Annotated in this window: 54 protein-coding genes; 37 read left to right on the forward strand and 17 right to left on the reverse strand. The window is 36.2% G+C overall.

Translation table 11 applies throughout. The features are described 5' to 3' along the window. The first annotated feature begins 476 nt into the window (after positions 1-476). From Q0X66_RS06120 to purD, 6 genes are all read left to right on the forward strand, one after another. A complete protein-coding gene (locus Q0X66_RS06120; RefSeq protein WP_297704319.1) occupies positions 477-1,382 on the forward strand; it encodes a hypothetical protein in 906 nt (301 codons plus the stop codon). A gap of 4 nt (positions 1,383-1,386) precedes the next feature. Beyond that, entirely contained in the window at positions 1,387-2,082 is a 696-nt protein-coding gene (locus Q0X66_RS06125; RefSeq protein ID WP_297704320.1) for a WecB/TagA/CpsF family glycosyltransferase, read from the forward strand. Between the two features lie 134 nt (positions 2,083-2,216). Then, positions 2,217-3,566 (forward strand): exopolysaccharide biosynthesis polyprenyl glycosylphosphotransferase, encoded by a 1,350-nt coding sequence (locus Q0X66_RS06130; RefSeq protein ID WP_297695866.1) that lies wholly within the window; start codon positions 2,217-2,219, stop codon positions 3,564-3,566. A gap of 182 nt (positions 3,567-3,748) precedes the next feature. Then, on the forward strand, positions 3,749-5,047 hold the full coding sequence (locus tag Q0X66_RS06135; RefSeq protein ID WP_297695869.1) for a UDP-glucose/GDP-mannose dehydrogenase family protein: 1,299 nt from the start codon (positions 3,749-3,751) through the stop codon (positions 5,045-5,047). A gap of 31 nt (positions 5,048-5,078) precedes the next feature. Continuing rightward, on the forward strand, positions 5,079-6,065 hold the full coding sequence (locus tag Q0X66_RS06140) for a UDP-glucuronic acid decarboxylase family protein (protein ID WP_297695870.1): 987 nt from the start codon (positions 5,079-5,081) through the stop codon (positions 6,063-6,065). Positions 6,066-6,165: 100 nt separating this feature from the next. Next, on the forward strand, positions 6,166-7,437 hold the full coding sequence (purD, locus tag Q0X66_RS06145; protein WP_297704322.1) for a phosphoribosylamine--glycine ligase: 1,272 nt from the start codon (positions 6,166-6,168) through the stop codon (positions 7,435-7,437). On the opposite strand, the gene Q0X66_RS06150 is transcribed toward purD, so the two are convergent. Next, positions 7,432-7,653 carry a uracil phosphoribosyltransferase gene (locus Q0X66_RS06150; protein WP_297704324.1) on the reverse strand — a complete coding sequence of 74 codons (222 nt, stop codon included), beginning with the start codon at positions 7,651-7,653 and terminating at the stop codon, positions 7,432-7,434. The genes purD and Q0X66_RS06150 overlap by 6 nt on opposite strands. 39 nt (positions 7,654-7,692) lie before the next feature. On the opposite strand from Q0X66_RS06150, the gene Q0X66_RS06155 reads away from it, so the two are divergent. From Q0X66_RS06155 to Q0X66_RS06165, 3 genes are read left to right on the forward strand one after another with little or no spacing between them, the layout of a single operon-like run. Beyond that, positions 7,693-8,625 (forward strand): DUF6427 family protein, encoded by a 933-nt coding sequence (locus tag Q0X66_RS06155; RefSeq protein WP_297704326.1) that lies wholly within the window; start codon positions 7,693-7,695, stop codon positions 8,623-8,625. A 30-nt stretch (positions 8,626-8,655) separates the two neighbouring features. Continuing rightward, a complete protein-coding gene (locus Q0X66_RS06160) occupies positions 8,656-9,258 on the forward strand; it encodes a DUF4254 domain-containing protein (protein ID WP_297704328.1) in 603 nt (200 codons plus the stop codon). Next, positions 9,245-10,294 carry a glycosyltransferase family 9 protein gene (locus Q0X66_RS06165; protein WP_297704331.1) on the forward strand — a complete coding sequence of 350 codons (1,050 nt, stop codon included), beginning with the start codon at positions 9,245-9,247 and terminating at the stop codon, positions 10,292-10,294. The genes Q0X66_RS06160 and Q0X66_RS06165 overlap by 14 nt, the downstream gene beginning before the upstream one ends. A gap of 7 nt (positions 10,295-10,301) precedes the next feature. On the opposite strand, the gene Q0X66_RS06170 is transcribed toward Q0X66_RS06165, so the two are convergent. Together Q0X66_RS06170 and Q0X66_RS06175 are read right to left on the reverse strand one after the other, a co-directional pair. Next, entirely contained in the window at positions 10,302-10,916 is a 615-nt protein-coding gene (locus tag Q0X66_RS06170) for a TetR/AcrR family transcriptional regulator (RefSeq protein ID WP_297704333.1), read from the reverse strand. A 735-nt stretch (positions 10,917-11,651) separates the two neighbouring features. Further along, on the reverse strand, positions 11,652-12,701 hold the full coding sequence (locus Q0X66_RS06175) for a ferredoxin--NADP reductase (RefSeq protein WP_297704335.1): 1,050 nt from the start codon (positions 12,699-12,701) through the stop codon (positions 11,652-11,654). Positions 12,702-12,822: 121 nt separating this feature from the next. Between Q0X66_RS06175 and Q0X66_RS06180 the strand changes: the two genes are divergently transcribed. The 19 genes from Q0X66_RS06180 to Q0X66_RS06270 all read left to right on the forward strand — a co-directional run bounded on the left by Q0X66_RS06180 (position 12,823) and on the right by Q0X66_RS06270 (position 30,505). Continuing rightward, the gene (locus tag Q0X66_RS06180) at positions 12,823-14,295 is read left to right on the forward strand and encodes a DUF5687 family protein (RefSeq protein ID WP_297704337.1); all 1,473 of its coding nucleotides are present in this window, start codon (positions 12,823-12,825) and stop codon (positions 14,293-14,295) included. Between the two features lie 16 nt (positions 14,296-14,311). Continuing rightward, complete coding sequence (locus tag Q0X66_RS06185) at positions 14,312-15,007, forward strand: ABC transporter ATP-binding protein (protein ID WP_297704339.1); 696 nt, start codon at positions 14,312-14,314, stop codon at positions 15,005-15,007. A 173-nt stretch (positions 15,008-15,180) separates the two neighbouring features. Then, positions 15,181-17,742, forward strand: coding sequence for a hypothetical protein (locus tag Q0X66_RS06190; RefSeq protein ID WP_297704340.1), 2,562 nt, complete (start codon positions 15,181-15,183; stop codon positions 17,740-17,742). A 5-nt stretch (positions 17,743-17,747) separates the two neighbouring features. Beyond that, complete coding sequence (locus Q0X66_RS06195; protein WP_297704341.1) at positions 17,748-18,242, forward strand: polymer-forming cytoskeletal protein; 495 nt, start codon at positions 17,748-17,750, stop codon at positions 18,240-18,242. Positions 18,243-18,371: 129 nt separating this feature from the next. Then, positions 18,372-18,587 carry an AtpZ/AtpI family protein gene (locus Q0X66_RS06200; RefSeq protein ID WP_297704342.1) on the forward strand — a complete coding sequence of 72 codons (216 nt, stop codon included), beginning with the start codon at positions 18,372-18,374 and terminating at the stop codon, positions 18,585-18,587. A gap of 1 nt (position 18,588) precedes the next feature. After that, entirely contained in the window at positions 18,589-18,981 is a 393-nt protein-coding gene (locus Q0X66_RS06205) for a hypothetical protein (protein WP_297704343.1), read from the forward strand. A 109-nt stretch (positions 18,982-19,090) separates the two neighbouring features. Further along, the gene (gene atpB, locus Q0X66_RS06210; RefSeq protein ID WP_297704344.1) at positions 19,091-20,203 is read left to right on the forward strand and encodes a F0F1 ATP synthase subunit A; all 1,113 of its coding nucleotides are present in this window, start codon (positions 19,091-19,093) and stop codon (positions 20,201-20,203) included. A 31-nt stretch (positions 20,204-20,234) separates the two neighbouring features. Next, entirely contained in the window at positions 20,235-20,435 is a 201-nt protein-coding gene (atpE, locus tag Q0X66_RS06215) for an ATP synthase F0 subunit C (RefSeq protein ID WP_019670925.1), read from the forward strand. A gap of 46 nt (positions 20,436-20,481) precedes the next feature. Continuing rightward, positions 20,482-20,949: a F0F1 ATP synthase subunit B gene (locus tag Q0X66_RS06220; RefSeq protein ID WP_297704346.1), complete on the forward strand. Its 468-nt coding sequence runs from the start codon at positions 20,482-20,484 to the stop codon at positions 20,947-20,949. A 9-nt stretch (positions 20,950-20,958) separates the two neighbouring features. After that, positions 20,959-21,498 carry an ATP synthase F1 subunit delta gene (gene atpH / locus Q0X66_RS06225; RefSeq protein WP_297704348.1) on the forward strand — a complete coding sequence of 180 codons (540 nt, stop codon included), beginning with the start codon at positions 20,959-20,961 and terminating at the stop codon, positions 21,496-21,498. 60 nt (positions 21,499-21,558) lie between these two features. Then, complete coding sequence (gene atpA / locus Q0X66_RS06230) at positions 21,559-23,139, forward strand: F0F1 ATP synthase subunit alpha (protein WP_297704350.1); 1,581 nt, start codon at positions 21,559-21,561, stop codon at positions 23,137-23,139. A gap of 23 nt (positions 23,140-23,162) precedes the next feature. Then, positions 23,163-24,023, forward strand: a complete 861-nt coding sequence (gene atpG, locus Q0X66_RS06235; RefSeq protein ID WP_297704352.1) for an ATP synthase F1 subunit gamma — start codon at positions 23,163-23,165, stop codon at positions 24,021-24,023. Positions 24,024-24,175: 152 nt separating this feature from the next. Next, entirely contained in the window at positions 24,176-24,691 is a 516-nt protein-coding gene (locus Q0X66_RS06240) for a hypothetical protein (RefSeq protein WP_297704354.1), read from the forward strand. Between the two features lie 66 nt (positions 24,692-24,757). Then, on the forward strand, positions 24,758-26,242 hold the full coding sequence (locus tag Q0X66_RS06245) for an oligosaccharide flippase family protein (RefSeq protein ID WP_297704356.1): 1,485 nt from the start codon (positions 24,758-24,760) through the stop codon (positions 26,240-26,242). 1 nt (position 26,243) lies between these two features. Then, complete coding sequence (gene dut / locus Q0X66_RS06250) at positions 26,244-26,678, forward strand: dUTP diphosphatase (RefSeq protein ID WP_297704357.1); 435 nt, start codon at positions 26,244-26,246, stop codon at positions 26,676-26,678. Positions 26,679-26,716: 38 nt separating this feature from the next. Beyond that, positions 26,717-27,634 (forward strand): hypothetical protein, encoded by a 918-nt coding sequence (locus tag Q0X66_RS06255; RefSeq protein WP_297704359.1) that lies wholly within the window; start codon positions 26,717-26,719, stop codon positions 27,632-27,634. A 4-nt stretch (positions 27,635-27,638) separates the two neighbouring features. Next, positions 27,639-28,424 (forward strand): DUF4292 domain-containing protein, encoded by a 786-nt coding sequence (locus Q0X66_RS06260; protein ID WP_297704361.1) that lies wholly within the window; start codon positions 27,639-27,641, stop codon positions 28,422-28,424. A 1-nt stretch (position 28,425) separates the two neighbouring features. Continuing rightward, positions 28,426-29,655 carry a peptidoglycan DD-metalloendopeptidase family protein gene (locus tag Q0X66_RS06265; protein ID WP_297704363.1) on the forward strand — a complete coding sequence of 410 codons (1,230 nt, stop codon included), beginning with the start codon at positions 28,426-28,428 and terminating at the stop codon, positions 29,653-29,655. A gap of 13 nt (positions 29,656-29,668) precedes the next feature. Then, on the forward strand, positions 29,669-30,505 hold the full coding sequence (locus tag Q0X66_RS06270) for an aldo/keto reductase (RefSeq protein ID WP_297704365.1): 837 nt from the start codon (positions 29,669-29,671) through the stop codon (positions 30,503-30,505). Between the two features lie 21 nt (positions 30,506-30,526). On the opposite strand, the gene Q0X66_RS06275 is transcribed toward Q0X66_RS06270, so the two are convergent. Then, positions 30,527-31,042 (reverse strand): acyl-CoA thioesterase, encoded by a 516-nt coding sequence (locus Q0X66_RS06275; RefSeq protein WP_297704366.1) that lies wholly within the window; start codon positions 31,040-31,042, stop codon positions 30,527-30,529. Positions 31,043-31,094: 52 nt separating this feature from the next. Continuing rightward, positions 31,095-32,039 (reverse strand): SPOR domain-containing protein, encoded by a 945-nt coding sequence (locus Q0X66_RS06280; RefSeq protein ID WP_297704368.1) that lies wholly within the window; start codon positions 32,037-32,039, stop codon positions 31,095-31,097. 105 nt (positions 32,040-32,144) lie between these two features. Between Q0X66_RS06280 and dprA the strand changes: the two genes are divergently transcribed. Then, positions 32,145-33,248, forward strand: a complete 1,104-nt coding sequence (dprA, locus tag Q0X66_RS06285) for a DNA-processing protein DprA (protein WP_297704370.1) — start codon at positions 32,145-32,147, stop codon at positions 33,246-33,248. 159 nt (positions 33,249-33,407) lie between these two features. Here the strand turns inward: dprA and trpS are convergent, their stop codons facing one another. Continuing rightward, positions 33,408-34,376, reverse strand: a complete 969-nt coding sequence (trpS, locus tag Q0X66_RS06290; RefSeq protein WP_297704372.1) for a tryptophan--tRNA ligase — start codon at positions 34,374-34,376, stop codon at positions 33,408-33,410. Between the two features lie 69 nt (positions 34,377-34,445). Here trpS and Q0X66_RS06295 point away from each other — a divergent pair, with 69 nt between their 5' ends. Beyond that, on the forward strand, positions 34,446-35,177 hold the full coding sequence (locus tag Q0X66_RS06295; RefSeq protein ID WP_297704374.1) for a 1-acyl-sn-glycerol-3-phosphate acyltransferase: 732 nt from the start codon (positions 34,446-34,448) through the stop codon (positions 35,175-35,177). Between the two features lie 112 nt (positions 35,178-35,289). Here Q0X66_RS06295 and Q0X66_RS06300 read toward each other — a convergent pair whose 3' ends face one another. The 4 genes from Q0X66_RS06300 to recA form a co-directional block, all read right to left on the reverse strand. Continuing rightward, positions 35,290-36,852 (reverse strand): outer membrane beta-barrel protein, encoded by a 1,563-nt coding sequence (locus Q0X66_RS06300; RefSeq protein ID WP_297704376.1) that lies wholly within the window; start codon positions 36,850-36,852, stop codon positions 35,290-35,292. 11 nt (positions 36,853-36,863) lie between these two features. Then, entirely contained in the window at positions 36,864-37,394 is a 531-nt protein-coding gene (locus Q0X66_RS06305) for a sigma-70 family RNA polymerase sigma factor (RefSeq protein ID WP_297704378.1), read from the reverse strand. Positions 37,395-37,429: 35 nt separating this feature from the next. Continuing rightward, a complete protein-coding gene (locus tag Q0X66_RS06310; protein ID WP_297704380.1) occupies positions 37,430-37,846 on the reverse strand; it encodes a hypothetical protein in 417 nt (138 codons plus the stop codon). 90 nt (positions 37,847-37,936) lie between these two features. Beyond that, a complete protein-coding gene (gene recA, locus Q0X66_RS06315) occupies positions 37,937-38,944 on the reverse strand; it encodes a recombinase RecA (RefSeq protein WP_297704382.1) in 1,008 nt (335 codons plus the stop codon). A 374-nt stretch (positions 38,945-39,318) separates the two neighbouring features. Here recA and Q0X66_RS06320 point away from each other — a divergent pair, with 374 nt between their 5' ends. The 6 genes from Q0X66_RS06320 to Q0X66_RS06345 all read left to right on the forward strand — a co-directional run bounded on the left by Q0X66_RS06320 (position 39,319) and on the right by Q0X66_RS06345 (position 46,054). After that, positions 39,319-40,350 (forward strand): rhodanese-related sulfurtransferase, encoded by a 1,032-nt coding sequence (locus Q0X66_RS06320; protein WP_297704384.1) that lies wholly within the window; start codon positions 39,319-39,321, stop codon positions 40,348-40,350. A gap of 214 nt (positions 40,351-40,564) precedes the next feature. Beyond that, positions 40,565-41,728: a regulatory iron-sulfur-containing complex subunit RicT gene (gene ricT, locus Q0X66_RS06325; protein ID WP_297704386.1), complete on the forward strand. Its 1,164-nt coding sequence runs from the start codon at positions 40,565-40,567 to the stop codon at positions 41,726-41,728. Next, complete coding sequence (locus Q0X66_RS06330; protein ID WP_297704388.1) at positions 41,721-42,203, forward strand: gliding motility lipoprotein GldH; 483 nt, start codon at positions 41,721-41,723, stop codon at positions 42,201-42,203. Before ricT ends, Q0X66_RS06330 begins: the two co-directional genes overlap by 8 nt. 3 nt (positions 42,204-42,206) lie before the next feature. Continuing rightward, the gene (locus Q0X66_RS06335; RefSeq protein ID WP_297704389.1) at positions 42,207-44,549 is read left to right on the forward strand and encodes a transglycosylase domain-containing protein; all 2,343 of its coding nucleotides are present in this window, start codon (positions 42,207-42,209) and stop codon (positions 44,547-44,549) included. 128 nt (positions 44,550-44,677) lie between these two features. Then, positions 44,678-45,379 (forward strand): CoA transferase subunit A, encoded by a 702-nt coding sequence (locus Q0X66_RS06340; protein WP_297704392.1) that lies wholly within the window; start codon positions 44,678-44,680, stop codon positions 45,377-45,379. 21 nt (positions 45,380-45,400) lie between these two features. Further along, positions 45,401-46,054 carry a 3-oxoacid CoA-transferase subunit B gene (locus Q0X66_RS06345; protein WP_297704394.1) on the forward strand — a complete coding sequence of 218 codons (654 nt, stop codon included), beginning with the start codon at positions 45,401-45,403 and terminating at the stop codon, positions 46,052-46,054. Positions 46,055-46,486: 432 nt separating this feature from the next. Here the strand turns inward: Q0X66_RS06345 and Q0X66_RS06350 are convergent, their stop codons facing one another. From Q0X66_RS06350 to Q0X66_RS06375, 6 genes are all read right to left on the reverse strand, one after another. Next, the gene (locus tag Q0X66_RS06350; protein WP_297704396.1) at positions 46,487-47,644 is read right to left on the reverse strand and encodes a methionine aminotransferase; all 1,158 of its coding nucleotides are present in this window, start codon (positions 47,642-47,644) and stop codon (positions 46,487-46,489) included. A 104-nt stretch (positions 47,645-47,748) separates the two neighbouring features. Further along, positions 47,749-48,495, reverse strand: a complete 747-nt coding sequence (locus tag Q0X66_RS06355) for a succinate dehydrogenase/fumarate reductase iron-sulfur subunit (RefSeq protein ID WP_297704398.1) — start codon at positions 48,493-48,495, stop codon at positions 47,749-47,751. Positions 48,496-48,501: 6 nt separating this feature from the next. After that, a complete protein-coding gene (locus Q0X66_RS06360) occupies positions 48,502-50,505 on the reverse strand; it encodes a fumarate reductase/succinate dehydrogenase flavoprotein subunit (RefSeq protein ID WP_297704400.1) in 2,004 nt (667 codons plus the stop codon). Positions 50,506-50,507: 2 nt separating this feature from the next. Beyond that, on the reverse strand, positions 50,508-51,176 hold the full coding sequence (locus Q0X66_RS06365) for a succinate dehydrogenase cytochrome b subunit (RefSeq protein ID WP_297704402.1): 669 nt from the start codon (positions 51,174-51,176) through the stop codon (positions 50,508-50,510). Positions 51,177-51,360: 184 nt separating this feature from the next. Beyond that, the gene (locus Q0X66_RS06370; protein WP_297704404.1) at positions 51,361-51,765 is read right to left on the reverse strand and encodes a DUF2721 domain-containing protein; all 405 of its coding nucleotides are present in this window, start codon (positions 51,763-51,765) and stop codon (positions 51,361-51,363) included. Positions 51,766-51,776: 11 nt separating this feature from the next. Beyond that, positions 51,777-54,626 (reverse strand): glycosyl hydrolase, encoded by a 2,850-nt coding sequence (locus Q0X66_RS06375; protein WP_297704406.1) that lies wholly within the window; start codon positions 54,624-54,626, stop codon positions 51,777-51,779. A gap of 191 nt (positions 54,627-54,817) precedes the next feature. On the opposite strand from Q0X66_RS06375, the gene Q0X66_RS06380 reads away from it, so the two are divergent. Then, positions 54,818-56,110 carry an aminopeptidase P family protein gene (locus tag Q0X66_RS06380; RefSeq protein WP_297704408.1) on the forward strand — a complete coding sequence of 431 codons (1,293 nt, stop codon included), beginning with the start codon at positions 54,818-54,820 and terminating at the stop codon, positions 56,108-56,110. Between the two features lie 50 nt (positions 56,111-56,160). On the opposite strand, the gene brnQ is transcribed toward Q0X66_RS06380, so the two are convergent. Further along, entirely contained in the window at positions 56,161-57,450 is a 1,290-nt protein-coding gene (gene brnQ / locus Q0X66_RS06385) for a branched-chain amino acid transport system II carrier protein (RefSeq protein WP_297704410.1), read from the reverse strand. Positions 57,451-57,671: the final 221 nt, after the last annotated feature.

Raw genomic sequence — 57,671 nt, forward strand, 5'->3', positions numbered from 1 at the left:
ATTTTTTTTTTATGGTCTAGGTTCCAGGGAAAAAATGTTTAAATGGAAAGTCGAGAAGTCTATTTTAATGAATGACTACAGCCCCGCATACAGTCAGGCAATTAAATCAATATCAAAATTCAATCTACACAATAATTACTTGCAATTTTTATATGAGCTAGGTATTGTGGGACTTGCCTTTTTTTTATTCATGTGTATTAGAATAATTATTCTTGGATTTGTACATAAAAAGTGGACTTTTTTAAGCATATATGGGGTTTTTCTTTTGTTTCTATTTGTCGAGGTCGCATTGAATAGACAAATGGGAATATATTTTTACGCGTTTATTTTACCAATGCTTTTTTACCAGGATGAACATATTTACACAGAAACACAAAAGAGTTCAAACAACTCATTTATGTAATCATATGATTTCTGAATGTAAAGCATTCTTTTTATACCTTATTTGGATTAGGAAGATGACATAATAACTAAGTATGAAGTTAATTTATTTTTTTTTAGGCATAGTGGCTATTTCATATTCTTGTCAACGGCAGGCGGACTTAAGCCAGGGGAAAAAATATAATTTCGATAATGAGCTTAAACAAGCATTAATTCTAGGCTATTTTAATGAGGTCGGGGATGACCTATCTCTGGTTATACATGACAGCACTATCTACTATTTATCAAATAGAGGCAAAGAATTCTCCGAGAATAAATTTCTTTTTCATCTTATAAGAAAGGACAATACTTTTTTAAATTTGGACTTTTATAAAAGAGAAATTTTAGTTAGAGACAGCATAAAAGGGATATTCAGAAACTTCAATATCATCAAGAAAAATTTTGACATTAAAGGATTCATAGGCCTGCGTACAGGACAATTTACAAGAATTAATGATAAGTCAACATCAAATCTTTGGGTTAATCAAATGCTTTTCTCGGAAATTATGGCCGGTAAAAATGTATATCAAAATCAATTTACCGATGAAATTGGAATAAACTTATTGAATGAGCACTTTTTAGAAATGCTTAGAAAAGATGTTTTTTTTAAAAACTCATTTAATTTTTACATACTACTATCGAAAAAAGAATTACTTATAATATCAGAAAATGACACTGATCTTGAGAGTAAATTTATGCTGCATTTTATTAGCGCAAATAATGATTTTGATAATTATTCCTTTTATTTTAAAAACAAGGAATTTCAACAGTTTTTAGAAACCCCATTTAAAAAGTTAAATATTGCGAGAATTAAATTACCCGAATTTGATAATTATGTCAAAATTAGAATCGGACAATTTAATTCAAATGGAAATATCTGGGCACAAGAAATATGGATAGATGAAGTAAATACAAATGAACTGCTTCGTTATAATGATGAATTTTCTAAACTAATAAAATAGACATATGATTAATAATGTTCTTTCTAAAATTACTGATCATATTGATTACGATAAATCAACGCAATTAGTTAGTTACCTCAATATATATAATTACAAAATATTAAGAAAAAACAGGGAGGTTTTGGAAAGAATAGACCATTTTACTTTAGATGGTATCATGTTAATTCTATTCATTAGAATATTTATGGGGAAAAAAATTAAAAGGAAGGCTCCTGATTTCTCATCTTACTTTAAAGATATGTTTGCGCACTTTGAAGTCAAACACAAAAGAATTGTTTTTATTGGTGGCTCAGAAAGTGAAATAGAAAAATTTGTGGAAATCGTCAAATATTACTATCCTAAATTGGATGTAGTAGCTTTTTTTAATGGATTTAATATTGATGAAGAGCAGTTAATCCAAAAAGTTATTTCAAAAAAAACAGATGTAGTTATTATAGGAATGGGAACTCCATTGCAAGAGTTATTAATGATAAAAATGAAAAAGATGGGATTTCAAGGATCCTGTTTTACCTGCGGAGCTTTTATTACTCAAACCGCCATTGGTGGAAAGAATTACTTTCCACATTTAATTGACAAGCTTCACCTAAGATGGGCATTTAGAATTTATAAAGAACCTAAATTAATTAAAAGATATTTGCTAGATTACCCCGTGGGGTTAAAATATCTAATTCTGGATAAGTATAAATCTGAAGAAAATTAGAAATGAATAACTATTAAATTCAGCAATAGAAGATTATACATCTTTTAATGAAGCCGAAAAAGATATTTTAATATGCTGCCAAATAATGATCATTTCTTATATTTTGAATCTATTTGTTTACTTATTTTTGGTTTATGATCTTTCAAAAAGAAAAATATTCTGGTTTTATAAACCCTATTTCACTTATTTTAGATTTGGTGGTTATTAATGTTCTTGCCTATAATCTTCCTCTGCTTTTAAAGTTTCCCCTTGTTTTTCATAGTTATATTTCTTTTGCCTGGATTATTATAGCGATAAAAATTAACTTCTATGAAATTTATCGTTTTGCCAAAGCCACTTATATTTTAAAACAATTGTTTAGACAATTTGTGTTTTTCTTTTTGATCTTATATGCATTTATTGGGTTTTTTAAACAACCTAACATTAGTAGATTAATGTTGGGGGTTTTCTTTTTATCTGTTTGTATTTCCGTCTTATTTCTAAAATTCCTTAACTATTATCTTTTAAAAAAGTATCGCACAAAGGTGAAAGGCAACATAAGCTATGTTGTCGTAATTGGGAATAATAGAAAGACGGATCAATTAATTAAGATTTTCAATAATCATACTGAATACGGATATCAACTTTTAAATCAATTTGAGCCTAAAGCTTCGGATTTTGAAATAAACAATTGCATCAAATTTATTAGTGAAAATAAAATCGATGAAATTTATTGCTCTGTTAGAGAATTAAATGACAAAGAAATATCGGAGCTAGTGAATTACGCGGACAACAACTTAATTGGACTAAAATTTATTCCGGATAATAAAGAAATATTTACAAAACAACTAAACCTGGAATATTACGAATATTTACCAATCTTATCATTAAGGGAATTACCTTTAGATGATCCCTTTAATCGGTTTTATAAAAGATTATTTGATTTTATTATTTCACTTCTAATATTTGTATTTATACTTTCCTGGTTAATGCCATTAATAGGAATATTAATTGTACTTGATTCAAAAGGACCTGTTTTTTTCAGACAAAATAGACCGGGATTTAAAGAAGAAGGTTTCGGATGTTATAAATTTAGGACGATGGTGGCAAACGAATCCACAGAAAAATCCGCAACAAGAAATGATCCAAGAATCACAAAACTGGGAGCTTTTTTAAGAAAAACAAGTATTGACGAATTACCGCAATTTGTTAATGTCTTATTGGGTCAAATGTCCATAGTAGGACCAAGACCGCATTTATGGCGGCAAAATGAGGTATATGGACCAACTATCCAGAAATATATGCTTAGGCATTATGTCAATCCGGGAATAACAGGATTGGCACAGTCAAAAGGATATCGGGGAGAAATAGAAACTTCAGATGAAATAAGGAATAGAACCAGATATGATATATTTTATATAGAAAATTGGTCATTCTTCATGGATTTAAAAATAGTATTACAAACGGCATTAAATATTTTAAAGGGGGAAGAAAAGGCTTATTAGGGATGGTGTTCTAATAATGGACTAAGTCACGAAAATCAACTTTGGAAATTACTTCGGATAGAGTTTGGCGACTGCGGGATTAATTCCTAACCTAATAAAAAGGTTTTAGACAGAATTTGTTGTAGGGTTGGGATGCACCGCCTATTTTTGCATCCGAATGAAATGAATTAGATGATATACCTATGAAAATATCTGTTGTTGGTACTGGATACGTGGGACTGGTAACAGGCACCTGCCTGGCGGAAACAGGCAATGAGGTCCTATGTGTAGATATCGATGAAAATAAGGTAAGAAGTATGCAGGCCGGGGAGGTTCCGATCTATGAACCTCACTTAGATGTCATATTTGAGCGTAATATCAAGGCAGACAGGCTCAAGTTCACCACTTCATTGCAAGAAGGACTAGACCATGGTGATATTATTTTCCTTGCCCTTCCAACACCAGAGGATGAGGATGGCTCAGCAGATCTTAAATATATTTTGGGAGTAGCCGATGATATTGGCAAGAAAATCAAAAACTATAAGGTTATTGTAGACAAAAGCACCGTTCCTGTCGGGACTTCTGAAAAAGTGCATACCACCATTGCCAAAAATGCCAAATGCGATTTTGATGTAGTCTCCAATCCTGAATTCTTAAGGGAAGGTTTCGCGGTAGATGATTTTATGAAGCCTGAGCGAATTGTGGTAGGTACAGGCTCAGCGAAAGCTACCAAGCTTATGGAAAAGCTCTACGCTCCTTTTGTACGATCAGGGAACCCTGTGATCATTATGGATGAGAAATCTGCTGAACTTACCAAGTATGCTGCTAATTCATTCCTGGCCGCCAAGATAACCTTTATGAACGAGATCGCGAACTTCTGTGAAAAAGTTGGGGCCGATGTAGATAAGGTCCGTATCGGTATGGGTACCGATTCTCGTATAGGAAAACGCTTCTTATTCCCTGGAATTGGTTATGGAGGATCGTGCTTTCCCAAGGACGTTAAAGCTCTTCATAAATCGGGTAAGGATCATAATTATGATTTCAAGATCCTTAACGCTGTGATCAACGTAAACCAGACCCAGAAGACCATCCTGATCCCCAAGATTAAGAAGTATTTTAATGATGAACTGAAAGGGAAGAAGATCGGACTATGGGGCCTTGCCTTTAAGCCCGAGACGGATGATATACGCGAAGCACCTTCATTGTACATGATAGATGAGCTTTTAAAATTGGGTGCTAAGGTCACTGCATTTGACCCGGAAGCCATGGATAACGTGAAGCAAAAGTTAGGCGATAAAATCACGTTTGCGCCCGGCATGTACGGAGTTCTGGAAGATGCGGATGCCCTGGTGATTTGTACCGAATGGGGTGTGTTTCGAAATCCTAATTTCAAATTAATGAAAGAATTGTTGAAAAATTACGTAATTTTCGATGGACGTAACCTATACGATACAAATGAGATCAAAGAAGAAGGGTTTCATTATGAATCAATAGGCCGCTAAGTAAAGACAACAAACCTGTTAAAAACAAGGAATGAAAAAAATATTAATAACTGGCGCTGCAGGTTTTTTGGGCTCACATTTATGTGACCGGTTTATAAAAGAAGGATTTCATGTAATAGCCATGGACAATCTTATAACTGGCGACATCAAAAACATAGAACATCTGTTTAAACTCGAGCAGTTTGAGTATTACCACCATGACGTAACCAAATTTGTACATGTTCCGGGAAAGTTGGACTATATTCTTCATTTCGCATCTCCTGCAAGTCCAATTGACTATTTAAAAATACCAATTCAGACTCTAAAAGTTGGCGCTTTGGGGACCCATAATCTATTGGGACTAGCTAAGGAAAAAGGATCTTGTATTCTTATTGCATCTACTTCAGAAATTTATGGGGATCCTTTAGTTCATCCTCAGACGGAGGAATACTATGGAAATGTGAATACAATAGGCCCCAGAGGAGTATATGATGAAGCCAAACGTTTTCAGGAATCTATTACCATGGCATATCATCGCTTTCATGGAGTTGACACCCGGATTGTTAGGATATTTAATACCTATGGCCCCAGGATGCGCTTAAATGACGGTAGAGTGATCCCCGCCTTTATGGGCCAGGCCCTGCGTGGTGAAGATTTGACCGTATTTGGCGATGGTTCACAAACACGATCATTTTGCTACGTTGATGATGAAATTGAAGGTATTTTCAGGCTATTGATGAGTGATTACACTCTGCCGGTGAATATCGGGAACCCACATGAAATTACCATTCGGGATTTCGCTGAAGAAATCATAAAATTAACAGGAACCAACCAAAAAGTCATCTACAAACCACTTCCGAAAGATGATCCTATGCAACGTCAGCCAGATATCTCCAAGGCAAAGGAATTATTGGGATGGGAGCCTAAAGTAGGTAGGGCTGAAGGAATGAAAAAGACTTTTGACTATTTTAAAACACTGTCAAAAGACGATCTGAAGAAAACAGAACACAGAGATTTTTCGAAACGGAATACTAGATAAAATTTGAATCAAATAATTCGTGTTATACCTTTTCAATTATTTGAGCTGTTAACTATTTTATTTGTACTGCTAAACGTATTTTTGTCCAAACTTCCAATTCATGAATATACTTATCATTGGCGCCGGCGGCAGGGAACATACTCTTGCCTGGAAACTTAAACAAAGCCCTAAATTAAATAAACTCTTTGTCGCACCGGGAAATGCAGGAACTGCCGCTATAGCAATTAATGTTCTAATAGATGTAAATGATTTTGAAGCAATTAAAACACTTGTTAATAAGGAAGGGATAGACATGGTTGTAGTAGGGCCGGAAGATCCTTTGGTAAATGGAATTCATGATTTTTTTCTTAAAGATTCTGAGCTAAAGCATGTTTCTGTTATTGGACCTAGAAAAATGGCGGCTAACCTGGAAGGAAGTAAGGAGTATGCCAAGGAGTTCTTATTTCGACATAATATCCCGACCGCTGCCTATAAAAGTTTTACATCAGATATTTTAGAAGAAGGATATTCATTCCTTGAAACGCTTAAACCTCCATATGTACTAAAAGCAGACGGATTGGCTGCCGGAAAAGGTGTTCTGATCTTAAATGACTTACAAGAAGCTAAAGACGAGCTAAAAACCATGTTGGTTGATGCTAAATTCGGCAGTGCCAGTGCCACCGTTGTTATCGAGGAGTTTTTAGCTGGTATCGAATTAAGTGTTTTTGTTTTGACTGACGGTAAAGGATATAAGGTTTTACCAATGGCTAAAGACTATAAGAGAATAGGCGAGGGCGATTCAGGGTTGAATACTGGCGGTATGGGGGCCATATCCCCTGTTCCTTTTGCGGATAAGGTTCTTATGGATAAGATACAAGAGCAAATAGTTAAACCTACCGTAGAAGGCCTTAAAAAGGACAATCTTCCTTATAAAGGATTTATATTTATTGGTTTGATAAAAGTAGGGGATGACCCTTTTGTTATAGAATACAACGTTAGAATGGGCGATCCAGAGACTGAGGTGGTTATTCCTAGAATAAAAAATGACTTAGTTGAAGTGTTCCAGGCAGTTGCAGATCAGACTTTGGATGCAATCGATTTACAAATAGATGAACGTACCGCCACAACAGTGATGTTGGTTTCTGGTGGCTATCCTGAAGCCTATGAAAAGGGAAAGGAAATTACCGGTTTCGAGAAGATTGAAGATTCAATTGTATTTCATGCTGGCACGGATAGCAAAGATGGCAAAGTAGTTACAAACGGTGGAAGGGTAATGGCAATTACATCATTCGGAACCGATTTTAAGGAAGCGCTGCTAAAATCCTATCAAAACATCAACAAAATACATTTTGATAAGATGAATTATCGAAAAGATATTGGGTTCGATCTATAAGTAAGAGTGAGAAGTAATACTTTTATCCTCTTCTCCGCTATCGTCAAACTTTTTCAGTTGAATTAGCCAGTAAATCATAGCAATAGCTCCTAGTATTGCAAAAATCCAGTTAACGGTATTGGCGGTCCACCAGTTAGACATAAATCGAAAAAAATCATAAGGCCAGAAAAGCCCGTTTACGAATAAATCTTCTATGCCTTCAAAAAATGCTCTCATCTTGGTTATATTTACATTACAAAAATATAAAAACCCAGGATGATTTCAGGCATTTTTGGAAAAACAAAACCGATAAACTTTATTCTTCTTCTTGGTTTTTTGTTCTTGTTCTATTGGTTTGTCCAATTTGTGCTATACGAGAACCACTATGAACCAGAACAATTGGTGGTTAAATTTGTTGTCCTGGGGGTTCTATTATTTAGTGTTTTTATAGTTGATTTTATTGTTAAACGAAATCAAATTACAGCAACAAACTCATTTGCCATTCTTTATTATACTTTGTTAATTGTTGTTTTTCCTGAAGTTTTACTTGATGATAATGTCGTGTTTTGTAGTTTCTTCCTCCTATTGGCAATAAGAAGGCTAATTAGTCTGAAATCTTTGAAGAATATTAAACTCAAGGTGTTTGATGCTACAATCTGGACCCTTATTGCAAGTCTTTTTTACGATTGGGCAATTATATACCTCATTTTGGTCTGCATTGCTATTTATTTCTATGAGCCCAAGAATATAAAGAATTGGTTAGTTCCTCTAACAGGCATTTTGGCCATAGGAATTATCGTGTTGTGTTTACTGATAATAACTGATAATCTGGACTTTCTGAAGAATCATTATCTATTTTCCTTCAAGGGTGACATAGCGGCCTATTGGATGAATAGCACCAAACTGGCAATTTATGCAATAATAACTATTATTACCGCGACTTTGGCTTTTGTTAAAATGGGCAAATTAGGTGTGGGCAAAATAATCACTATGCGTCTTATCGCCATCTCACTTGCCCTCGGTTTGATAGTTACCTTTTTAAAAACCACAAATGACACCTATCCGGTACTAATCACCTTTTTCCCAGGAGCTATTTTTCTGGCTAAATACGTGGAATTAATTAAAAAAGCTTCCCTTAGGGAAATAGTTCTTATTGTTTCAGTAGTAGCTCCGTTTCTAATATTAATGACAGAAATGATTCTGAAATAATGGGTATATTTGCATCAAATTTAAGCCACTATGTTCAGTAATTCAGCCTTTAGGATATTTGAAGAAAGTATTGTAAATTATCATATAAAGGATGATGTTAATCAGCCTTTTAACAACCCATATCCCGAAACGGATATTGACCATCTCCTATATAGAAAAAATTGGATTGATACGGTTCAATGGCATTATGAGGATATTATCAGAGATCCTGAAATTGACCCTGTAAAAGCATTGGCATTAAAACGAAAAATAGATGCCAGCAATCAGGACAGAACGGATTTAGTGGAATATATCGATAGTTATTTTTTAAATAAATACCAATCGGTACAAACACTTCCGAATGCCAGAATTAATACCGAAAGCCCGGCCTGGGCTATTGATCGCCTTTCAATTTTGGCATTAAAAATCTATCATATGCAGGAAGAGGCCACACGAACTGATGCATCTGAGGAACACCTTAAAAAATGTAGTCAAAAGTTAAATGTGCTTCTTGAGCAGAAGGAAGACTTATCTTCTGCAATAGATCAATTGCTGACTGATATTGAAAAGGGGGATATTTTTATGAAGACCTACAGGCAAATGAAGATGTATAATGATGAGGAGTTAAATCCGGTTTTGCGTGGGCAAAAATAAATATAAACACCTTTTAGTTATTCGTTTGTCGGCCATGGGAGATGTGGCTATGACGGTCCCTGTTTTAAGCGCACTTACCACGCAATATCCCGATTTACAAATTACAGTACTTACGAGAGCCTTTTTTAGCCCTATGTTTCTTACATTAAAAAATGTTAATGTTTATGAGGCAGATTTAAATGCTAAGCATAAAGGAATATTGGGCTTGTGGAAATTATTTAAGGAATTGAAGACATTGGGAATTGACGCCGTGGCTGATCTTCACAATGTGTTAAGAAGTTCTGTTTTGAAGGGGTTCTTTATATCAACTAAGATACCTTTTATTCAGATTGATAAAGGCAGAAAAGAAAAAAGAGCATTGACTGCCTATAAAAATAAGGTCTTTAAGCCTTTAAAATCTACTTTCCAGCGCTATGCGGATGTTTTTTATGAATTAGGATTTCGGATAAATCTGAAAAGTGCTAAATGTCTATCAAAAAGAGTATTATCTGAAAAAGTACTGGAATTGGTAGGACGAGATAATCTAAAGTGGTTAGGAATTGCTCCCTTTGCTACTTACCCGGGAAAAATGTATCCTAATCCCCACATGGAAAGAGTTATTTTATCACTAAATAATACCAATAAGTATAAAATTATTCTTTTTGGGGGCGGGGAACTGGAAAAGAAACAGCTGCAACAATGGTCGGATTCGTGTCAAAATTGCATAAATACTATTGACAATTTATCTTTTGAAGAGGAATTGGCTTTAATCTCCAATTTGGACCTAATGGTGTCCATGGATAGTGGGAATGGCCATCTGGCTGCAATGTTTGCTATACCTACCGTTACTCTATGGGGCGTAACACATCCTTATGCCGGTTTTTCTCCTTTTCGTCAGGAACCTGAAAACAGTCTTCTTGCAGACAGGACAAAATATCCACTAATTCCAACTTCCATTTATGGCAACAAGATACCTGAGGGATATGAAAATGTCATGTCTACAATAGTACCTGAAACTATTATCAGCCGGATTTCCGCCCTGCTTGAGGCTAAGTAGCTTTGTATTATACAGCTTCCTTTTGAGTTAATGAATTAAAATAATGCCTCAATTGTTGCATGTATTTGTATCTTAAATTTCTGCAATTGCCCTGGACCATTAAGGTTCTTACACCCATATATGACGAAATTAAATATGTAGCAACACCTTCACTGTCTACATGCCTGTCAACAAAACCATCGGACTTTCCTTTTTGAAGGATTGAGATTAAATTAACTTCCCAAATCTTATAAATATCCATTAAGTAATTAGAAATAACAGTATTTCTTCTGTTGAACTCTGAAATAAAGTTACTAAGAATAAAGCCATAGTCCATATCATTATGCTCAGCTGTTTCCAAAGCATTTTCAAAACATTTTTCAATAACAGGGAAGGGGTTTTCCTTACCTTCTATTGGTTCAATAAGCATACTGTATACTTTACGAACAATTAAGTTTTGAACAATACTTACAAAAAAATCTTCTTTTGACTGAAAATGATAGTAAAAGGCTCCTTTAGAAAGAGAAAGGGACTTTAAAATTTCATCTATACTGGTATTATAATAGCCATTCTTATAAAATAACTCTAATCCAGTAACTTGCATCCGGTGCATGGTGGCCATGCGTTTTAAATTCTTATCCATTAGATTTGGGTTTTGGGTTTAAACAGACCGTTAAGTCTATAAACAAAGAACCCTTGAAACCCCTCGAAGGTGAATATTAAAGGATGTATGACTTTAAAAATTCGTTAAAATGTTCAATTCCCGATAAACTGCATAACCTGCCTTGATTTTTACCGACCACTTAGTCGGTAAAAAATATCGACCAACGGTATTTTATTTGTTTTCTATGTTGTTTAGACCAGTTATTTGTCCCGAAATCTAAAAAAAGGACTACCAATAATCGGAGATTTAACGACTTACAGCGGTGCTTTTTAAGGAGCTGTTCCCGAATAGAGAGTTTTTGGGAGTTGAATTTCTCTATAGGATCGTCTTAAATTACCTGCAACCTAAAATGAACCAAACAAACCGTATAGTTTATAATAGTCACAGAATAATAGAGTTGATAATTAGTAAAATTGGATTTATGGTTCGCTATTGAGGATTAAACGAATTTTTTTGAACAGCTTTTCAATAAAAAAAATAAAAACAAACTACATGGTTTCTAAAAAGCTGGTTTGTCTTATTCAATTTTAAATGAAAAAGGGCCCCTATTTATATTATAAGGTATGCTTTCAGATAGAAAATAGCAAACAAGTAGTCTGGACAAGTATCAGGACCCTTTATTTCAGTTATCAATTGTAATATTGATTATTTCTAACACACAGATTACCACAGACCAGCCTGTGGTTTATTGAAAAGAGGAATCAACTACAACTATTAAACATCGTCATAGTCTATCTTCAAGGTAGCGGTTACCGGATGAGCCTGGCAGGTAAGAATTAGTCCTTCTGCAATTTCGCTATCTGTTAGAATCTGGTTTTTATCCATCTTAACCTCACCTTCTGTAATTCTTGCAATACATGTGCTGCAAACACCTCCCTGACAAGAATATGGGGCGTCTATATCTTCATCCAGGACTGCATCCAGTACTGAAGATTTTTTATCCATACTAAAAGAGAATACTTCATCATCCAATAAAACTTCTAGTGTTGTTTTGCCCTCAAGATTTTTGGTTTCAGATTCTTCATTTTCGCTGGTAGTAAAAAGTTCATAATAAATTGAATCCTCAGCTATTCCATTTGCCTTTAATGTATCACATCCAAGGTTTATCATTTCCTCCGGACCACAAAGGTAGAATGTGTTGAAATTGGTTTCTTTAAATTTATTTTTAAGAATAAAGTTTATAACAGATGTATCAATTCTTCCAAATAGTGAATCCTCTTCACGGACCCTACTGTACACAAACTGGACGGTAAACCGGTCTTTATAGGTATTTGTAAGTTCCAATATCTCGTTGAGGAACATGGTTTCAGATTTATTTTGATTTCCATAAACCAAAACAAAAGTGTTTTCCGGATGACTTTCCAAAACAGTTCTGGCGATACTCATAATGGGCGTAATTCCACTTCCTGCGGCATAAGCACATATATTTTCCTGTTTATTAGAAGTTTTATAAACGAAGCGCCCCTCAGGAGGCATTACCAGCAATTGGTCTCCTTCCTGGAGTGAGCTATTGGCATATGTTGAAAAGCGTCCTTCGGGCACTTTTTTAATACCTATAGTAATATGTTTGTCTTTTGGACTTGAGGATATAGAATAGGCTCGCCTAACCTCCTCCCCGTCTGCTTTGTGCTTAATGGTAATATATTGGCCGGCCTCAAAAGCAAATTCATTTTCCAGCTCTTTAGGAATAATGAAACTAACAGCAACCGAATTTGGGGTTAATCGGGATATTTTGTCTATAGTCAAAGAATAAAAATCACTCATCAATAAAAAAATTTGTGCAAAATTAAGGAAAGCTTTGGATTTATAATGAGAAATTAGCTTCTCTTTGTAACAATAGATAAATTTTATCTACTAATTTTCTGAAAAAAAAATACCAGCCTTCATGTTCAAGCACTTTTTCAGGTTGCAATGGAAATCATTTTTCAGGGCAGCCTCTTTTAAAACAAACCTGGCATTTAAGATCTTAATGATTTTTGGGGCCTTGTATTTTATCGCTATATTTTTGGCATTGGGGGTTGGATCCTATTTTATTATTGAGGAAAATGGACTGGGAGATCCGCTGAAATTTGTAAATAGATATCTGGTTTATTACCTGGTAATGGACATCTATATGCGCTATATGCTGCAAAAGATGCCCATCTTGAACATCAAACCTTTGCTTTATCTACCCTTCAAGAAAAGCCAGGTGGTTTCATACTCCCTTGGAAAGACTATTTTTTCTTTCTTTAATTGGGCTCACGCTTTTTTCTTTGTACCATTTTCCATCGTTCTTATTATCGAGGGATATAATACCGCAGGGGTCATAGGTTGGCATTTGGGAATCATGGCTTTGTTTTATTGTAATAATTTCATCAACATCATGATGAATAATAAAGACACTGTCTTTTATCCTTTAGTCGCTATTTTGGCTATTTTGGCCATTTGTCAGTATTATGAATGGTTTGATATTACGGTTTACACCTCGCCCATTTTTAATTTGTTTTATGATCTTCCCTGGACTTCTTTAATTTCCTGGGGCGCCTTAATTGGGCTGTATTTTACGGCCTTTAACTATTTTAAAAAGAATATGTATCTGGATGCCGGTTTAGCGACCAAACATGATATTGCAAAATCTGAGGATTATTCCTGGCTTAATCGGTTTGGAAACTTAGGAACTTTTCTTAAAAACGATATTAAACTAATAAAGAGGAATAAACGGTCTAAAACCACGGTAATTATGAGCTTTATATTCCTTTTTTATGGGCTACTGTTTTTTACCAATAGTATTGAGGCTTATGAGAACCCTGTTTGGAAGATTTTTGCAGGCATCTTTGTTTCCGGAGGCTTTCTCTTTAGTTTTGGGCAGTTCGTACCAAGCTGGGATAGTTCTTATTATCCCTTAATGATGAGTCAAAACATTCAATATAAAGAATATCTTTCTTCCAAATGGTATCTTATTGTAATTGCCACTATAATTAGTACAATCTTATCTGTATTCTATCTTTATTTTGGTTGGGATGCGTATTTGGCAATTATTGTTGGTGCAATCTACAATATTGGGGTAAACTCTTATCTGGTTTTATGGGGAGGAGCCTATATTAAAACGCCGATTGATTTGACTTCTAACAAGAAAGCCTTTGGAGACAAGCAAGCTTTTAATGTAAAAACACTACTTCTAACATTACCAAAATTATTATTACCCTTAGCAATTTATGGGTTAGGCCATTACCTGATTAATCCGACGGCCGGATACATATTTGTTGCCCTTACTGGAATATTGGGCTTTGCCTTTAAGAACGTGGTATTCAGAAAGATTGAAAAAATATATAAAAAAGAAAAATATAAAACCCTCTTGGCTTATAAACAGAAAGCCTGATATATTATAAATTAAAATGATTTACTCGCAAAACCTTACAAAAATATACGGAGATCAAACCGTATTAAGTATTGAAAGCTTAGACATACCCAAAGGCCAGATTTTCGGCCTGGTTGGTAATAATGGCGCAGGCAAAACTACTTTTTTCAGTTTGCTTTTAGACCTGATTCAGCCTACATCGGGAAAAGTAATGAACAATGAGATACAGGTCAATAAAAGTGAAGCATGGAAACCATTTACCTCGGCATTTATAGACGAAACATTTTTGATTGGATACCTTACTCCTGAGGAGTATTTCTATTTCATTGGAGAGTTAAGAGGACAATCTAAAATAGATGTTAATGAACTTTTAGCCAACTTTGAGGATTTCTTTCACGGGGAGATTTTAGGCCAGAAAAAGTATTTACGCGATTTGTCAAAAGGGAATCAAAAAAAGGTTGGGATAGTAGCTTCTTTTATTGGAGAACCTCAGGTTATCATCCTTGATGAGCCTTTTGCGAATTTAGATCCAACCACTCAAATAAGACTAAAGGCAATTATTAAGAAACTGGGTGAGGACAGGGAAGTTACTGTATTAGTTTCCAGTCATGACCTCATCCATGTAACAGAAGTTTGTGAACGTATTGTGGTATTAAATAAGGGTGAAATAGTTAAAGATATTCAGACCTCAACAGAAACTTTAAAAGAACTTGAGTCGTTTTTTGGAGGCTAAGATTATCTCATCTTCTTGATGTTTTTTTCTTTTCTTGCGGAATTACTTTTTAGTTAAATATAGTTCCGTTGTAACATTTTAGACCCGGATCCATATTAATCCTGCCTTTTCAAGTCCTGTGGCATAATAATCTTAGTGTTTTTAAGTTTAGATTACATAGAATACCAACAATTTTGAAGCTTCGTATAAAATTTATTCTGGCTGGTGTTCTTGGGGGCATACTTTTTAACGCTTGTTCTACCAAGAAAGACACTTTTGTAAACCGCAATTGGCACGCGATGAATACCAAGTACAATGTCTTGTACAATGGTAATATTGCATTTGAGGAAGGGAGAGAGGCTCTCAATATATCATACCAGGATAATTATTGGGAAGTTTTACCTGTTGAGCGTTTGCAGGTAAAGGATGAAATAAGACTTGATTCTGAAAACAACAATCCAAATTTTATTATTGCAGAGGAAAAAGCCACCAAGGCTATTCAAAAGCACAGTATGGATATAAAAGATGAAGAGCGCAATCCACAAACGGATGAGGCCTTTCTGCTTTTGGGTAAAGCCAGATACTTCGACCAGCGTTATATACCGGCAATTGAGGCGTTTAATTATATTTTAAGAAAATATACCCAAAGCGATAAGTTAAATGAAGCTACAATTTGGAGAGAAAAAACTAATATAAGGCTGAATAACGAAGAACTAGCTCTAAAAAATTTAAGACGCCTATTGAAGTTCGAACAACTTGATGATCAGGAATACGCAGACACTCATGCAATGATGGCTCAGGCATATATAAACCTAAAAGCTCCTGATACTGCAATTCAAGAACTAAAAATAGCTTCTGCATATACCAAAAAGCTCCCTGAGAAAGGGAGGTATTATTTTATTATTGGACAACTATTTAATCAGTTGGGATATAGAGATAGTGCAAATTATGCATTTGGTAAGATCATCGAATTAAATAGGAAATCCCCCAGAGTATATATGATTAATGCACATTTGCATCAAATTCAAAATACTGAAATAACTGAGGAGAATAAGGAAGAGCTACTTGAAGAGCTGGTTGATCTTGAAGAAAATAGAGAAAATAGACCATTTTTAGATAAGATATACAATCAGGAGGCTGAATATTACATGACTACTGGGTCAGACAGCTTGGGAATTGTATATTATAATAAGTCTTTAAGAGCAACACAAAATTCACCACAGCTAAATGCCATTAATTATGAAAATCTTGCAGAATACAATTTCGATGGAAATGACTACAAAATTGCCGGGAATTATTATGATAGTGTTCTGACTAACTTACCTGAGAATACCAAAAAATTCAGGGCTATTAAGAAAAAATTGGATAATCTGGAAGATGTTATTAAGTATGAAGATGTTGTTCAATATGCAGACAGCGTAATAACACTTTATAATCTTCCAAAAATTGAGCAATTAACATTTTTCGAAAATTATATTGCCCAATTGAAGTTGGCTGAGGAAGAAGCGGCATTAAAAAAAGAAAACCAGGCTAGTGCTGGATTTGCTGCTTTTGCAGAAACAAAGGGTGGGAAAGAAAATAAAGGTAAATTTTATTTTTACAATATTACTAGCCTGGGTTATGGAAAAAACGACTTTAAAACCAAATGGGGAGACCGGGTATTGGAAGATAACTGGCGTTGGAGTAATAAAAACACAACACAGCTTATAGAAGACTCAGGTGAAGCTCTCATTGCTGATGGCGGTAATGGTTCTGGAGAAGAAATGACAGAAGAACAGAAATATTCAGTAGAATACTATTTGGATCAGATACCCACTGATATTGCAGTTATTGACAGTCTTAAATCAGAAAGAAATTTTGCAAACTACCAGTTGGGATTAATTTATAAGGAGAAATTTAAGGAAAACCTTTTGGCTGCAGGCAAATTGGAAACTGTTTTGAAGTCAGAGCCAGAAGAACGCCTGGTACTTCCATCCATGTATAACTTGTATAAGATATATGAGGAATCTGATAGTCCACTTGCCGAAAGTATGAAACTAAATATTATCCAAAGCTATCCTGATTCACGGTATGCTGAAATTTTAGTTAATCCAAAAGCAGTATTAGCTGGGTCAGTTGACAGTCCTGATGCCAAATATGCCCAACTTTATGGGCTTTATGAAAATCAAGATTATTTAACTGTTATAACAGGCGCCGAGACCAACATAAATTTGTATACCGGGGATCCTATCGTACCAAAATTTGAGATGCTAAAGGCCAGTGCCATAGGCAGACTTGAGGGTTATGACAATTTTAAGGAAGCCCTCAATTATGTAGCACTGAATTATCCGAATAATCCTGAAGGTAAAAAAGCACAAGAAATGATTGCCGAACAGCTACCGAAATTGGAGCCAAGGGACTTCTCATTAGAAATTGACTCAAAAGGAACGGCTAATTGGAAAGTTATATTTCCATTTAAAAGACAGAATGACGATAAGGCGTTAGAACTCAAAAAAATATTGGAGGGATCTATCAAGGATTTAAATTACAAAAATATCGTTTCAAAGGATATTTATAATCTGGAGATGGAATTTATAGTAGTTCATGGATTTAAATCAAAAGACTACGCTTTGGGTTATGTACAACTACTAAATAAAAACAAGGATTACCGCATTGCTAATGAGAATTTCGTAATTTTATCTTCCAACTATAAAATCATTCAAGTACATAAAAACTTACAAGAATATAAAAATGAAGTTTTAACCCCAAAACCATAAACAAGATGTTTTCTGATAACAAAAAACCCAGAACTATGAACGAAATAGGCGGACAACCCAACAGAATTGAAAAGAACACCAAAATCAAAGGCGACATAATATCCGAAGCGGACTTTAGGATAGATGGCAAACTAGATGGTAACGTAAAAACCTCCGGGAAGGTTGTAATTGGTAAGGATGGCTACATTCATGGCAAGGTAGAATGTGTTAATGCCGATATTGAAGGAAGTTTTAACGGAGAACTGCAAGTATCGAATTTATTATCACTAAAGGCATCTGCCGTTATAGAAGGTACTGTAACTGTTGCTAAACTGGCGGTTGAACCCGGCGCTACATTTAATGCCTCATGTTCAATGAAGGGTAAAGGAGGTATAAGTTCGAATGATACAATTAAGACTGCAACAGGAAGCAGCTCACCGAATTCAGGTTCAGGTGGGAGCTATAAATCTGGCGTTGTTAGTGGATCTGGCAGTAAAAATGAACCGGCTAAGGTTTCCTGATCACCCCATTTTATTGCATTTCCATTGAGTCCGGCTTATGCTTATAGTTTTATAGTGGAGTTCACTTAAACTTCTGGAATCGAGTAAGTCTCTTGCACTTGTAAGAGTCTTATAGATATCTCAAACAAAATGGCGAAAGGTAAAAAGGAAGTTAAATACTGGCTAAGTCTTACCGGAATAGCCGTTCAAATGGGTGTTATTATATATTTAGGAGCGAGGCTAGGTCAATGGCTCGATTTCAAGTATCAGAATGAAACAAACACTTATACCATAATTCTTACTTTATTTGCAGTTGCCATTTCGATGTATTTGGTAATACAGCAAACAAAAAAATTGAACTCCTGATTTGAATAAAAAAATTATCATTTTTACGGGCTTACTGCTTGGGGCACTTTTGATTGTTGGCTCGCTTCACGCCGGATTCTTATTCGCTAGCAACCCGGATTTGGATTATCGTCTTCTGATCCTTGGCTATTTACTAAACTTTGCAATGGCTTTAGGGATATACTCCGTACTGCTTTATTTTTCTGAAAAGCAAAATAAGAATCTTGGATTTTTGTTCATGTTCGGAAGCACTTTAAAATTTGTTATCTACTTCCTGATTTTTGATCCAATTTTTATGTTGGATGGTAAGCTCACAAAAGTTGAATTTTTCGTTTTTTTTGTACCATATTTTAGTTGTCTGCTTATAGAGACTTTTGCACTTATCAAACTAATGAGGGAAATCGATCAGCAATAGAATCGCTATCACCTGTTTTCAGGGAAAAAATTAAATTCTAAATGCTTTTTTCTTTTTAAGAGAATAGCTTACATTTGCACGGATTTTTAGAGCCCATTTTATAAGTGATATGCGAAATCCTATTTTGGTAAAATTCTTTCTGGTCTTCACGATATTCTTCAGTGTGACAATATTTGCAAAGGAATCTGAGCTAAGTAGCGAAGAATCCAAAACCGACCTAAAAACGGAAATAGACGAGTATATACAACACCACCTTAAGGATTCTCATGATTTCTCTTTGTTTTCTTATACTGATGCTGATGGGGCAGTACATCACATAGGCTTTCCATTACCAATTATTCTATGGGATGATGGATTAGTGGTTTTTTCATCTTCAAGGTTCCATCATGGTGAAGAGGTAGCCACCTCGGGAAATAATCATTACAAATTATATCACGGTAAAATTTATAAAACAGACGCAGCCGGAATTATAAATTATGATGCCGACCACCATGCTTCCAATATAAAACCATTAGATTTTTCGATAACTAAAAGTGTCATGATGATACTAATTACTGGCTTTTTAATGCTTCTTTTATTTGGAGGTTTAGCCAAATCGTATTCTAAAAATGGAGGAATAGCCAAAGGAGTGGGAAGGTTTTTTGAACCGATAATTTTATACATACGGGACGATATTGCAATTGCGACAATAGGAGAAAAAAAGTATCAGAAATATATGCCTTTTCTACTTACAATTTTCTTCTTTATTTGGTTTCTGAATATGTTTGGGCTCACCCCCTTCGGAGTAAATGTAACTGGCAATATTGCCATAACAACTGCATTGGCAGTTCTTACTTTTTTAATTACCAATTTGACAGGGACAAAGACCTACTGGAAACACTTATTTGATCCATTAGGGGATTCTATGCCATGGTATGCCAAAATTCCTTTATATATTATATTAATTCCTATTGAAGTTTTAGGAATATTTATAAAACCATTTTCATTATTAATACGTCTTTATGCCAACATGCAGGCTGGACATATTGTTATTATGAGCTTAATTGGACTAATGTTCCTTTTTAAAAATTGGATTGGTAGTTCGCTGTCTTTTGGACTTGCATTTGCCATTTCATTAATTGAAATTCTGGTGGCCTTATTGCAGGCTTATATTTTTACAATGTTGTCGGCATTGTATTTTGGTTTTGCTTCTGAGGAACATGAACATGCAGAGGCACATTAATTTGAATGTTTAATTTTTAATTATATATACTATGACAATTCCAAGAATTGTAGGTGCAGGACTAATTGTAATCGGTGTAGGAGTGGGTATCGGAAGAATCGGTGGCCAGGCTATGGAAGCGATTGCACGTCAACCTGAAGCCTACGGAAAAATTCAAACCGCGATGCTTATTGTTGCAGCGCTTATTGAAGGTATTGGTTTTGCTGCACTTTTTGCAACTGCAGAAAACTAGAAAAATAACCAATGGTAGTAACGGTTGGTTACTACCATTGGTTTAATTGTTCTTTTGGCAAACTTTGCTGTTTGTGGCCTTGGTACTTTTATTGTGGAAATATGCATGGAATCCAATTCTGAATGCAGTAAATGATCGCGAAGAGGGAATTAAAAATGCACTGGCTGCTGCGGAAGAAGCTAAAAAGGAAATGCAGAATTTAACTGCGGATAATGAAAAATTATTAAAGCAAGCCAGGGCAGAACGCGAAACCCTCTTAAAAGAAGCAAGGGAAATAAGAGACAAAATTGTCACTGATGCTAAAGAAATGGCTCAGGCGGAAGGGAATAAATTAATAAAACAGGCACAATCCACTATTGAAAGTGAGAAGAAAGCTGCCGTAGCAGATATAAAAAACCAGGTAGCCGAACTCTCAGTTGAAATTGCAGAAAAAGTTATTAAAGAGCAATTGTCCAATAAAGAAAAACAGTTGAAACTGGTTGATGACATGCTTGGTGATATTAAATTGAATTAAGAAGTTATAATGAGCGAATCAAGAGCAGCCCTACGTTACGCAAAAGCAACTTTAAACCTTGCAATTGAGCAAAAAATTACGGACTCAGTTGATGAGGATATGCGTTCTATAGTGCAAACCATTTCTGATAGCGACGAACTAAAAGAAATGCTCCAAAGCCCAATTCTTGAAGGCTCATCAAAAAATGAAGTTTTAAAAGCGATTTTTAAAAATGTCAATGATTTAACCAGGGAGCTCTTTTCATTACTTGTCTCTAAAAAACGGATAGCCTTATTAAATGAAGTTTCCAAAAAATATATTACGCTTAATGATAATTTAAAGGGAGAGAATGTGGCTTTAGTTACTACCGCGGTTCCTTTAACACCATCTTTGGAAAAGAAGATTCTTTCACAAGTTGAGAAAATAACGAGTAATAAGGTCACCTTGGAGAATACAATAGATACAAGCATAATAGGAGGTTTTATATTGCGCATTGGGGATTTACAGTACAATGCGAGCATCTCCAATAAATTGAATAATTTAAAAAGAGAATTTACAAGTAGTATTTAAATATAAATTACGAATGTAAAAGGAGTTAATTCCTTTTTATCATCTTAGATCTGAAATAAAATGGCAGGAGTAAAAGCCGCAGAAGTATCTGCAATCTTAAAAAAACAATTATCTGGATTTGAAGCCAAAGCTTCATTGGATGAGATAGGTACCGTATTACAAATTGGTGATGGAATAGCCAGGGTATATGGCCTGTCTAATGCTGAATATGGTGAATTAGTTGAATTTGAAGGTGGTTTGGAAGGGATTGTTCTGAATCTTGAAGAAGATAATGTTGGAGTTGTACTTTTGGCACCCTCAAGAGAAATTAAGGAAGGCGATGTCGTAAAACGTACACAGCGTATTGCTTCAATAAAAGTAGGAGAAGGTATTGTAGGCCGCGTGGTAAATACTCTTGGCAATCCTATAGATGGAAAAGGAGCCATTTCCGGAGAACTTTATGAAATGCCGCTGGAACGAAAAGCTCCCGGAGTAATTTTTCGGCAACCAGTTTATGAGCCATTACAGACTGGTATTAAAGCGGTAGATGCCATGATACCTGTAGGAAGAGGTCAGCGGGAATTGGTTATTGGTGACCGACAAACAGGTAAAACAACTGTTTGTATAGATACAATAATAAATCAGAAGGAATTTTATGACGCAGGAGAACCTGTCTACTGCATATATGTAGCAATTGGCCAAAAAGCTTCAAACGTTGCGGTTATAGCAAAAACGTTGGAAGATAAAGGTGATTTAGCTTATACAACAATTGTTGCAGCTAATGCTTCTGAACCTGCTCCAATGCAGGTTTACGCACCCTTTGCGGGTGCAGCTATAGGCGAATATTTTAGAGATACAGGTCGTCCTGCATTAATCATTTATGATGATCTTTCTAAACAAGCAGTAGCATATCGCGAAGTATCTCTTTTGTTAAGAAGGCCTCCGGGGCGTGAAGCTTATCCGGGCGATGTTTTCTATTTACATTCAAGATTATTAGAGCGAGCTGCGAAAGTTATAGATGTTGATTCTATAGCGCAGAATATGAATGATTTGCCTGAGGTTTTAAAGCCTATGGCGAAAGGTGGAGGATCTTTGACGGCCTTACCAATTATTGAAACTCAGGCAGGTGATGTATCTGCATATATTCCTACCAATGTTATTTCCATAACAGACGGGCAAATATTTCTGGAGCAGGATTTGTTTAATCAAGGGGTGCGCCCGGCGATTAATGTGGGAATATCTGTATCCCGTGTTGGGGGGAATGCTCAGATTAAGTCTATGAAGAAAGTAGCAGGGACATTAAAATTGGATCAGGCGCAATTCCGGGAATTGGAAGCATTTTCAAAATTTGGATCTGACCTGGATGCAGCTACTTTGAATGTAATTGAAAAGGGCAGGCGTAATGTGGAAATTTTAAAGCAGGCTCAAGCTGACCCTTTTACAGTTGAAGATCAGGTTGCTATTATATATGCCGGCTCTAAAAACTTATTAAAAGATGTTCCGGTTAACAAAGTGAAGGAGTTTGAAAAAGATTATATAGAATTTCTAAATGCTAAGCACAGAGATGTATTGGATACTTTGAAAGCCGGTAAATTAACCGATGAAGTAATAGATACCTTAACTGCTGTATGTAAAGATCTGGCAGGTAAATATCAAGGCTAATCTCTGAATTCACAATTTAAGAAATGGCAAATTTAAAGGAAATACGAAATAGAATAGTATCGGTATCCTCTACTATGCAGATAACTAGCGCCATGAAAATGGTGTCTGCTGCTAAGCTAAAAAAAGCTCAGGATGCCATTACCGCAATGCGTCCTTATGCCAATAAGCTTTCAGAATTGTTGCAAAATTTTAGTGGAAGTATAGACAGTGAAACGGGGAGTAAATATACAGACAACAGAGAATTGAATAACGTTCTGATTGTAGCAATTACATCCAACAGAGGACTGTGTGGAGCATTTAATTCCAATATAATTAAACACTGCCTGTCATTGCAGCAAGACCATTACGAGGGTCAGAAAGTTGATTTTATGACTATAGGAAAGAAGGCGCACGACCTTATTGGAAAAAGGCATAATGTTGTTTCCGACCATAGCAAAATCTATGATGTTCTTACATTTGATAATGCAGCAGAAATTGCAGAAGAATTAATGCAATTATATACTGATGAGTCCTATGACAAAATTGAAATCGTATATAATAAATTCAAAAATGCAGCTACACAAATAGTCACTACGGAGCAATTCCTGCCAATTGAGCCAATGGAGCAGGAGTCAAATACCTCTGCCGACTATATCTTTGAGCCTACAAAATCAGCTATAGTAGAACAACTTATTCCTAAGTCGTTAAAAACACAATTGTTCAAGGCAATAAGAGATTCATTTGCAAGTGAACATGGAGCCAGGATGACCGCAATGCATAAGGCCACTGATAATGCTACTGAACTAAGAGATCAGTTAAAACTGACTTATAATCAGGCTCGTCAGGCGGCTATTACCAGTGAAATCCTTGAAATAGTAGGTGGAGCGGAGGCATTGAACAATTAACTATTTTTTAGTTTGAATTAATTGAATAAACAATAATAATCCCGCTAGTGGCGGGATTTTTTATTGGCAGGATTTTCATAGATGCTTACCTAACTTTTTTTGGCACCAAATTTGGTTTTATATCTTTACGAAAGCATAAATAAAAGAGAATTATGAAAAATACATCTATATTAATACTTACTGTTTTTAGCCTTTACGGATGCTCCTCCCAAAAGAAATTAACAACGGCACCACCTTTCAGCATAAATAATCCTTCATGTCAGCAATATGTTGGTGGCAGGGAAGAAAGTGGCACGGGTTTTATACTGCAATTACCCGTTGATGTAGGGACTGGTAATGAAATAAAATTTTTAGAAGTCTTTTTCAGGGGACATGTATTAGAATCAGAGATAAAAGAGGAAGGAGAAAACCTGTGGATTATCTGCAATTATAAATACACTGGAGAGGATAAAAAACCAGATATTATAATGCATTCAGATCCTAAAGAGGAAGTAGGAAATCAACCTCCTGGTTCTATAAACAGGGAAAATGCTGATTTTCCATTTGATTTGGACAAAGATGAAGCGGTTGTTAGTTATAAAATTATCACTGAAGATCCGCATAATAGTAAAGTAGCCTATTTCAAAATCACGGGAATAAAGGAGAAACCTTCGCTTATATATCAGTAAACACCAAACTACAGACTTTGTTCCATGGGTTTAAATACCTAATTTTGAGCCCAAATCTAAAAGCCATTGAGTTTATTTAAAAAACTTTTTAAGCAAACATTCATTTATGGTTTGGCTACTGTGTTACCTCGCATGCTGTCCTTTATTTTGGTCCCTATATACACTGCAGTTATGCCACCGGGATCATATGGCGAGGTGACATTAATTTTTTCATGGTTTGCAATCTTTAATGTGATCCTGGCGTATGGAATGGAAACTGCCTTTTTTAGATTCTTCAATGGCGAAGATGATAAAAATAAAGTGGTTACCACTTCATTGATTTCTTTGGGAGTTAGCACCTTATTATTTACGATTCTGGCCTTGTTGCTTCAAAACCAAATGGCTGAGTTGTTAAATATAGAACAGCTATATATTAAGTATGTCGTATTTATTCTGGCCCTGGATGCGCTGGCGATCATCCCTTTTGCATGGCTTCGGGCAAATGAAAGACCCATGCGTTATGCGATGGTGAAAACGGTGAATGTGGCTGTGAATTTGGGTTTGAATATCTTTTTCCTCCTTTTGCTTCCAGGTCTCGCTAATGCGAATCCGGAAAGCTTATTGAATGCCATATATATACCTGATTTTGAAATATCATATATTTTAATTTCCAATTTAATAGCTAGCGGAATTACCTTATTAATGATAGGCGGCCTATATGTCAAAAGAACTTATTCTTTTGACAAGACCTTATGGCTTAAGATGATCAAATATGGCATGCCGGTAATGATTGCGGGAATAGCTTTTACAATAAATGAAGTTTTTGATAGAATTTTACTTGTTGATTTATTACCACAAGATATTGCCAAAAGCGAAATGGGCAAATATTCTGCTTGTTATAAACTAGCACTTTTTATGACTCTTTTTGCCACGGCCTTTCGTCTTGGGATAGAACCTTTTTTCTTTAGTCATTCCTCTTCCGTACATCCTCAGCGTGCCTATGCCCAGATTACAAATTATTTTGTTGTCCTGGGAAGTGTAATATTATTAACGGTTGTGGTATATGCAGATGTTTTAAAAATCATTTTTATTCAGAACCAGGCATATTGGGAGGCAATGCCAATAGTACCGGTGATTGTACTAGCGAGCTTTTGTCTCGGGATTTACCACAATCTTTCAGTTTGGTATAAAGTTACAGACAGAACGCAATATGGTGCTTATATTTCCATTGTAGGGGCATTAATTACAATTGTCATTAATTATTTATTTATCCCGGTCTGGGGATATTATGCTTCTGCATTTGCTACCCTGGCGGCCTACGGGAGTATGATGCTAATCTCTTATTTCTTTGGTAGAAAGCACTATCCCATTCCGTACAATTTTAGAAAAATATCTTTTTACTTAGGGTTATCCATCCTTTTTGCAACGCTTTCTTTTTATGTGTTTAACAGAAATTTGATAATAGGGAGTGCCTTGCTTTTAGTATTTTTAATCCTGCTCTACAAAATGGAAAATGTAACGCTTAAAAGAATATTTTTAGGTGTTATAAAAGATAAAAATAATAACGGATAATATGAAAGTAAAAATTATCAATAAGTCGGATCACTCTATCCCAGAATATGAAACACCAGCTTCGGCCGGTATGGATCTCCGGGCCAATATATCTGAATCAATTACGTTACAACCACTAGAAAGGGCTGTAGTTAAAACCGGGTTATTTTTGGAAATTCCTGTCGGATATGAAGCACAGGTAAGACCGCGAAGTGGTTTGGCGGCTAAGAAAGGAATAACGGTGCTTAATGCACCAGGAACAGTAGATGCAGATTACAGAGGAGAAATTGGCGTGATTCTTGTGAATTTATCCAAAGAAGAATTTACTATTATCAGTGGGGAACGCATAGCGCAATTAGTGATCTCAGCACATGAACGAGCTGAATGGGTTGAAACAGAAAATTTAACTGAAACTTCCAGGGGAGAAGGTGGTTTTGGAAGTACAGGAATAAAATAAAAATCCTTTATGGTTTTGGATTTAAGTAGTCTGATTATATGAAATTTAGGCTTAAATGGAGTATTTATATTTTGGGGATATTTATTTTCTCTCAGCTAATCTATGCCCAGGAAGAAGAAAGCGCTGAAGTATTTTTGGAAGATTATACAGACGAATTTCAAGAGACATTCTTTGAAGCATTAAAACAAAAAGGGATTGAGAATTATGATAAGGCTATTAACCTTTTTCTCAAATGTAAAAGGTTGGATAGCACATTCAATGTTGTTGACTTTGAACTGGCCAAATCTTATTTAGCAAATAAGCAATATGTAGTAGCTCAGCAATACGGGATAGAAGCATTAAATTCAGAACCAGAGAACTATTGGTATTTAAATGTGGTAGTGGAGATTTTGCAAAAACAGGGTAACTCGATGGAGATGATTAAAGAGCAAATTTCTTATGATAATAGTAAGCTTATAGAAAATCTGGCATTGATTTATTTCCAAAAAAAGAATTATCAGAAGTCTTTAAATATCTTGAAAGACATGAAAGACTCTTCTTTTAAAGAATTACTTTCACTTAGGATTAAAGATTCTTTGGATCTGCCCAAGAATGTTGATGAAATAAAGGAAGCGCCTCCTGCCCAAAATACGGATCTGAACCCTCTTTTGAAGTATAAGGAGGAAATAGCAGAATTAATACGTATTAAGAATTATTCTTCCTTAGTTATCAAAGCAGATGAAGCATTGGAGGAATTTCCGTCTCAACCTTATTTTTATTTCGCAAAGGGGATGGGTCTAAATAGAAGTGGAAAACAGAAAGAAGCAACAGGTGAATTGGAAACTGCTTTGGATTTTCTAATCGAAGATATTGAACTTGGTAATAATATATACAGAGAATTAGCCAAGGCGTATACATTTTTGGGAAACTCATCAAAGGCAAATATGTATCTTAGTAAAATCAAATCTGGCTCCTGATCGAATGAAAAGTAATACCCATAATTGGAATAGATGGATCATAATTACCGTTTTGACAATGCTTTCTTTCTCTTGCAAATCAAGTAAGGTAGTTTCAGCAGGCAAAGTGGATGAAAGGCTTACCACCAAGGCAATAATCAAAAATCATTATAAAAACCAATTAGAATTCAAGACTATAAGCGGAAGGATGAAAGTGGAGTATAATGATGGTGGGGCCGTTCAAAGTTTTAATGTTAGCTTTAGAATTGAAAAGGATAATGCAATTTGGATGAGTGCCCCTCTCGGTGTTGTAAAGGCGCTTATCACTCCTAATAGGGTAACGTTCTATAATAAACTTCAAAATGAGTATTTTGATGGTGACTTCACTTATTTGAGCAAGTTATTGGGAACTGAATTAGATTTTAACCAAGTACAGAATTTATTACTGGGGGAGGCATTATTTGATTTGCGGAGAGAGAAATATATTTCCCTGGCTACTGAAGAATACTACGAACTTAAGCCTAAAAATATTGGAGACCTGTTCAAAACACTATTCTTAATTGAGCCAAAGAATTTTAAAATCGCTACACAGCAGTTATCCCAACCCTGGAATAAGAGACTATTAGAGATTTATTACAAGTCGTATCAGGAAAAGAATAAGCAAATCTTACCTGAGAAAATTCTGATTATAGCAATTGATATTGATCAAACCACCAATATTGCCATACAATTTAGGAACATAGAGTTTAACAGATCATTGAATTTTCCCTATAAAATACCAAAAGGATTTGAAGAAATAGTTTTGAAGTAAAATGAGAATTGCAAAGCAATATTCTGCATATATACTATTTATTATTTTAGTGCTACTGGGTTCAAATGCATGTGGGCAAACTAATGAACAAAAGGTTTTGGAAACCAGGCGAGAACAGCTGCAAAAGGAAATTGAGGATATAAACAGACTGTTATTTGCAGAAAAAAAACAAAAAGGGACTGTTCTTGATCAAATGGAGGTGCTGGATCAGAAGATTAACGTTAGGCAGCAATTGATCCGTGTTACTAATCAGCAAGCTAACCTTCTCAACAGGCAAATAAATTCGAATATTCGAAATATTTCCAAACTTAGGGAAGATTTGGACGCCTTGAAGGAAGAGTATGCTACAATGATCCAAAAATCATATCGGAATAGATCCCAACAAAGCAGACTAATGTTTCTCTTGTCTTCGGAGAATTTTTTTCAAGCCTTTAAAAGATTACAATATATGAAACAATATACTCAGTTTAGAAAAGAGCAGGGGGAGGATATTGTAAAGAAAACAGAAGAACTTACTCAATTAAATAATGATTTAACTAACCAACGAAAGGAAAAGGAGGTTTTGTTGGCCCAGAATTTAAAAGCAAAAGGAGAATTACTTACTGAAATAAAGGCTCAAAAGGATCTATTAAAGTCAATTCGACAAAATGAGAGTAATTATTCCTCAGCCATTAAGAAGAAAAAACAGGAAGCACGTAAAATTGATCAACAAATAGAACGATTAATCCGAAACGCCATAGCGGCCTCGAATAAGAAGGCGGGGAAAAGGGGAACATCAAATAAGTTTGTTTTAACACCGGAAGCGACCCTGGTCGCAAATAACTTTTCTGCAAACAAAGGAAAACTTATCTGGCCGGTTGAAAAGGGGATTAAACAACAAGGTTTTGGTATATACAAAGATGCCGTATATCCTGGGATTAAACATCAGAGTAATGGCGTAATTATTGCAACGGATGAAGGCGCTGCTGCCCGTGCTGTTTTTGAAGGGGAAGTGATTGCAATTTTGGCCGTACCGGGTGGAAATAAAGGTGTTCAGATCAAACATGGGAACTTTATAAGCACTTATTACAATCTTTCTGTTTTGTATGTAAAAAAGGGCGACAAAGTAAGCTTAAAAGAAGAGTTAGGAAAAATATATACTAATCGGTATAGTGGTCTGACACAACTAAAATTTTACCTCTACAAGGATGCTACAAGATTGAATCCTGAGGAGTGGATTTACCGACTTTAATAATAAATGGAATATGGGATCAATAACTGATATTAAGGGGACTTTTACATTACACAATGGAGTAAAAATGCCGTATTTCGGTTTGGGGGTTTATCTTTCTGAAGACGGGGAAGAGGTAATAAACGCAGTAAAATGGGCATTAGAGGCCGGATATCGTCATATAGATACTGCATCTATATATAATAATGAAGAAGGGGTAGGCACCGGAATAAAAGAGAGTATTGTACCAAGGAAAGATATTTTTGTTGTAAGTAAAGTTTGGAATTCAGACCAGGGCTATGATAATACATTAAAAGCTTTTGACAAAAGCCTTAACAGACTGGAATTGGATTATTTAGATCTTTATTTGGTGCATTGGCCGGTTGTGGGAAAATATAAGGACACCTGGAAAGCTATGGAATATCTTTATAAGCAGAAACGAGTTAGAGCAATTGGAGTAAGTAACTTTATGCTACATCACCTGGAGGATTTATTGGACACAGCAAAGATAGTTCCTATGGTAAATCAGATGGAATTTCACCCATATTTAGTGCAACAAAACCTTTTGGACTTTTGTTCAGATAAAAATATTCAATATGAAGCCTGGTCTCCAATGATGCAAGGCAAGATTTTTGGTATAGACACCTTTAAAGAACTTGCAAATAAGTACGATAAGACCATTGCTCAAATAGTCTTGCGCTGGGATTTGCAAAAAGGAGTTATTACTATTCCTAAATCATCTAAGCGGGAAAGAATTTTAGCAAATGCTGATATTTTCGATTTTGAGTTAACCCGGGAAGATATGGCTAATTTGGATAGTCTGGATAGAGCGCAGCGCTATGGTCCGGATCCTGACAATTTCGATTTCTAAATAAAAAATATCAAAAGAAATTTATTCTTTCATGAATAATGCTCGAAGTTCTGTGGCATCATTTGGCTTCATTTTACCCGCCAGGACCAAACTAAGTTGTTTTCTTCTCAGTGCACCCTCAAAACGTTCAGATTCAAGTGCTGTTTCGGGGATTATAGGCGGCACTTCTGTTGGTTTTCCAGTTTCGTCCACTGCAACAAAAGTATAAATGGCTTCATTGGCTTTGGTGCTTTCCCCGCTAAATCTATCCTCCATCCAGACATCAATATAAACTTCCATTGAAGTTCTAAAGGTTCGGGATATTTTGGCCTCAACCGTAACCACACTGCCCAATGGAACAGAACGGTTAAAAGCAACGTGATTAACAGATGCCGTAACTGTAATGCGGCGGCTGTGTCTTCTTGCAGCTATACTTGCGGCCCTGTCCATGCGCGCCAATAGTTCACCACCAAAAAGATTATTCAAAGGATTAGTTTCGCTGGGTAAAACCATATCCGTCATTATTGTTCTTGAATCACTGGGTGTTTTTGGCTGCATATGATTTTTTTTCAAAGATACGCAGCAATTGCATTGAAGAAAAAGAAAGAAACTATTTTGTAGACAACATCCAGGCGTCTTGTGATTCTGTACGCTTTACTTTCTTTAGAAAAATTAAAGCTTCTTCCGGGTTTTCGTAACTGCCGTAAGTAACCTGATGTAAACCATAACTATTAACACCAAGATAAGTTGCGTCATAGCCTTTTTGACGCAATCGTATAACTTTCTTATCAGCATTTTCCCGAATTCTAAACGCTCCTGCAATTATGTGGTGATTACCCTTACTTTTCTTTGTTACATGGAGCTTAAGCTCAGGTAATTCAAGTGGCTTTGAGTTAAAGAATGTTGCTTCCTGAATATTTTTAGACACGAGTGCTTGGGCTTCCTCCAGAACGAGTTGCTTTTTGTTAAGTGTTTCGCCATAAAATCGGTAGGCCGTCATACCTGTTGATAGGGCTAATAATAGTATAGCAGCATACTTCAAATAGGGTCTGAACGATTTTCTTTCCCGTTGTTCGGGGGTAATAATAAAGGGTATCTTTTCTTCTAACTCAACCACCTGCTCCTTAAGAATTTCGCGGGTGACACCTGGAGACACAAAGGATGAAAGACCATAAGAAGATGTAAGATAATTTACCTCATTTGAGGGTTGAAATTGTAATTTACCTTCCCTGTTTAACCATAATTCACCTACAGATGATATTTTTAGCCTTTCTCCTGAATGTAATTCTTTTCTCCATGCTTTGGTAACATCCAGGGTTTGCTTTAACATCTCCTCATATGACTTGTTTTCCGCATTGGCCATGTAAGAAACCAATAAACCATCATTTGAGGACAATTGTTCATTAAATGATATTCGTTTTGAAGGAGGGTAAAAGGTATTGGTTGATTTGAGAAGTACTGCAGATTTGGTTTGCGTTAGAAAAGCACCAAAATCAGGAACTACAATGCAGTTGTAGCGGTATAAAAGTTCTTGAATATAGTGCTCAATTCCCATAAACACAAAGATGAAGAAAAATTAGAGGGCTTCAAACTAGAGAAGAGAACTTTTTATTAACATAATATTTTGTGTAATTTGTGAATAACTTAAAACAATTTATAAATGACTAAGGATGAGCTAATTGCAGTTCTAAGATTGCAAAATCTCCCTCACATTGGCGATATAACAGCTAAAAAGCTGATATCTCATTGTGGTAGTCCAATTGCAGTTTTTACAGATAAAAGGCAACATCTTGAAAAAATTCCGGGAATTGGATCTGTGGCCTTAGGCGGATTGCACAACAGAGAACATCTCCATAAGGCAGAGGTTGAATATGAATTTATTCTTAAAAATGGGATATCCTATTCATACTTTATGGATGCTAATTATCCTTCTTATCTAAAACACTGCATAGATGGCCCTATTTTACTCTTTAAAAAGGGCAACATTAGGCTTGAGAATAAAAAAATAATCAGTATAGTGGGCACTCGCAATAGCACTAGTTATGGCAGGGCTTTCTGTGAAAAATTTATTGAGGATATAGCACCTTTAGACCCTGTTATAATAAGTGGCTTTGCATATGGAATTGATATTTGCGCACAGCGCGCGGCTTTAAACAATGGACTTCAGACCATTGCCTGCGTTGCACATGGATTAAATCAGATATATCCAAAGGCACACCTTAAATATGTTGAAGAAATTAATAAAAACGGAGGTTTTTTGACTGAATTTTGGAGTTCAAGTAAGCCCGATCGGGAAAATTTTCTAAAAAGGAATAGAATTATTGCAGGGATTAGCGAGGCTACAATTGTTATGGAATCTGCAGAAAAGGGAGGTAGTTTAGTAACTGCAGATTTGGCAAATAGCTATAATAGGGATGTATTTGCTGTACCTGGACGTGTAAAAGATAAATATAGTTTAGGATGTAATAATCTTATTAAGGGCCAGAAGGCACATATGCTAACTTCTGCGGCAGATCTGATTTATTTAATGGATTGGCAGTTGGAAGAACGTAAATCTGCCGCTGTGCAAAAACAACTTTTCGTAGATTTGAATGACGATGAAAAGACAATCTACTCTTTCTTGCAGAAAGATGGGCGTCAATTGTTAGATCAAATTGCTTTGGAATGTCAATTGCCTGTATTTAAGACAGTATCCAGTCTTTTGAACATGGAAATGAAAGGAATGATACGACCTTTACCAGGGAAACAGTATGAAGCTATATAGTTTAAATCAGACCAGGTGGTTTGTTTGATTTAAATATAAGATGCTGAAACCGTCTATTTAGGGTGTTCATCGATAAAAAACACTAATAAAACTGTAGATTAACTTTTGATCTTTTAATAAAAAGTTTAATTACAAACCGAGTAGTTGGTTAACAAAAATCTAGTATCCTACTTTCTTCCTAACCCTTTCGAGAACTGTATCGGCCACTTTTTTAGCTTTTTCAGCACCTATTGATAGTGCATCATCTATCTCATTGAGGTGATTCATATAATAATTGAATTTTTCCCGGGGAGATTTAAACTTTTCAATAATTAATTCGTACAAAGCTTGTTTGGCATGCCCATAGCCATAATTTCCATTTAAGTAATTTGATCGCATTTTGGCAATTTGAGCATCAGAAGCTAAAATGCTGTATAATGAAAAAGTGGTATCGGTTTCAGGATCTTTAGGTTCTTCAAGAGATTTGCTGTCCGTAACAATACTCATCACTTGTTTACGCAATTTTTTATCTGGTTGAAAAATATCTATGAGATTGCCCTTACTTTTGCTCATTTTCGCTCCATCTATCCCTGGAATATACATAGTATCTTTTTGGACCTGCGCCTCCGGCATTACAAAGGTCTCACCCATTTGCGACTGGAAACGAGATGCAACATCTCGCGTCATTTCTATATGTTGTAACTGATCTTTACCAACAGGGACAATATTGGCATCATATAACAAAATATCAGCAGCCATTAACATAGGATAGATAAATAAACCGGCATTAATATCTTCAAGCCTGTCTGCTTTGTCTTTGAATGAATGGGCTAATGTAAGACGCTGATAGGGATAAAAACAGCTTAAATACCATGCCAGCTGTGTTACCTGCGGGACATCGCTCTGTCTGTAAAACACCGTACTTTCTACATCAAGCCCGAATGCTAACCAGGTAGCCGCAGTTGCATAGGTGTTATGTCTCAGCTCATCGCCATTTTTTATTTGAGTAAGGGAATGCATATCGGCAATAAACAGGAAAGAGTCATTTTCATGATCTTTTGCCATATTGATTGCAGGTATAATCGCTCCAAGGATATTTCCTAGATGTGGTGTTCCTGTACTTTGTATACCAGTTAATATTCGTGCCATTAATTTTAAATTTCAGAAGCAAAAGTAAAAGAAATACGATTACCCTGCTAAAATTGTTATTTTTGATTTATGCGCTTACCTCTGGAAAAATTAGGGCACATTCTCTATCGTATTTGGTTTTATGTCCTCGTCAGTCTTCCAATTTTTGTTTTTTTTCCTCTACTTCTCTTAACAACCCTTTCAGAAAGGACTTATCCGCAATTTTTTTGGCTGGCACGCAATTTATGGGCCAATACCATTATTTACGGGATGTTTTGTTTTCCAAGAATATCTTACGAGCAAAGGCTGGAAAAAGGTAAAAGCTATATGTTGGTTGCTAATCATACCAGCATGCTGGACATTATGATGATGTTAAAAACAAGTAAGAACCCCTTTGTCTTTATAGGTAAGAAAGAGTTGGTTAATATTCCTCTTTTTGGATTTTTTTATAAGCGTGTTTGTATACTTGTTGATAGAGAAGACAGCCGAAGCAGGGCAGCTGTATATAGAAGAGCACAGAAAAGATTAAATCAAGGCCTCAGTATTTGTATTTTTCCGGAAGGTGGAGTACCTGAGGAGCATATAATTCTTGATGAATTTAAGGATGGTGCCTTTAAAATGGCAATAGCCCATAATATTCCCGTAGTTCCAATTACTTTTTATGACAATAAAATCCGCTTTCCATTCACTTTTTACAGCGGAGGTCCGGGAATTGCAAGAGTGAGGGTTCATTCTTTTTTCAAGACAAAAGAATTAATGGAAAATCAAAAATCGGAATTACGGGAACAAGTAAGAAACGTTATTCTAAAAGAGCTTGGATAGTCCTGTTGATAGGGAATATTGATTATAAATAATATAATATACCAAACGGTTTATAAATCTATATTCTAAATATGTCTGCTATTGTAGGAAATTTGGCATTTTAACCCAGGCACTAAAATTTAAAATTCAGACCTGTATAGATCCCTATAGAGAAAGGTTGAAAATTACCAGATGTTTGGGTAAATGTGTTTAATTGATATTTGAACATAGGTTCCAGGTTTAATTGCAAGGTGGGTGAAAACTTATAATTCAAACCAAAACCAATATTTGTACTTAAATTTACATCATTAATATTATTGGCCTCACCCATCTCAACCGCATTTCCATTTGCCTCTAGAACGACTGAATTATCCACAAGAAAAAGTGAGCTTAATCCACCTATTACATTTATTCCAAATTTACGGTCAAGCAAGGCATAATTTATCTCTAAGGGTAATTCCAAATAACCAAAATCCTGAATCATTCTGCCGTTCCGGGCAGGGCTTTGTGCTGCAAATTCCAAACTACTTGCCTGTTCTGATAGTTTACTGTCTTCAATATTTCTGACAACTAAATTTTTTGAAGTGGGCACATAATTTATATTATTAATTTGATCATTAGTGGATGCGGTTAGTGAAGCCGAAAAAGATATTTCATTTGTATCATAACCATAATCTACCTTGTAGAGCCCTGAGCGGATACTCAACTTTTTACTAATATCATACGAGACCATCAATCCGTAACTCAAATTAACGTTACCGCTTTTGGAATTCGACACAAAATTTGAATGTATTGGTGAACCATTTCCGAATGAACTAAAATAAACCGGTGCAATACTAGGACCAACAGACCATTTATTATTATCACTTTGGGCTACTTCAGTTTCCTGGGATTTCTCAATTTCGTCGAAAATAGACTTTTTACCCATATCAGATTTTTGATCTTCCTCCTCTTTTTCCTCAATCGCATTGCTTGCTTCATAGGCGATAGAGGTTTCTTTTGGAGGCTTGTCCTTTTGGAGATTATTAGAAATATTATTCTCCTGAACTGTAACCACAGGGTCTTCTACCGGGGAATTGATATTGGCGGCTATTTCAGTATTTTTATTTTGAGGCTTACGCTGTTCCTTAACTTTTTGGGTTACTTCATCTTCCGTAATCTTATTAGGGGTTTTTTCTGAACGAACAGACGTAATTACTGTTTCAGGGTCTGTAGTTTTAGAATTATCAGTATTTCGTTCTGTCTTTGTATCGGTTTTCCCGGATGACGTAGCAATGGAGGTCTCAATATCCTGTCCACCATTTGCCGACCTATCATTGCCAATAGCAGGATTTGGATTTCCTGAATCTTTTTTTACCTCAGAAGAGTTTACCCCATTATTATCCTCTTCATTATTGTCTTCGGATACAATATTTTCAACATCACTTGCCCTTGAATTATCCATAGAAGGAGCATTTTCAACATCCGTAATTATTTGATCCGTATTTTGAACGCTTTCAAAGGGAATAAAAACGTAAAACAATATGGCTAAAATTGCCGCTACTCCCCCTAATTTCCACCAAATAGGAATTATTGGGCGCGACTTTTTCTTTTTATCCAGGGAGTTTGAAATTGCCTTCCAAACTTTTTCGTCCGGAACCTCGTTGAAGTTTTTCAACTTCTCCTGGTACAATTTATCAATATTATCTTTTTTCATGGCTTAGGTAATTAAGCAATATTTATGTTTTCTTTCTTTATTTTTTCTTTTAAAATCATCCTGGCCCTGGCCAGATTAGATTTTGAAGTCCCTTCTGATGTTCCTAATTGTTCACTTATCTCTTTGTGTGTAAACCCATCGAGGACATACAGATTAAATGTGAGTCTATATTTATTAGGAAGTTCCTGTATATAACGCAGTAGGGTGGCGAGTTCAATGTCCAAATATTCTGAATCAATCTCGGATTCTTCAGCAACATTATCTGTTACTACTTTCAGGTATTCCTCCTTTCTATATTTCTGAAGGACTGTATTAACAGTAATCCGCTTAATCCAACCTTCAAAAGAACCTTTAAACTTATACTGACCAATCTTATCGTATATGGTCATAAAACTATCGTGTAGGTTATCTTCGGCCTCCGTTTTATTGCGCGAATATTTTAGGCAGATACCAAACAATATTTGTGCATAATTTCTATACAATTGTTCCTGCGCTATTCTATCTCCTCTTTTACAATTATGTATGAGTTTTTTCAGGCTCAAAATATTGGTTAGATTAACAGACCTAAAATAGTAGATTATTGGTTTACAGGAACTTCAATTTCCAAGTATTCCTGCTCTCCGTTTTCATCTTCTCCTGTCCAAAACCTAAAAAGGTAAGTGTCTGAATAAAGACAGATAAAGTTAAATGAACCTTCTACTTCGGCCATTCCATCTACACATCCGGGATCATCAAACTGCGATCCTATAGGAACTACATCTCTTGTTGTTTCTGCAATGGGACTTACGTCAAAACCTTCAAAAGAGACACATCGATTAGGCAACACATAAGTTACATTAATTTGATAAGTCTCATGCAAACTAAATGATTCGGGTAATTCCGCACTTAAAACTTGAAGTGGAACAAAGTAAAAATTAGGTTGATCATCGCTCAAACTACAAGAAGACAAAACAAATGCGAATAATACGAAAATCAGGGAAATTACTCTTTTCATAATCATCTATTTAAATCTATAGTACAAGATGAAAAGAACAGCTAATGGTTGCTTAAAAACCTAATAATAAAGAAAATGAGCTATTTTAAATTAGGCCTTTACAGTATTAATAGCTTCTTTTATTTTTCCTTCTAATTCCTCAAGGAGTTCAGGATTATCTTGCAAAAGCGATTTTACTGCATCTCTTCCCTGCCCAAGCTTCGTGTCTCCGTAACTGAACCAGGATCCGCTTTTTTTAATAATTTCGTATTGCACTCCAAGATCCAGAATTTCACCAACCTTGGATATTCCTTCACCGTACATTATATCAAACTCTGCCGTTTTAAAAGGCGAAGCCACTTTATTTTTGACGACTTTCACCCTTGTTTTATTACCCAGGACAGCACCTTCTGTATCTTTTATCTGTGTAGATCTGCGAATATCTAACCTTACGGAAGCATAAAATTTTAGGGCATTACCTCCCGTAGTGGTTTCAGGATTTCCAAACATAACACCTATTTTTTCCCTTAACTGATTAATAAAGACTACAGTACAATGTGTTTTGCTTATAGAACCAGTTAATTTTCGAAGTGCCTGTGACATTAATCTGGCATGTAAACCCATTTTAGAGTCTCCCATCTCCCCTTCAATTTCACTTTTTGGAGTTAAGGCCGCTACAGAATCTATGATTACTATATCTATTGCACCCGAGCGAATTAAGTTATCTACAATTTCCAGACCCTGTTCCCCATGATCTGGTTGTGATATGATAAGGTTGTCAATATCGACACCTAAATTTTTGGCGTAAAACCTGTCAAATGCATGCTCGGCATCAATAAACGCGGCAATACCACCGTTTTTTTGAGCCTCGGCTATTGCATGCAGAGCGAGCGTGGTTTTTCCGGAAGATTCCGGGCCATATATTTCTACAACTCTCCCACGAGGATATCCACCTACTCCGAGGGCAATATCCAAGCCAAGTGAGCCAGAAGGTATAACTTCTACATCCTCAGCAACATAGTCCCCCATTTTCATAACTGCCCCCTTGCCATAGGTTTTGTCCAGTTTATCTAATGTTAGTTTTAACGCCTTAAGTTTCGCTTCTTTATCCTTAGCCATTTGTGATTTTCTATAAAATTAGGAACGCTAAATTACCATTTCTTTTTTCATATAACAATGTCAAAAGCAACCTTTTTAGTATTCCTTCATCTCTCTGTTGAGTGTTCGTACTCAAACACAAAATATTCCATTGTTCTGAGAACTTTGGGCAATGTTGACCGCTTCCTATTAGGTTGATCTATGAAAAAGAAAATTACCAAGGAGTGGTCCTTAAAGAGTCTTGAAAATTCAAGGCTCTTTTTTTTTAACGAGCATGTGTAACCCGCCAAATAAGATTATTAACCTCAAAATCAATTGGTTTTTCTCTTGTGCTGCAGCGGAATATGTTTAATTTTGCAACTTAATACATTCTTAAACTTAATAATTGGTATAGCATGCAACTGTACAATACATTAAGTGCTAAAGAAAGGGAAACTCTTATTGAAGAGGCCGGTCAGGAACGTTTGACTATTTCTTTTTACAAATACGCACATCTTCAAAATCTAAAATTATTTAGAAATCACTTATTCATTCATTGGAGTGAACTCGATGTTCTGGGAAGAATCTATGTAGCTCCTGAAGGTATTAACGCCCAATTGTCTGTGCCGGCGGATAATTTTGAAAAATTCAAGTCGCATTTGGACAGCATCTCATTTCTTGAAAATGTTCGACTGAATATAGCCATAGAACACTATAATAAGTCCTTTTTAAAACTCAAAATTAAGGTGCGGAAGAAAATTGTAGCGGATGGTTTGAATGATGCCACTTTTGATGTGACGAACAAAGGGATACATGTTGATGCCACACATTTTAATGAATTGATTGACGACCCAAATACAATTTTGGTTGATATGCGAAATCACTATGAAAGTGAAATTGGACATTTTAAAAATGCAATCACACCAGATGTTGATACCTTTAGAGACTCCTTGGATATAATAGAAAAAGATTTATCAAACTACAAAGAAGACAAGAACCTGGTAATGTATTGCACTGGAGGTATCCGATGTGAAAAGGCGAGTGCGTACTATAAGCATAAAGGGTTCAAAAATGTATTTCAGCTTGAAGGAGGTATTATAGAATATACCCGTCAGGTTAGAAAGAAGAATCTTGAAAATAAATTTCTTGGAAAAAATTTTGTATTTGATCACAGGCGAGGTGAGCGTATAACCGGAGATGTTATAGCCCAATGTCATCAATGCGGTGAATCATGTGATGCCCATGTTAACTGTGCTAATGAAGCTTGTCATCTACTTTTCATTCAATGTGAGGCATGTGCAGATAAAATGAACAATTGTTGTTCAGACCATTGTAAAGAAATCCATGAACTACCTTTTGAAGAGCAGAAAAGGCTTAGAAAAGGGAAAGTGGTTAGTAATAAAATTTTTAAAAAAGGAAGATCAGAAGTCTTAAAATTTAAAAAATAACCCCCCATATATTAGTTACATTAATTTTAAAAGTTTTTTTTGCTCATTCTCAAGACCTTATTACATCACTATAAGATAAGTAGATCGGTTATTTTTGCCCAATAATTACCACTTTCCATCACAGTAAAAAAGTACTATCTTTACCTTCAATAATTATTTATGAACCTATTTTAGCAAATCCAAGTTTAGGTTTTGCTAAACCAAGATATAAAATATGGGTTGTAACAGTTGTTCAACCGGCAAGGATGGGCAGCCGCGTGGATGCAAAAATAATGGAACTTGCGGCACAGATAGCTGCAATAAATTGACTGTGTTTGACTGGCTTTCCAATATGTCTCTTCCAAGTGGTTCTCAGCCATTTGACTGTGTTGAAATTCGGTTTAAAAATAGCAGGAAAGAGTTTTTCAGGAACAAAGAAAACCTGTCATTATCCATTGGCGATATTGTGGCTACACAGTCTAAATCTGGTCATGACATTGGGATGGTTACCTTAACCGGAGAATTAGTAAAAGTGCAGATGAAGCGAAAAAAAGCTTCTGATTCTGAAGAGGAAATCCCTAAAGTATATCGCAAAGCAACTCAAAAAGATATTGACAAATGGCAAAAGTGCCGGGATAAGGAGGAAGAGATAAAAAAGCGTGCCCGTGAAATGGCTATTTTGCTAAAATTACAGATGAAGATCTCTGATGTTGAATTTCAGGGAGATGGATCTAAGGCTACTTTCTACTATACAGCAGAAGAACGTGTTGATTTTAGACAATTGATTAAAGATATGGCCAAGGCCTTTGGCATTCGCATAGAAATGAGGCAAATTGGTTATAGACAAGAAGCACAACGTCTAGGAGGTATTGGTTCTTGCGGAAGGGAATTGTGCTGCTCTACCTGGTTGTCGGATTTCCGTTCGGTAAGCACTTCAGCAGCAAGGTATCAACAACTTTCACTTAATCCGCAAAAATTAGCCGGGCAATGCGGTAAGCTAAAGTGCTGTTTAAACTATGAACTGGATCTATATTTAGAGGCATTGGAAGATTTCCCTTCTCAGGAAAGTAAATTATTCACTGAAAAAGGAGTAGCTTTTTGTCAAAAAACGGACATTTTTAAAGGGATGCTCTGGTTCTCCTATAAAGAAGACGCCTCTAACTGGCATGCTCTCACCAAAGAACAAGTTCAGGAGATACTGGATAAGAATAAAGCAAAAAAACCCGTAGCCAGCCTTGAGGAATTTGCGGTTGAAAATATTGAGGAAGAAAAAGTGATTTTTGAAAATGTTGTGGGGCAGGACAGTCTTACAAGGTTTGACCGCCCGAAACGAAGAAAGAAGGGGAACAATAATAAAAAAAGGAGGAATAACAGAAAAAGACCTGCCAAAAATGCCTAAAAGAATTTTCTATTCCATTTTGGTTTTATTGATTTTGGCATGTAATGATAGGCTGACTCATTCGGAATTTCTGGCAAATCCTGGCGGGATATGGGCCAAAAACGACGCTAAGGAATTTAACTTCACAGAAAACGACACAATTAGCGCGAATGACATATTTATTTCTATAAGAAATGATGAATCTTTCCCTTACAGTAATTTATTTTTAATAGCAGATTTGAAATACCCTAATGGCGATATACAAAGGGATACCCTGGAGTATGAAATGGCTATGCCGGATGGTAAATGGCTGGGGAAAGGATATGGAAGTATAAAAGAAAATAAACTTTGGTATAAGGAAAACATCATTTTCCCCGTTAAGGGCGTATATACTTTACAAATTTCCCATGCTATGCGTAAAAATGGTAACGCGGATGGGATCATGGAACTAGAAGGCATCACTGATGTTGGTTTCTTAATTGAAAAGCGTAAATAAGTTATGGCAAAAGCCCGGAAAAAGAAGGTTTCTTCCAACTTTTCTAAGTTTATTAAATGGTTTTGGATTCTGTTTGCATCAGGCCTTTTTTTAATATTTTTAATATTTCTTTTAGCTTCCTGGGGATTTTTAGGAGAAATGCCAACTTTTGAACGGCTGGAAAATCCGCAGACAAATTTGGCCACCGAGATCATTTCTTCAGATGGTCAAACCCTTGGAAAGTATTATTTAGATGATAACAGAACTCCGGTGTCTTATGATGAATTGCCGGATAATTTGGTTCATGCTCTGGTTGCCACAGAAGATGCTAGATATTACGATCATTCGGGAATAGATGCTATAGGTACAATTAGAGCAATAGTATTCCTTGGAAAACGAGGCGGGGCAAGTACTATTACACAGCAATTATCTAAATTACTTTTTACAAAAAGAATCTCAGGAGGAGCAGCCGGGAGGATTATACAAAAAGTAAAGGAATGGATCATAGCTATACGCCTGGAACGGCAGTATACCAAAGAAGAGATTATTGCCATGTATATGAATACGTATGATTTTGGCTATGCGGCAGATGGTATACGTTCTGCGTCAAGAATTTATTTTGGCAAGGAACCTTCTGGATTAAAGACCGAGGAATCTGCTGTTTTGGTTGGAATGTTAAAAAATTCTTCACTCTATAACCCCATCAGAAGAGAAGAACTGGTATTGAATCGACGAAACACTGTATTGGGGCAAATGGCCAAATATGACTATTTAACAGAAAAGGGAAAAGATTCTCTTCAGTCATTAAGAATGGATATCAATTTTAATCCCGAATCGCATAGAGAAGGTCTTGCAACTTATTTCAGGATGTATTTACAGGGATACTTGAATAATTGGATTGAAAATAATCCAAAACCGGCAGTTGAAGGTGAAAGAGATCGGTGGAATATATATTTAGACGGCCTTAAAGTGTACACAACTATCGACTCCCGGATGCAAAAAAATGCTGAGGATGCCTTGAAGGAACATATGAAACGACTTCAAAAAGAGTTTTTTCATCAAAATACGCCAGACAGAAATAATACGGCTCCATTCCTGGATCTGAATACTGAAGAGACAAACCGAATCATGGAGCGTGCTATGAGAACTTCGGAACGTTGGCGAATCATGAAGTCTAATGGTGTATCTGAAAAAGAAATCAGGGCATCATTTACTGAAAAAACGGAAATGACAGTATTTGATTGGAATAGCGACACTCAGGAAAAGGATACAGTTATGACTCCTCTAGATTCCATAAGGTATTATAAAACCTTCTTAAGGGCTGCAATGATGTCGATGGAACCACAAACAGGTCATGTTAGGGCCTGGGTAGGCGGACTTAATTATAAACACTTTCAATATGACAATGTAATTCAGGGAGCAAGACAGGCCGGCTCAACCTTTAAACCATTCGTTTATGCTGCTGCCATTGATCAATTGAGATTGTCACCCTGTGATTCACTTCCGGATAGTCAGTACTGTATTGAGGCAGGTAAACACGGTAACCCGGAACCATGGTGCCCAAAGAATGCTGATGGCAAATTTTCCGGAAAAATGTATACTCTAAAACGCGGGCTGGCCAACTCGGTAAATTCGGTTACCGCTCAATTAATAGATAGAGTTGGGCCTAAACCCGTGGTGGCCATTGTTAAAGACCTTGGATTAACCGGAGAGATTCTTGAAGTACCTTCTATTGCCTTGGGAACCCCTGATATAAATGTTTATGAAATGGTAGGGGCATATGGTACTTTCGTAAACCAGGGTGTTTATGTAAAACCGGTTATGGTTACCCGGATAGAAGATAAGAATGGCACAGTTCTTTATGAATACGTGCCGGAAACTAAAGACGTGCTGAGTAGAGAGGTGGCTTATGCAATGGTTAATTTAATGGAAGGGGTTACAGAAGGTGGCTCAGGTACCAGATTAAGGCATTCCGGCAGTAAAGACCAAACGGTATATAAAGAGGTTATCACCGGGTATCCTTATCAATTTACAAATCCGATTGCAGGTAAAACAGGAACAACACAGAACCAAAGTGACGGTTGGTTTATGGGCATGGTGCCCAATTTGGTGACGGGTGTATGGGTTGGAGGCGAAGATAGGGCTACACATTTTAAGTCCATTTTGTATGGTCAGGGTGCTTCTATGGCGTTGCCTATTTGGGCTTTATATATGAAAAGTAATTATGCAAATGAGGAATTAGGAATTTCTATGGAGGAATTTCCTAAACCCGAAGGACTTACTATTAATGTTGATTGCTCGAAAGAAAATCTAGATACCCCACAAAAAGACAATCTTGAAGATGACCTTGACGATTTTGATTTTTAGTACTATTTTATAATTTTTCAAGATTTTACAAATTAAACAAATCCCGCTTTTTAGCGGGATTTTTTTATTTAAAAATGTATTTTAGTAGTTATAGGAAATAGTATATTTAATTAGCTTATTTATTACTTATGATACGTAAAACAGTGGCCAATGTACAGGACGCATTACTAGGCGTGGAAAACGGAATGACCTTTATGTTAGGCGGTTTTGGGCTTTGTGGTATCCCTGAAAACGCTATTTCTGAACTTGTTCGCCTGGGAATAAAAGATATTACCTGTATTAGCAATAATGCTGGGGTTGATGATTTTGGTCTGGGCTTATTACTGCAGAAACATCAGATTGCAAAAATGATCTCCTCATATGTAGGTGAAAATGATGAATTTGAAAGACAGATGTTAAGTGGCGAATTAGATGTTGAATTAACACCACAAGGGACCCTGGCAGAGAAGTGCAGGGCAGCGCAAGCTGGTTTTCCTGCGTTTTATACGCCTGCAGGTTACGGGACAGAAGTAGCAGAAGGCAAAGAAACACGAGATTTTCATGGGAAAATGTATGTTCTTGAACACGCATATGAGGCCGATTTCTCTTTTGTCAAAGCGTGGAAAGGCGATGAAGCCGGGAATTTGATTTTCAAAGGGACTGCACGAAATTTTAATCCTTGTATGTGTGGAGCCGCTAAGATAACAGTAGCAGAAGTAGAAGAATTAGTACCGGCCGGGGGTCTTAATCCAAATGAAATACATATCCCCGGTATATTTGTACAACGAATCTTCCAGGGAGAACAATATGAAAAGAGAATAGAACAACGGACTGTAAGATCGAGGAACTAAATACTAATTAAGGGTCATATTATGCTGGATAAAATTGGTATCGCAAAAAGAATTGCAAGGGAAGTAAAAGATGGATATTATGTCAATCTTGGAATTGGTATTCCAACCCTTGTGGCTAATTATGTCAGAGATGATATTAGCGTTGAATTTCAAAGTGAAAATGGCGTTTTAGGGATGGGCCCATTCCCGTATGAAGGTGAAGAAGATGCCGATATAATTAACGCAGGCAAACAAACTATTACAACCTTACCCGGAGCTTCCTTTTTTGACTCGGCTATCAGTTTTGGAATGATTCGTGGAAAACACGTTGATCTGACTATTCTTGGAGCTATGGAAGTAGCGGAAAATGGAGATATTGCCAATTGGAAAATTCCGGGAAAAATGGTAAAGGGTATGGGTGGAGCAATGGATCTTGTTGCCTCGGCAGAGAATATAATTGTGGCCATGATGCATACAAATAAAAGAGGAGAATCAAAGCTGTTAAAAAAATGTTCGCTGCCGCTTACCGGTGTTGGTTGCGTAAAAAAAGTGGTTACCAATCTAGGGGTTCTGGAGGTTACTTCAAAGGGATTTCGGTTGGTTGAAAGAGCTCCCGGGGTGAGTATTGATACTATAAAACAGGCAACGGAAGGAACATTAATTGTTGAAGGTGATATTCCGGAGATGGCCGTTTAACGATCAAAATAAACACTTTATCGATAAATAAAAATGAGTTGCTTTTTTCACAACAATTTCGAGATACTTCACAACATATTTTTAGAAGCTTGAGTCTCACACATTATCTTTATACTATATTTATTAGACCCCAAATCTTACTTTATTAAAATTCCAAAAGCTATGGACGCACAAATTAACCACAGATCTACTGAAGAAGAAATCCAGGTATACCGAAACGACTTTTTTAGCGGTATAGTAATGTTAACCAGAAAATTGTTTATGTTTTAATAGATAATTTTAAAATATTTAAAGGAGTAAAGCACTATGTTTTACTCCTTTTTTTGTTTTAGGGGATATTTTAAAACAGTATGAATCTTCATTTATCAAAATGTAATAATACCGATTTGGATAAACTTAACAAGATGCCTGGAACCCTCTAAGATTGGAGATTTAAATTGTTGTGATAATTTCAGCCGCCTTTAAGAGCGTTTCAGTGGTTTTTGCAAAACAAATACGGACCTGTTTATTATCTGTGAGATCTTTATTAAAAACTGAAATTGGGATACAGGCAATACCGTATTCTTTAACAAGTCTTTCTGCAAAGGCAATATCACTTTCGTTGCTGATTTCTGAAAAATCCAATAGTTGAAAATATGTCCCCTGAGTAGGATTAAATTTGAATCTTGAGTTTTTGATTGCAGATAAAAACAAATCTCGTTTTTCCTGATAAAACGGACCTAAATCCAAATAGTGTGCAGGTTGCTTCAGATATTCAGCCAGTGCCCGCTGGAATGGATGATTAACGCAAAACACATTGAATTCATGAATTTTCTGAAATTCTTTCATTAATTCTGCTGGTGCCGCACAATAACCCATTTTCCAACCAGTTGCATGAAAAGTTTTACCAAATGACGCGCAAACAAAGCTTCGTGTTGCCAAATCCGGGTATTTGGAAGCACTCTCGTGTAAGTTACCATCAAATACTATATGCTCATAAACTTCATCACTTAACAAGATGATATTCGTGTCTTTGAGGCAACTTTGGAGCATTAACATATCGGAACTTGAAAATACCATCCCGCTGGGGTTATGTGGTGTATTAATAATGACCATCCGGGTTTTATCATTAAGATGTGCTTTAAATGCATCCCAATCTATGGCATAGTCCTTTCCTGTTAATTGAATTAATACAGGAATACCACCATTTGCAATAATAGCGGGTTCATAACAATCATAGGCTGGTTTAAGAACAATAACTTCATCATTTGGCCAAACCATTGCTGAAATAGCGGTAAAAATAGCCTGCGTAGCTCCTACCGTAATGGTTATTTCAGACTGAGGATGGTATTTAGTTCCATATAAAAGCGCAATCTTTTCAGCAATAACCTCTTTAAGAGAATAGATACCACCTAAAGGAGCATATTGATTATAACCGTCTTTCATTGCTTTTGCAACCAATTGAATAAGAACAGGATCTGGTTCAAAATTGGGGAAACCCTGTGCTATGTTAATAGCATTGTGCTCATTCGCGAGCCTGCTCATGGTGGTAAATATAGATTCAGGCAGCTTTGGTAATTTGGAAGAAATATTGTGTGCAGACGACTTCATAGCATAATAGTTATGGTAAAAATAGCAAAAAAGATATGGCGATATTGCAAATAAAAATCCCGGATAATTCTACCCGGGATTTTAGAAATATGTACAGTTTTCTATTAACCTTTTATAGAGGCACCTAAATATTCTCTATTCATTCTGGCAATATTCTCCAAAGAAATACCTTTTGGGCATTCTATCTCACAGGCGCCGGTATTTGTGCAATTTCCAAAGCCTTCCAGATCCATTTGCCGAACCATATTTTGTACACGTTCTGCTGCTTCAATTCGTCCTTGGGGTAATAAGGCAAACTGGGATACTTTAGCTGAAGTAAATAACATGGCGCTGGCATTTTTACAAGCTGCCACACATGCTCCACAACCAATACAAGCCGCTGCATTAAATGCCTTATCCGCATTCTCTTTCCGTATCGGGATGGAATTGGCATCAACTGTTCTGCCTGAAGTGTTCACAGAAATAAAACCACCTGCCTGTTGTATGCGTTCAAAAGCATTTCTATCCACAATCAAATCTTTAATTACGGGGAAAGCATTAGCTCTAAAGGGTTCAATTACTATAGTATCCCCGTCTTTAAAACTGCGCATATGTAGCTGACATACTGTGATAAGTCTGTCCGGGCCATGCGGGCGTCCATTAATTTGAAGAGAACATGACCCGCAAATACCTTCCCGGCAATCATGATCAAACTCAATAGGCACCTCACCTTTCGAAATTAAATCCTCGTTTAATATATCCAGCATTTCCAGGAAGGACATATCACCTTCAATACCATTCATAGTATAGTCTACTATTTTTCCTTTTGAGGAAGCATCTTTTTGACGCCATATTTTAAGATAAATCTTCATAACTTATTATTTATAGGAACGCGTCTTTAATTCAATATTTTCATAAATCAAATTCTCTTTATGCAATTTGGCGTCTTTTGGCTCTCCTTTATATTCCCAGGCCGAAACAAATTTGAAATTTTTATCGTCACGTAAGGCTTCCCCTTCAGGAGTTTGATATTCTTCTCTAAAGTGACCCCCACAAGACTCATTGCGTTCCAGGGCATCCATGGCAAAAAGTTCGCCAAGTTCAAGGAAATCTGCCACACGGCCTGCTTTTTCTAATTCCTGATTTTTGTCATCTGCAGCTCCAGGCACTTTTACATTCTCCCAAAAATCCTTCCGCAAAGCAGCAATTTCTTCAACAGCTTCTTTTAGTCCTTTGACATTACGAGACATACCACATTTATTCCACATAATTTTACCTAGCTTTTTGTGATAGTAATCAACAGAATGAGTTCCATTTGCGGACATCAATTTATTGATCTTATCCAAAACATCTTTCTCGACCTTATCAAATTCTACAGAATCCGTTGGTATAGGCCCTGTACGGATATCGTCAGCTAAGAAATCACCAATTGTATACGGTAAAACAAAGTAACCATCAGCCAAACCTTGCATTAACGCGGATGCTCCAAGCCTGTTTGCACCATGGTCACTGAAATTGGCCTCGCCTGCTGCATAACATCCTGGAATGGTAGTCTGCAAATTGTAATCAACCCATAGACCTCCCATGGTATAATGAACCGCAGGATAAATCATCATTGGTGTCTTATAGGGATTTTCATCCACAATTTTTTCATACATCTGGAATAGATTCCCATATTTCGCTTCAACAACCTCTTCCCCAAGTTTCCTAATATGTCCGTCGTCCGTATTTTTTAGGCCAGATGTGAGTGCTTTTTCACTTCCATATCGCATTATTGCGGCATCAAAATCCAGATATACAGCTTCTCCAGTTTTATTTACTCCGTATCCCGCATCACAACGTTCTTTAGCAGCTCTGGAGGCAACGTCTCTAGGTACAAGATTCCCAAAAGCAGGATATCTGCGTTCTAAATAGTAATCCCTGTCTTCTTCTTTTAATTGTGTTGGCTTTAATTTTCCTTCTCGGATAGCCTGAGCATCTTCTAATCTTTTTGGCACCCATATTCGGCCATCGTTCCTTAAAGATTCGGACATTAAGGTAAGTTTGGATTGATGTTCTCCTGATACCGGAATACAAGTTGGATGAATTTGTGTAAAACATGGGTTGGCCATAAAAGCCCCTCTACGATGCGTACGCCAGGCAGCCATTACATTTGCACCCATAGCATAGGTAGAGAGAAAAAATAAATTGCCGTATCCCCCGGAAGCTATTACAACTGCATGAGCAGAATGACGCTCAATTTCACCTGTGATGAGGTTTCTCGTAATAATTCCTCTTGCTTTGCCATCTACAATTACCAAATCCAACATTTCATGCCTTGTATAGGACTTAATCTTTCCACGATGTATCTGCCGGTTCATTGCAGCATAAGCACCCAATAACAGTTGCTGTCCAGTTTGTCCTTTGGCATAAAAGGTCCTTGAAACTAAAACTCCACCGAAAGATCTGTTATCTAATAGGCCGCCATAATCACGGGCAAATGGTACACCCTGGGAAACACATTGGTCAATAATATTACCAGACACCTCAGCCAAGCGATAAACATTAGCTTCGCGCGACCTATAGTCGCCACCTTTTACCGTATCATAAAATAGTCTGTAATCACTATCACCATCTCCCTGATAATTTTTAGAAGCATTTATTCCGCCCTGCGCGGCAATAGAGTGTGCCCTTCTGGGGGAATCCTGGTAGCAAAATGTTTTAACATTGTATCCCAATTCTGCGAAAGAAGCGGCAGCAGAACCTCCGGCTAAACCAGTGCCAACAACGATAATATCTATATTACGCTTATTAGCAGGATTTACTAAATCTATTTCATTTTTATATTTTGTCCATTTCTCGGCCAAAGGCCCCGATGGAATTTTTGAATCAAGAATGCCCATAATTAATGAGTTATAGGGTTAAGGTGATGATATATAGCAATAAAGACAAATACCAAAGGAATTACTACTGCATAGATTTTGGTAAATGATTTAATAGAAGGGGTGTATTTATTATTTAAACCCATACTTTGAAAAGACGAGGCAAAGCCATGCCATAAATGAAGACTGAGCAATCCGAAAGAAACAACATAAAGAAGAGTTCTCCACATAGGAGCAAATTTCTCGACAGTTTCTGTATAATAACGTGTAGGGTCTTCAGGATTGGCCTCGATATATTTGTAGGTCATTTCATGAATCCAAAAGTCATAAAAGTGTAAGCCCAGAAAAGCAAGGACAACCAGACCGGTTATTATCATGTTACGTGAAACCCATGGAGCGTTGGCAGCTCCTTTGAATTTGGTGTATTTAATTGACCGTGCCTGCATATTTTGAAACTCAAGAACTATTCCCATTACAAAATGTACAATAACACCAATAATTAACACTGGCTGCATAATGTATTGCACCAGTCCATTATAGCCCATAAAATGGGACCATTGGTTAAAAGTGTCAGGGGAAATTACAGAGGTTAAATTAATTGTTACATGAAGTGCCAAAAACAATACCAAAAAAAGACCTGAAAGGGCCATTACCAATTTCCGAGCTATGGACGATTTAATCAGTGAACTCATTAGTTATAGTTTAGGGGAGCAAATTTAAGTCAAGAGGAAATCATTAACAAATTTCAAGACCTATTTAGAATGGTATTTAGATTGATTTTAGTCAAACACAAAGAGTTTGACAGACTTTCGTAGAAAAACCCTGTATAATCCTGGAAAAAATAGGACTAAAATAATTTATGAATTACTTTGAAGTTTATTCTTTCTCAGTTTTATCTCCCATATCTGCCAACTGTATGGTAAGTGAGTTTGTCGAGAGTTGTACTTCAACCAAGGATAAAACCAAAGAAATCATAAGGGCAAGGAGACTAATACCAAAGACGAGGTTGGCCCAGAAATCTTGTTCAATATAGATGAGAAACATAGTAATGGCACTGAACAGGAAACTTAGTATTGCAACAGCCTGCATATTCTTTATGATTTTAAGCCGTCTTTCTAATTGCCTGACCTGAATTCCCAACCCGCGTGATGCCTTTTCCTGATACTGTTTATGCAATTGACGTATAAGCGCTGCTATCGCCAAATATCGGGCATTATAAGCCAACATACTTAAGGAAATGGCAGGAAATAAAAGTGCCGGGATACTTAGCGTTAATTCCATATAATTTAAGTTTATTCAATTTTAAAATTAATTTTTTGACTTAATGTACCTGACGAAATTTCTACCTCATAGGCACCTATAGGTAAATAAGTTTTACCATCTTTGGCCGTATTAAGTTTTACTTTATTTTTTTTCAAATAGTCCAGTTTTCCTTTCTTTGAAAATGCGACATCAAAAGACATAATATTTAAACCTTTGTCTGCCTTAAGCACTGACTCACTTACTATAGTTTTATCTGAAGAAAAAACTCTTGCCGTGTAATCTGTTGATTTTTTCGAATAAAACACAAAGTCCAATCCGGGAGTATTTGGTTTTGACCAGGAGCTATAAGGATTACCCCATCTTATAGAGTGTTTTAGATTATTTGGTTTAAAAACATGTAATTCCTTGCCAAGTATTTTCTCGTTTATTTGCTGTAAAAATGAAATATTTACTTTATAAATACTTCTTCCATGGGTCCCTGCCAACAGGTCTTTAGCTTCTGGTTGAATTACCAAATCGTGTATGGCAACATTAGGAATTCCGTTTTGAAATAATTCCCAGGAATTACCTTGATTGACTGACATGTATAGTCCGTTGTCCGTACCTATAAATAGGAGATTTTCATTTTCAGGATCTTCTAGTATTACATTAACCGGTGAAGCAGGAAGTTTGGAAGCAATATTTTTCCAGGTTTTGCCGTAGTCATTGCTCATATAAACATAAGGCGTAAAATCATCCTTACGGTAACCATTTAGGGTGACATATATCCGTTCTTTTTTATGTTTGGAGGCAGCAAGCCTGCTGATCCAGAGGTTTTTTGGAAGCTCACCTGAAATCAAATCCCAGTTGCCACCACCGTTTTTTGATATATAAACGAGGCCGTCATCGCTCCCGCAGTAAAGCAAACCAAATTTTAGGGGAGATTCACTTATTGTCGTTAAAGTACCATATGCTACATTCCCTTTTTTTCCTCCCCGTGTAAGGTCGTCCGAAATAACTTCCCAGGCGTCACCCTGATTAAGTGAACGGTGAAGTTTGTTACTCCCCATGTAAAGAATATCCTGATTGTGTGTAGAAAGCAGTATTGGCGTCTGCCAATTAAAGCGGTAAGCTTGCTCACCTAGTTCATGTTTGGGTTGTATACCAGTGGTTTTATCTTTATTTAAATTAAGGCGATAATAATTACCAAACTGAAATCCCGTGTAAACAATATTTGAATTCCTTTTGTCTACCTGAACCTGCATCCCATCTCCTCCAAGAAGCATTTTCCACGGGTATTGTCCGGTCTGTTGCCATTCGCTATTCTCTACAGAATTGTGGGCGCCTCTCCACACACCATTATCCTGAAGACCACCATATACATTATAAGGTTTCTCATAGTCAATATTAATAGCGTAGAACTGACCGACGGCGGGGGTATTATTTTTAATCCAATTAGCTCCGTCATCATAAGAGATATTCACTCCGCCATCATTTCCATTAATTAGATGTCCCGGTTTTTTAGGGTTTACCCATAAAGCATGATGGTCTGCATGCACATTATCCCCATTAATTGAAGTGAAGGTTTTACCACCATCATCAGACTTTATAATGGGTACACCTCCCAAATAAATTTTATTCATATTTGTGGCATCTACTCTGATCTGTCCAAAATAATATCCATAGCTATAAAAAAGGTCATCAATATATTTTTCATTTCTTTTATTCCAGCTTAATCCTCCATCTTCACTTCTATATACTTCAGCACCAACTACCGGCGTATCAAATAATGAGGAATTGGCATTTTCAAGATAGTTGGCAAGATCCTGAGGTTTGGCAGTACCACTTTTAATAAGCTGTTTTACATTCTCAGCCTTGTATTTTTCTTGAAATCCATTTCTTTTCAGGTATTTATCAAGTTCCTTATTATCCAGTTTTAGAAAAGTGTCGACGGTCATGGACTTAAATTCATCTTTAGTGAGTCCGACGGATTCTTCAGGATCAATTTCTTTCTTTGTTCTTCGAAATTGACTGTCCAGGACGGCATACAAAGTATTTTCATTATGTACCGCCAATCCAATACGCCCAACATTTTCATTGGAGGGGAATCCGCTGTTCCCTCCACTTATTCTGGTCCAGTTACTTCCACTATCTATACTCTTGAAAATGCCAGAACCACTCCCGCTACCTTTAAAATTCCAGGCTTTTCGATCTTTTTCCCAAGCTGCGGCATACATTATTTTAAAATTTCCAGGAACAAAAGCCAAGTCGATAATACCGGTGGAGTCATTAATATAAAGGGTTTTTTCCCAGCTGGAACCTCCATCTGAAGTTTTATAAATTCCGCGCTCCGGACTGTTAGTGTACAAATTGCCGGTTACACCCACAACCAACTCCTTAGGGTTATTAGGGTTTATCACAATCCTGCCAATATGCTGAGAATCTAATAGTCCCTTATATTCCCAGGATTCACCCTTATTATTAGATTTTAGGAGACCAATGCCAGCATAGGATGAACGTGAAGCATTGTTCTCACCAGTTCCTACCCAAATGTTCCCTGTGCCCCAGTCGATTGCAATATCCCCAATGTTTTGTGTGGCAGAATTATCCATCAAAGGTGAAAATGTGGTACCGTTATTATTGGTATACCAAAGACCACCCGAAGCATAGGCCACATAAAATTCGGTAGGATCATCAGGGTTTACATCAATATCTACAACTCTTCCACTCATAACTGTAGGGCCAATACTCGAGAAAGGAATATTTTTAACCAGGGAACTAGCCTCCATTTGCTGTTTGAACATCAGGGCTTCTTCAATATTTTTGGATTGACCCGATGTTGATTGAGCGATACTTATAAAAAAAGCCATAAATGCAATTACCGGCAGATTAAATGTCATGGATTTGAAAATAAATATTGGTATGTGAAAATAGGAATTTGTGGTTATGCGGACAAAATATAATGAAAGGCTTCTGTTTATTTTATGATTTAGTAAGGAATTATTCAAGTCTGAATACTTTTTAATGTGGTCTTTCTTTCTTTTTGAAGTAAACATGCTTATGCTTATTTTTGAGGAAAGTACTATGTTTTATGAAATATGAACAAATAAAAAGCGAGTTGTTTAAAAAGAATCGGGCAAAATTCATGGCTCAAATGAAGCCAAAGAGTATTGCGATTTTTAATTCCAACGACATCTACCCTATTAGTGCTGACAGCACTATGCCCTTTCAACAGCATAGAGACATTTTATACCTCAGTGGCGTAGATCAGGAAGAATCCATCCTTTTGCTTTTTCCAGATGCTATTGATAAAAAAAACAGCGAGATATTATTCGTCAGGGAAACTAACGAACACATAGCAATTTGGGAAGGAGCGAAGTTAGATAAGGATCAGGCAACCGCCGTTTCGGGTATAGAATCTGTACATTGGTTAACAGATTTTGACAAGGTATTTTTTGGTCTGATGACCGAAGCTGAATGTGTTTATTTCAATACCAATGAGCACTATAGACAATCAGTAGAGACTCAAACCAGGGAGGACCGTTTTATTTTAAAATGTAAAAATGATTTTCCTGCACACTGTGTAGCCAAGAGCAATCCCATATTACAAAATATTAGGGGCTTAAAAGAAGCTGAAGAAATTAAACTTATCCAGCATGCGTGCGATATAACAGAAAAGGGTTTCCGTCGCGTATTAAATTTTATGAAACCTGGTATTTGGGAGTATGAATTGGAAGCTGAATATCTTCACGAATTTATACGTAATCGCTCAAAAGGATTTGCATATACTCCAATAATTGCTTCAGGGAATAATGCAAATGTTTTACACTATATAGAAAATAATAACCAATGTAAAGATGGCGACCTAATTCTGATGGATGTAGGAGCAGAATATGCAAATTACTCAAGTGATATGACACGGACCATTCCGGTAAATGGTAAATTTACTGAAAGGCAGCGCCAGGTTTATGAAGCTGTACTTCGGGTTAAAAATGAAGCTACAAATATGTTAGCGCCTGGAATTTTATTAGCAGATTATCATAAAGAAGTGGGGAAGTTAATGACTTCTGAACTAATTAGTTTAGGACTACTTGATAAAGCCGATATACAAAATGAGAATAAGGATTGGCCCGCTTATAAAAAATATTTCATGCATGGTACGAGTCACCATATGGGATTAGATACCCATGATTATGGAGCACTAAAAACACCTATAAAAGCTAATATGGTCTTTACTGTAGAGCCAGGGATTTATATTCCAGATGAGAAGATGGGTATCCGTCTGGAAGATGATGTAGTTGTTAGGGAAAAAGAAACTCCCTTTAATCTAATGCGAAATATTCCAATTGAAGTTGAAGAGATTGAAGATCTCATGAATAAGTAAGGAAAGAAAACCAGTTTCTGATAATCCAAAATAAGGGATAGCGAAATGCACTATAACCTGGAAGTTTTGGACAATCCTCGTTCCCTAATATTAGCAAAAATAAAAACAACCAAAGCCGGTAGTACCCAGCCCATACTTAATTTGCTAAGAGGAATCCATCTTCTAATGGATTCTATTTCACTGTCCAAACCAACACTTCCTAAAAAATCAGGGACACTAAAAAGAATAGTAGTAAATACAACTGCTCTAAAGACCATTGGGGAGCCAAATTTTTCAGGAATCACATTGAGTAGGATTAAAACAATTGTAATAGGATAAATAAACATTAGAATTGGTAATGCAATGGCGATGATGTAATCTACATTAAATTGCCCCATTGACACTCCAAGTAAACAACTGATCAGAGCTGTAATCAAATATGCTTTGTTTGATTTTGGAAAACGCGATTTTACAAAATCTGCTGTGCCTGCTACAATTCCAACTGCAGTTGTAAAACAAGCCAGGCTAACTAATATGCCCAAAAATAAGTTGGCTTTAGAACCCAGAGTAAGTTTACTTATTCCGGTGATAAGCGAAGTACGTGAAATTGCCGGATCAAATTGTTCGTGCATGACTGCTCCGGTAAAAATTAATCCCGCATATATCATCAATAAAGCAAATCCCGCCAGCCAACCGGCCCTGATGAGTAAAGCTTTTTTTCTCTCATAAGAAGCTTCTTTATCCTTAAGGGTAATAGAAGTTATAATAACCCCTCCCACAACTATGGCGCCGATGGCATCAAAGGTTTGATAACCTTCCAAAATTCCTTCTGTAACAGGATCGTTAAAAGAGTTCGTTCCAAAATCTATTGGGAAAGAAAATAGTGTTATGCCCATAATAGATAAGAGGATTAGAATAATTGCCGGGGTTAAGTACTTCCCAATTATGTCCAATAATTTTGTTCGGTTCATTACAAAAATGAACACTAAAATAAAATAGACAATACTTGTACTTAATGCCGAATTATGAAATAAAGGCGAAATGCCCATTTCGTGAGTAACGGATGCTGTTCTTGGTGAAGGCAGTGAAATGGAAACAGCGTAAATAATAAAGCAAAAAATCAAGCTAAATGAAACCGATACCTTGGAAGCAAAATCAAACATTGTTCCCTGCAGTTTGGCATGACCGAGTATTCCGAATATTGGAATTAAAACGGCTGAGACAGCAAACCCTAGAGCAACAAGCCACCATAATTCCCCGGCTTTAAATCCGAGTTGTGGAGGCAAAATAAGATTTCCTGCACCGAAGAAAAGAGAGAAAAGTGCAAAAGCCGTCACCAGCGTTTCCTTAATTCTAATCATTGGAAATATCAAACTTGAAAGATAAACCAAAAATGACTAATTCTAATACAAAATTAATCCTGATAAACTGACAATTGGTTCTAAAAAGAGACGTTCGTCGAAAAAAGCATAAAATTTACAGAGGACACCCAATAAAATGGGAGTTAGATGCGTTCTGAAATTAAGTTATTTGAATTTAATATATCATTAACTTTTACTGAAAGTTATTAATTGCATATTAT

Origin of the sequence: uncultured Eudoraea sp., assembly GCF_947260015.1 — a bacterium.
GTDB lineage: Bacteria > Bacteroidota > Bacteroidia > Flavobacteriales > Flavobacteriaceae > Eudoraea.

Excerpts from the sequence above, each read along its gene's own strand:
- Q0X66_RS06120 (WP_297704319.1), top strand. The coding sequence starts at position 477 with ATGAAGTTAATTTATTTTTTTTTAGGCATAGTGGCTATTTCATATTCT.
- Q0X66_RS06125 (WP_297704320.1), top strand. The coding sequence starts at position 1,387 with ATGATTAATAATGTTCTTTCTAAAATTACTGATCATATTGATTACGAT.
- Q0X66_RS06130 (WP_297695866.1), top strand. The coding sequence starts at position 2,217 with ATGATCTTTCAAAAAGAAAAATATTCTGGTTTTATAAACCCTATTTCA.
- Q0X66_RS06135 (WP_297695869.1), top strand. The coding sequence starts at position 3,749 with ATGAAAATATCTGTTGTTGGTACTGGATACGTGGGACTGGTAACAGGC.
- Q0X66_RS06140 (WP_297695870.1), top strand. The coding sequence starts at position 5,079 with ATGAAAAAAATATTAATAACTGGCGCTGCAGGTTTTTTGGGCTCACAT.
- purD (WP_297704322.1), top strand. The coding sequence starts at position 6,166 with ATGAATATACTTATCATTGGCGCCGGCGGCAGGGAACATACTCTTGCC.
- Q0X66_RS06150 (WP_297704324.1), bottom strand. The coding sequence starts at position 7,653 with ATGAGAGCATTTTTTGAAGGCATAGAAGATTTATTCGTAAACGGGCTT.
- Q0X66_RS06155 (WP_297704326.1), top strand. The coding sequence starts at position 7,693 with ATGATTTCAGGCATTTTTGGAAAAACAAAACCGATAAACTTTATTCTT.
- Q0X66_RS06160 (WP_297704328.1), top strand. The coding sequence starts at position 8,656 with ATGTTCAGTAATTCAGCCTTTAGGATATTTGAAGAAAGTATTGTAAAT.
- Q0X66_RS06170 (WP_297704333.1), bottom strand. The coding sequence starts at position 10,916 with ATGGATAAGAATTTAAAACGCATGGCCACCATGCACCGGATGCAAGTT.
- Q0X66_RS06175 (WP_297704335.1), bottom strand. The coding sequence starts at position 12,701 with ATGAGTGATTTTTATTCTTTGACTATAGACAAAATATCCCGATTAACC.
- Q0X66_RS06180 (WP_297704337.1), top strand. The coding sequence starts at position 12,823 with ATGTTCAAGCACTTTTTCAGGTTGCAATGGAAATCATTTTTCAGGGCA.
- Q0X66_RS06185 (WP_297704339.1), top strand. The coding sequence starts at position 14,312 with ATGATTTACTCGCAAAACCTTACAAAAATATACGGAGATCAAACCGTA.
- Q0X66_RS06195 (WP_297704341.1), top strand. The coding sequence starts at position 17,748 with ATGTTTTCTGATAACAAAAAACCCAGAACTATGAACGAAATAGGCGGA.
- Q0X66_RS06200 (WP_297704342.1), top strand. The coding sequence starts at position 18,372 with ATGGCGAAAGGTAAAAAGGAAGTTAAATACTGGCTAAGTCTTACCGGA.
- atpB (WP_297704344.1), top strand. The coding sequence starts at position 19,091 with ATGCGAAATCCTATTTTGGTAAAATTCTTTCTGGTCTTCACGATATTC.
- atpE (WP_019670925.1), top strand. The coding sequence starts at position 20,235 with ATGACAATTCCAAGAATTGTAGGTGCAGGACTAATTGTAATCGGTGTA.
- atpH (WP_297704348.1), top strand. The coding sequence starts at position 20,959 with ATGAGCGAATCAAGAGCAGCCCTACGTTACGCAAAAGCAACTTTAAAC.
- atpA (WP_297704350.1), top strand. The coding sequence starts at position 21,559 with ATGGCAGGAGTAAAAGCCGCAGAAGTATCTGCAATCTTAAAAAAACAA.
- atpG (WP_297704352.1), top strand. The coding sequence starts at position 23,163 with ATGGCAAATTTAAAGGAAATACGAAATAGAATAGTATCGGTATCCTCT.
- Q0X66_RS06240 (WP_297704354.1), top strand. The coding sequence starts at position 24,176 with ATGAAAAATACATCTATATTAATACTTACTGTTTTTAGCCTTTACGGA.
- dut (WP_297704357.1), top strand. The coding sequence starts at position 26,244 with ATGAAAGTAAAAATTATCAATAAGTCGGATCACTCTATCCCAGAATAT.
- Q0X66_RS06255 (WP_297704359.1), top strand. The coding sequence starts at position 26,717 with ATGAAATTTAGGCTTAAATGGAGTATTTATATTTTGGGGATATTTATT.
- Q0X66_RS06260 (WP_297704361.1), top strand. The coding sequence starts at position 27,639 with ATGAAAAGTAATACCCATAATTGGAATAGATGGATCATAATTACCGTT.
- Q0X66_RS06265 (WP_297704363.1), top strand. The coding sequence starts at position 28,426 with ATGAGAATTGCAAAGCAATATTCTGCATATATACTATTTATTATTTTA.
- Q0X66_RS06270 (WP_297704365.1), top strand. The coding sequence starts at position 29,669 with ATGGGATCAATAACTGATATTAAGGGGACTTTTACATTACACAATGGA.
- Q0X66_RS06275 (WP_297704366.1), bottom strand. The coding sequence starts at position 31,042 with ATGCAGCCAAAAACACCCAGTGATTCAAGAACAATAATGACGGATATG.
- Q0X66_RS06280 (WP_297704368.1), bottom strand. The coding sequence starts at position 32,039 with ATGGGAATTGAGCACTATATTCAAGAACTTTTATACCGCTACAACTGC.
- dprA (WP_297704370.1), top strand. The coding sequence starts at position 32,145 with ATGACTAAGGATGAGCTAATTGCAGTTCTAAGATTGCAAAATCTCCCT.
- trpS (WP_297704372.1), bottom strand. The coding sequence starts at position 34,376 with ATGGCACGAATATTAACTGGTATACAAAGTACAGGAACACCACATCTA.
- Q0X66_RS06295 (WP_297704374.1), top strand. The coding sequence starts at position 34,446 with ATGCGCTTACCTCTGGAAAAATTAGGGCACATTCTCTATCGTATTTGG.
- Q0X66_RS06300 (WP_297704376.1), bottom strand. The coding sequence starts at position 36,852 with ATGAAAAAAGATAATATTGATAAATTGTACCAGGAGAAGTTGAAAAAC.
- Q0X66_RS06310 (WP_297704380.1), bottom strand. The coding sequence starts at position 37,846 with ATGAAAAGAGTAATTTCCCTGATTTTCGTATTATTCGCATTTGTTTTG.
- recA (WP_297704382.1), bottom strand. The coding sequence starts at position 38,944 with ATGGCTAAGGATAAAGAAGCGAAACTTAAGGCGTTAAAACTAACATTA.
- Q0X66_RS06320 (WP_297704384.1), top strand. The coding sequence starts at position 39,319 with ATGCAACTGTACAATACATTAAGTGCTAAAGAAAGGGAAACTCTTATT.
- ricT (WP_297704386.1), top strand. The coding sequence starts at position 40,565 with ATGGGTTGTAACAGTTGTTCAACCGGCAAGGATGGGCAGCCGCGTGGA.
- Q0X66_RS06330 (WP_297704388.1), top strand. The coding sequence starts at position 41,721 with ATGCCTAAAAGAATTTTCTATTCCATTTTGGTTTTATTGATTTTGGCA.
- Q0X66_RS06335 (WP_297704389.1), top strand. The coding sequence starts at position 42,207 with ATGGCAAAAGCCCGGAAAAAGAAGGTTTCTTCCAACTTTTCTAAGTTT.
- Q0X66_RS06340 (WP_297704392.1), top strand. The coding sequence starts at position 44,678 with ATGATACGTAAAACAGTGGCCAATGTACAGGACGCATTACTAGGCGTG.
- Q0X66_RS06345 (WP_297704394.1), top strand. The coding sequence starts at position 45,401 with ATGCTGGATAAAATTGGTATCGCAAAAAGAATTGCAAGGGAAGTAAAA.
- Q0X66_RS06350 (WP_297704396.1), bottom strand. The coding sequence starts at position 47,644 with ATGAAGTCGTCTGCACACAATATTTCTTCCAAATTACCAAAGCTGCCT.
- Q0X66_RS06355 (WP_297704398.1), bottom strand. The coding sequence starts at position 48,495 with ATGAAGATTTATCTTAAAATATGGCGTCAAAAAGATGCTTCCTCAAAA.
- Q0X66_RS06360 (WP_297704400.1), bottom strand. The coding sequence starts at position 50,505 with ATGGGCATTCTTGATTCAAAAATTCCATCGGGGCCTTTGGCCGAGAAA.
- Q0X66_RS06365 (WP_297704402.1), bottom strand. The coding sequence starts at position 51,176 with ATGAGTTCACTGATTAAATCGTCCATAGCTCGGAAATTGGTAATGGCC.
- Q0X66_RS06370 (WP_297704404.1), bottom strand. The coding sequence starts at position 51,765 with ATGGAATTAACGCTAAGTATCCCGGCACTTTTATTTCCTGCCATTTCC.
- Q0X66_RS06375 (WP_297704406.1), bottom strand. The coding sequence starts at position 54,626 with ATGACATTTAATCTGCCGGTAATTGCATTTATGGCTTTTTTTATAAGT.
- Q0X66_RS06380 (WP_297704408.1), top strand. The coding sequence starts at position 54,818 with ATGAAATATGAACAAATAAAAAGCGAGTTGTTTAAAAAGAATCGGGCA.
- brnQ (WP_297704410.1), bottom strand. The coding sequence starts at position 57,450 with ATGATTAGAATTAAGGAAACGCTGGTGACGGCTTTTGCACTTTTCTCT.